This is a genomic window from Pseudomonas sp. ICMP 8385 (genome assembly GCF_002699915.1).
GTDB classification, from domain to species: domain Bacteria; phylum Pseudomonadota; class Gammaproteobacteria; order Pseudomonadales; family Pseudomonadaceae; genus Aquipseudomonas; species Aquipseudomonas gessardii.
Window position 1 is genome coordinate 1 of record NZ_LKBY01000095.1, and the last position, 57671, is coordinate 57671.

Sequence of the window (57671 nt, forward strand, 5' to 3'; positions counted from 1 at the left end):
TGGCAGTCACGCCTTCAGCTTTATCAATGCCAACAATGAGCGCTACTGGGTCAAGTTCCACCTGCGGACCCAGCAAGGCATCGAAAACCTCACCGATGCCCAGGCCCAGGAACTGGTGGGACGCGACCGCGAATCCCACCAGCGCGACCTGTATGAAGCCATCGAGAACCAGGACTTCCCGCGCTGGAAGCTGTTTGTGCAAATCATGCCGGAACAGACCGCGAATCCCACCAGCGCGACCTGTATGAAGCCATCGAGAACCAGGACTTCCCGCGCTGGAAGCTGTTTGTGCAAATCATGCCGGAACTGGAAGCGGGCACCTACCATATCAACCCTTTCGACCTGACCAAGGTCTGGCCAAAAGCCGACTACCCACTGATCGAAGTGGGCGTCATGGAGTTGAACCGCAACCCCGAGAACCATTTTGCCGACGTCGAACAAGCCGCTTTCTCCCCGGCGAATGACTGATCGAAGTGGGCGTCATGGAGTTGAACCGCAACCCCGAGAACCATTTTGCCGACGTCGAACAAGCCGCTTTCTCCCCGGCGAATGTCGTCCCGGGCATCAGTTTTTCACCGGATAAAATGCTCCAGGGCCGTCTGTTTTCCTATGGCGACACCCAGCGCTACCGCTTGAGCGTCAACTTCCAGCAAATCCCGGTGAATGCCCCCCGAGGCGCCACCCGGGTCAACAGCTATCACCGCGATGGACTGATGCGGGTTGATTCCAATGCCGGAGGCACCACCTCCTAAAATGCCCCCCGAGGCGCCACCCGGGTCAACAGCTATCACCGCGATGGACTGATGCGGGTTGATTCCAATGCCGGAGGCACCACCTCCTATGAACCGAACACCCGCGGCGAATGGCAAGAGCAGCCCGATTTTCAAGAGCCGCCCCTGACCCTGGAAGGCGCGGCCGGCCACTGGAATCATCGGGTCGATCCCGATTATTTCTCCCAGCCCGACCCTGGAAGGCGCGGCCGGCCACTGGAATCATCGGGTCGATCCCGATTATTTCTCCCAGCCCGGCGCCCTGTTCCGAAAAATGTCCGCGGAGCAAAAACAAGCGCTGTTCGATAACACCGCACGCGCCCTGGCGGGGGTTTCCACCCCTATCCAACGCCTGCATATAGAGCACTGCACCAAGGCCGATCCCGAGTATGGGAGCGGCATTATCAAGGCCTTGGCAGCCTGCCAATAACCCTGGACGGGGCTCCCGGGTCAACCAGGAGCCCCCTTGGCCTTGGCCGCCTAAAAACGAAAGGTGCCACGAACAGACAAGAATTGACTGTCATCCCCTCCAGCCTCCCGCACCATTTTTGCCACCGCGTAGTATTTGTAATCCAGGTCGATCGTCAGATTGCTTGAAGCCAGCCATCTCAGATTGGCCCTGGCAATCGTCCCGATCTCGCGCCCCGCCCCCTGACCGGAAGGCACGATGGGCACCATGCCCGGGACATACACGGCATCCCCGGCACGCTGCTTCCAGGCCTTGAACACCCCAGGCTCGATGCGCACCGTAGGCCATGGCGAAAACGCCAGGACCGGGCCGACAATAATGGCGTTGGAAAGGGTGATCAACGCCGCTTCGCCATACACCCCATTGCGCGGGAACAACGGGTCGAAGGTCTCGACCTGTTTGTCGCCGGCCTGCCGATCGCCACTGGCCGCGTCAACCCGCAACCCCAGGCGCGGGCGCCAGGGCGCTGAAAAGGTGTAGCCACTGTCCGTCGAGAAGGCCCAGGCACGTATATCCCCGCCGGCCAGCGTGCCGGACTGCCCGGCCAGGTCCCAACTCCAATCCAGCGCGCCGCTGTTTCCAAATAGCCTTGTGCCGAAGGTGTAACGCTGCTCCGCGCCGGTCAGCCCGGCCAAGGTTCTGCGCTCGGTTTCCAGCCCAAAGGCGTAGAGGTCGATGTTCCATTGCGACGACAACGGTAACGTGCCGTAGAGACCGTAGAACTTGACTTGATTGTTCGACCCATCGTCGAAAGAGTCGGTGCCAAGCCTGACCGGACGTACGGCAAAAACATCCAGCCGCGTGCGCGGAGCCCATTCCAGGGTCAACCGTAAACCATCGAAGGCCTGCCGCACATTCGGCGTTTCCCGGTAAGTGACAAATGCCTGGGCACCGTAGGCCATTTCCTGGCGCCCGAGCCGCGCCGTCAGCATTGCACCGCCCAGCTCGAAGCGACCATCGATGAAGGCCTGTTGTATATCGTTGCGGCTGGCATCGGTCGGTGACGGTGAGTCCTTGCCCCAGGCCCGGGTATTCTGCACCTGCGTGAAAATACGCAGGCCACCGTCGAACAAATGCAGGTCGGCATGGGCTTGCAGCCGCTGCATCAAGGCGGAATCGTCATGCCCGCCCCGCAGGCCAAAAAACGGCCTGTCGACGGTATCGGCCCGGTAACGCACCTCGCCACCGGTTTGCAGCCAGGCCGAGTCGGACAAGCGATGAAAACGCATGGCATCGAACGGGTCGGTCCGCTTGCGCGCATCGTCGAGAAAACGATAGTCCTCCATCCAGCGCGGTAACCCCGGGCGTAGCGGGCGCTCTTGCTCCAAAGGGTTGCCGAGTGCCAGATCGGCACACAGTAAAAGTGACGGTGCCATCAGGCTTGCACCTGCCAACAGCGTCGAAGAACGTCTAGAAATCACGGTTCCCAACATCTTCAGATTCTCTTTTTTGTTTTTATTGGGTAGCCGTCAACACCGGTCAGGCATTCGCCAACCGGAGCCGCAGCCGCTGCAAAGAGAAAGACGCGCCGTGCAAGCGCGCCTATTTAAAGGGTTGTCACTGAATACAACGGTCGAAAAGGCAAAACATCTGACCGTATTTATAACGGACCGGGGCCGGGACCACTCCACTGTCCCGGGCATACTTGTCCCAGTCGGCGGTCAGCTCGGCGAGCTTCTTCGGGTTGTCCGCCGCGACGTCATGGGCCAACGTCATGTCCTGCTGCATGTCATACAACTCCCAGCGCCCGCTGCCATACGGCGGCGCCTGGAGCTGGGCAACCCACTGGCCGCTGTACAACGCGCGTCGACCATTGAACTCCCAGCCCAATATCCGTGGCGCCTGCTGGCGGCCCTCAAGCGCAGCCAGCATCGAGCGCCCCTGCAACGGCAAAAGCGCAGCCCCCTGGTACTGTTTGGGATAACTCACTTGCGCCAATTCAAGAACGGTCGGCAAGAAATCCTTGGCATGCAGGATCTGCCGATTGATCGTGCCTTTGGCGCTGAGCGCTGGATAACGCACAATCGCCGGCACATGGATCCCACCGTTGGCCGTGAAGCCCTTGAAGTAAGGGAATGGCGTCGCACTGACCTGCGCCCAGCGTGGCCCCAGTGTCACGTAGGAACCTTTTCGTCCCATATTTTGCGGGCTGTTATCGAATGTCTTGTCCACCCACTCGCGGATCCCGTCACGGTCGGCCGTTGTGCCCAGGGACTCGGGGGTCGCCGACTCCGGGCCGTTGTCGGACATGAACAGAATAAAGGTGTTATCCAGCTCGCCACTTTTGCGCAGGTGTTCAAGTACCCGGCCAATGTTGTGGTCCATGTTGTCGACCATGGCCGCATAAATCTGCATGGCCCGGGTTTGCTCCTGGCGTTGCGCCTCGCTCAGGTCCTCCCAGGCAGGCAGCTTGTCCTTGAGCGGATCGTTGGCCGTGGTCCCCGCAGGCACCAGCCCCATCTCGATCATCCTGGCCAGGCGCTGCTGGCGTAGCGCTTCATAACCCTGGGCGTAGTCTCCCTTGTACTTGGCCAGGTATTCGTCTGGCGCCTGCAGGGGCCAGTGCGGTGCGGTAAAGGCCAGGTAGGCGAAGAACGGCTTGTCTGCCTGACGGTCGCGCTCAAGATAGCCCAGCAACTTATCCGTGTAGAAATCGCTGGAATAGAACGGCTCGGGGATCGTCGTGTCCTTGCCATTTTCCTGGTATCGGGCCTTGTAGTTCCCCGGGAACATCTGGCTCTTGTCCATGTGGCTGGCGCCGCCGGGCATCAGGGTAAAGGAGCGCTCGAACCCACGGGCGGCGGCATTGCTCTGTTCGGTGGCACCCAAGTGCCACTTGCCGCTCATAAAGGTGTTGTAACCCGCGCCCTTGAGCAGCTCAGCCACCGTCACCACATTGCGGTTCAGCATGCCTTCGTATCCGGGCTTGCCCTTCTGTTCCGGCTGCAGGTATTCGGCCATCGTGCCAAACCCTGACTGATGATTGTCGATGCCGGACAGCAACATCGAGCGGCTCAACGAACACGTCGGCCCGGCATAGAAGTCCCCCAGGCGGACGCCTTCCTGCGCCAATTGCTGCAGGTTCGGCGTGGCGATTTCACCGCCAAAGGGTTGGGTGTCGGAAAAGCCCAGGTCATCGGCAACGATCAGCAAGACATTGGGACGTTTCGCCCCTTCTGCCTGGCAGATCAGTGATGCCATCGATAGGAACAGCAACCACACAAAACGCGAAAGCTTGCACATGGATTCACCTTATTATTGTTGGTTTTATTGATCGAAGCAGGCCCCTCTGGCCATTGGCACAACCCTCTCAGACATCCAGTACGACACGCTCGCCCACCCGACGCACCGCGACGGGAACCAATTGCGCCCCTTTGCAGGGCCCATCGATACAGGCGCCATCCTTGAAACGAAACATCGCGCTGTGGTGAGCACACATCAACAGGTTGCCTTGATAGGTGCAGAACCGTTGCGGGTGATAGTTGAGCGGCACCGAAAAGTGCGGGCAGCGATTGATGTACACCCACACCTCCCGGCCCTGGCGCACCGCCACCAGGCCCGAGGGGTGCAGGTGCTGATGCCCGGGCAACCCCAGGGCACCGCCATCGGCGATGTCTTCCAACTGGCACAACGTGATGCCGCTCATGTCGGGTCCTGAAGGTGTGGGTTGCCCAGGCTCCAATGCCAAGGGCGGATCTGCAGCGAGGCAAACAACCCGCCCTGGACATAGGGGTCGTCCTGAACGAATGCTTTCACGTCGGCCAGGCTGCCGGCTTCGATGACCAAGAGTGTGCCGTTCATGTTGACACCGCCGTCATCGAGGGTCGGCCCACCAAACCGCACCACCACCCGATGTGCCTGGGTTGCCCGCAAGTGCGCTTGATGACTGGGGCGCAATCGCTGGCGCAAGGCCAGGGAGTCGGGGTGGTCAGAGGCGAATATCGCAAACAGCTGCGCCATGGCTTACTCGGCCTCCATGACAAATTCATAACTCGCACGCTTGAACGGCAAGGCGATCCCCAGTCGGGAGGACACATCGTCATGGGTCACGCGATCTTCATAGATCACCTGCAAGGACTGTTTGACGCCAAACACCGCGTCAGACTCCAGGTACGGATCATCCCGATTGAACAAGTGGGTCACCAGTGTGCGATAGCCCGGTTGTTCAATCAGGAAATGCAGGTGCGCGGGGCGCCATGGGTGGCGGTTGGCAGCCTTGAGCATGCGGCCGACGGGGCCGTCGGTGGGGATCGGATAACACACCGGGACTATCGTGCAGATCGCAAAATAGCCATCGGCATCGGTGCGGTAACGCCCTCGCAGGTTGCCCAAGGGCTGCTCTGGATCCTGGCCCGAATACATGCCATTTTCAGCCGTCTGCCAAACGTCCAGCACGGCACCGGCCAGGGGGTTGCCATGGGCGTCCACCACACGCCCGCGCACCAGTGCCCTCTGGCCCGGGGTGAACGCCATGTTTTCGCCGTAGGCCCGCTCAGGCATGCCTTCGATATAGAACGGCCCGAACACCGTGGTTTGCGTGGCATCGATGCTGTGTCGGTGGTTGATCGCATCGACCAGCATCGACACACCGAGGGTATCGGACAACAGAATAAATTCCTGGCGCACCTGGCCATCGCACATGTGCCCGGTGTCCGTCAGGAAGCGGATCCCGTCCAGCCATTCGCGCTCGGTCAGTTCAACCTCGCGGACAAACCCATGCAGATGGCGAACAAGGCTGTGCATGATCTGCTTGAAGCGCGCATCGGGGGTATTGTCGAAACTGTTCAGCACCTGCTGGGAAATCTGCGCCTCAAGGTCGGTGTTGTGATCGCTCATTGTGGTTACTCCGAAATGACTGAGAAGACGCCACCTGTGATCAATCGGCTGGCGCCAGTCCGTTCCTGGCCCGCGTCAACAGCGCCTCGATGGGCTGGCGCTCGAACGGTCGCGGGTTGTAGTACGGGCTGGCACAGGCGATTTGCGCCGCTTCGGCCGGTCCGTGCTCAGGCAGGCCGATTTCAGCCAGGGCCAGGGGAACCCCCAGTTGTTGGTTCAAGGCGTACAACAGTTCCCCCACCTCTGCGGCCTCATTGCCCCCCAAGGCACGGGCAGCCCGCTGTAAAGGTCCAGCAGCCGCCTGCCGGTTGTAATGCGCGGCATGGGGCAGGACGATCGCGTGAGCCTGGGCATGGGGCAGGTTGAACGTCCCGCCCAGGGTATGGCAAAGCTTATGGTGCAGGGCCATCCCCACCGACCCCAGGCAAATACCGGCCAACCACGCCCCATACAACGCCTGGCTGCGGGCGTGTGGGTCATTGGGGTCCTTGACCACGCCCGGCAAGGCCTGCGCCAGGGAGCGAATGGACTCCTCGGCCATAAAGCCGATGATCGGGTTAGCGTCTTCGGCATACAACGCTTCCACCGCATGGGCCATGGCGTTCATGCCGGAGCACGCGCTAATCTGCGTTGGCAGGCTCAGTGTCAGTTGCGGGTCGTAGATGACGGTCTTGGGTAAAACCCTGGGATCGCGCCCGGTTTTCTTCAAGCGATTTTCGGTCAGCCCGTAAATCGGGGTCATTTCCGAACCCGCATAGGTCGTCGGCACGGCGACGATCGGCAAGCCCGACTCCATCGCAATCGCCTTGCCCAGGCCAATGGTCGAGCCGCCGCCAATGGCTACGCAGCAATCGGCCCCAAGACGGGCCGCCTCCAGGCGCGCCGCTTGCGCCACCTCCAGTGGCACATGCATCACCGCCTTGGGATAGATACCGGCCGCACGCTCACCCAGCAGCGCCGCTACCCGCTCGCCAAGCCCCTGTTGTTCCGGCGTGGTGAGAATCAGCGCGCGCTTGGCCCCCAGACGCTCGATCTCTTCGGCCAGCGCCGAGAGCTTGCCCCAGCCGAACACCACACGGGTCGGCAGGCTTTGGTACACAAAAGAATGCATGGCAAACCTCAGCGTTTGAAGTGAGGAGGGATTTTGGCATCGACATTGACCCAGACCGATCGCGCCTCGGTGTAATCATGGATCGCCTCAAAGCCCATTTCCCGGCCGTAGCCCGATTGGCCGACGCCACCAAAGGGGCTGCCGGGGCTGACGCGCTTGTAGCAGTTGATCCAGCACATACCGGCGTGGATGGCATTGGCCATTTTGTGGGCCCGGGTCAGGTCCTGCGTCCACAGGCCGCTCCCCAGCCCGTACTCGGTGCTATTGGCGATGGCCAGCGCCTCTTCATCGGTGCTGAAACGCATGACCGTGACGAAGGGGCCGAACACCTCCTCCTGGCACACGCGGTCCTCAGGCGACGCCTCGATAACCGTCGGCTGCACATAGAAGCCGTTGGCCAATGCCGGATCATCGGGCGCCTTGCCACCGGTGAGGATTTTGCCGCCCTGCGCCAGCGCAATATCGACATAAGCCAGCACGCGGTCACGGTGCAGGGCCGAGGTCAATGGCCCCATTTCGGTCGCCGGGTCCATCGGGTCGCCCAGGCGAATGGATTCGGCCAGCGCGATAAAACGCTCAAGAAAGCGCTCGGCAATATTCTTGTGCAGAATCAGGCGCGAACCGGCAATGCAGGCCTGGCCCTGGTTGTGAAAGATCGCCCAGGCGGCGCCGTTGACCGCCGCGTCCAGATTGGCATCTTCAAACACAATGTTGGCGCCCTTGCCGCCCAGTTCCAGCTGAATGCGCTTGAGGTTGCCGGTTGACGCCTCCACGATCCGGCGACCGGTCGATGTCGACCCGGTAAAGGCAATCTTGCCCACACCCGGGTGCTCTGCCAGGGCCTGGCCGGCGGTATGGCCATAACCCGGCACAACGTTGACCACGCCCTTGGGGAACCCCACCTCGGTCATCAGCTCGACAATGCGCAAGGTCGATAGCGGCGTGATTTCAGAGGGTTTGATAACGATGGTGTTGCCGGCCGCCAGGGCCGGCCCCATTTTCCAACTGGTGAACATCAGCGGAAAGTTCCACGGCACGATCTGCCCGACCACACCGATCGGCTTGCGCTGCACATAATTGAGGAACCCGGCCTCCACTGGAATCACGGCGCCTTCGATCTTGTCGGCCATCCCCCCGAAGTAGCGGAAACAGGCCGCCGTACGCGGCACATCGAGGCCCCGGGAATCACGAATCGGGTGGCCGGTGTTCAGCGACTCAAGCTGCGCCAGTTCTTCAGCGCATGCTTCGATCCTGTCCGCCAGCTTGAGCAACAAGCGCCCGCGCTCGGCGGCGCCCAGCGCCGCCCAGGGCGCAAACGCACGCTGGGCGGCGGCGACGGCAAGATCGATGTCAGCTGCTTCGGCGGCGGCGACACGGGTGATCAACGAACCGTCATGGGGCGACACCACGTCAATGGTGCCACCGGCGAGCGCATCCACGAATCGGCCATCGATATAGAGCTTATTTTGCATAATACTTTCCTCACACCGTGCCACCGGCACAGCGTCTGACGACGTGATTCTGGAGAACATGGCCCGGCAGGTGCCGGGCCAGGCGCGAAGCCCTAGAACTCGATCGGGTAGGGTTTGAGCTCGCCGCTTTCATAGCGTTGCGGCAGATCGGGGGTCGCGTTTTCCCACACCAGCAGCATTGAGCGCTTGGTCGAATACCCCTGGTGACGGATGTCTGCCGGCATGGCGCAGATATCGCCGGCGCGCATGGTGATGCGGGCTCGCGGGCTGCCGTCCTCCTTGTCGCCCACGTCCCAGATGATTTCGTCGGACAGTTGCAGGAACCACTCGACCCGGTCATTGCCATGGAACACCGGCAGGATGAACTCCTCCGTCGTTGGGCAAAACAGGCTGGCCTTGCACACCGAGGTCACCGAGGGGTTCCAGGTCACATCGGAACGCGACAGGTACTTGAACAGGCTGAAGGCATGCAGTTGCCCCTCGAAACCCGCGGCGGCATGCACTTGTGGTTCGTCCTGGTCCACATCGCTGAATTGACGGTTGACCGGCAGGTCGTTACGCAGTGGCGAATCATCCGCCAGCCCGGGCATGCGCTTGGTGGCAATGCGAAAACGCTCGATGGCCTCGATGTTGTGACCGTTCTTGCGCCCGAATGCGGTTCCGGTTTCTTCCGGTGCCGCGAACGGATCGAAGGTGGCATTGGTCCAGTCGTACAAAATGGCTTTGAAGGTCGCCATGATCAACGGCGTTTCAAAATTCTCGGTGTAATTGACGCCCGCCGCCTTGAGCGTGCCATTGAATGTACCGGCGTACAGATCGACTTTGCCGTAATAATTGCGGGTCCCGATAACGTGGTCGAAGTTGACCCAGCCGTAGAAAAAGCCCCAGGCCACGTCTCGCATCATGGCGCGCAAAAAGGCGTCGATTGGCATCAGGTGCGAGCGGGTCTGCCCCTTGGCGGGCCAGGTAATCCGGGCAAAGTATTCATCGCGTGACAGCTCGAAGGCGCCAAGCGTAAAGGTGCAATAGCCGGTGACCGCATGGGGCGCGCTGGCCTGGACGTCGTGGTCGGCAAAGGATGGCAGGTCGACAGTTTTTTCAAGCATGGCCATGACGGCATTCCTCTTATTGGGCTGATGGCGCTTGTCACAAGGCAACAAGGCAGGTCACTGCAGGCAGATGTCTGCCCACTTCTCGACCGACAACACGCCCTTGATGGTTTGCTGCAAGATCACCCCCGGGTGGCGGCTGTCGAAGCGGTATGCCGTGCCAGCGGGCAGCACACACTGGTGACCCCGCTTGAGCAGCACATACCCCATCGGTTTGCCCGCCGGCAGCTCGCCGGCCAATTGCGTGCCCTCGCCGGCGGTCAACGGCGCATCGAGCTTGAGAAAATCCACGCGGACCTCGCCATCCATGACAATGGCGAATTCGTCGTGCGCGGCCGTGAACCAAGGCGACTGGCCTTCGGCACGCAGGGTTTCAATGACGTAGCCGAGGTTGAGGCCGACCACGACTTTTTCGTAAGGCGCGGACTTTTGCGCCACTTCAAAAATATTTGAAAAGGCATAGTGACTGGCCTGGCCCTTGATGATTTCAACCGAGCCTTTGTCGTATTTGTCCAGCGAGCCGAAGATCGTTTCGATTGCAGTGCTACCCATGGTGTTCACCGTCTTGTTGTTGTCACAGTGGGTCAACGATACGTCGCACATCCCTTGGCAACAATGACTGCACCGGCGACAACAGTGTTCGCCAAACGCAAACACTGGCAGGCCAGGCACCTCACTAACGCACCCAGCCGCGCGCCAGCAAAGGCTTGTCCCAGCAAGGCTCGTCACCGAAGTTTTCCACCAGGAAATCAATCAGCGTGCGCACCTTCAAAGCCCGGCGCTGGGTCGCCGGATACACGGCGGAAAAGTTGAAGGATGACAACGCGTATTCAGGCAGGACCGGGATCAGCCGGCCACTGAGCAAGTCATCGCTTGCCACCAGTGTCGGCAAGCAAACAATACACACCCCGGTTGCCGCGTAGTCGCGCAGCAAATGCACCGAATTGGAGCGCACCTGGCCCGGCAGGCTCAGTTCCACCTGCTCATTGTCGGCGGTGAAGATCCAGCGGTTACGTGACGGATAGCCCTCGTACAAGGCGATCTTGTGTTGCAGCAGTTCTTGCGGGTGCCTGGGCGCGCCGAACTCGGCGACATAATCGGGCGACATACAAAACAAGCGGCGCACGCTGAACAGCTTGCGCTCGATCAGGGTCTCGGCCATGGGCGGGAACATCTGGAAGGCCACATCGAAGCCCTCTTCGATCGGGTCCACCACCCGGTCGTTGACGATGACGTCGACCTCGATGTCCGGGTACAACCCGGTGAACTCGGCCAACATCCTGCCGAAATGACCGATGGCAAAGCCAGGCAGCATCTGCACGCGCAATTTGCCGGTGGGCTTGGCGCGCAACTCGCGCATGTGCTCGGTCAGCGAGTTGAAGCTGGCGACCATATCCGCGCATTCCTTGTAGTACGTCTCGCCCACCTCGGAGAGCCGCACATGCCGTGTACTGCGATGGAACAGCGGGGCATTGATGAACTGTTCCAGTTGTTGAATACGATGGGTGATCACCGAGCGGGTCACGCCCAGTTGCAGGGCTGCCTTGGCGAAGTTGCCGGTCTCGGCCACACGCACAAAGGCTTCGACACTGAGTAAACGGTCCATGGGGTAGGTTCTCTGGCGGCTTTTGTTCTTATAGGAACGGCGAGGTTAGCCTGCTAACCCCTTTCCACTCCACCACCTTGGCACACGCTACGTTTGCCCCGGGACCGACAAGCGCCGCTGCATGGGGAAAACCTGCCAACCCAGGCGTTCGCTGATCAGGCCCCAGACACCTTGCGGCGCCTTGAGCATCATCACCACCGCCACCACGCCCAGGATAATCATGTACAAGGCCCCGAACTGGGCCAGATAACCACGCAACAGGAAGTAAATCAGCGTACCGATCAAAGGCCCCTCCAAGGTGCCGATGCCGCCAATGATGACGATAAAGATCACCACCGCGGTCCAGTCCTGCAGGCTGAACGCGGCATCCGGTGAAATGCGCAGCTTTTGCAGGAAGATCAGCGCCCCGATCACCCCCGTGCACCCGGCGGCCAGTACATACACCATCAACTTGACCCGGAAGGTGTTGACCCCCAGGCTGCCGGACGCCGGCTCGGAATCGCGAATCGAAGCCAGGGCCAGGCCCTGTCGCGAACGCAGCAACAAAAACACCACCGCCACCGCTGCAATCGCAATGGCCAGTGCCGTGAAGTAGACCAGCATTTCGCGCTCGTCCCGGTCACTGCCGATCTGGCGCACGATGGCGGCGGGCAGGCTTTGCCCGGAACCGCCACCGAAATGGCTGATCTGCGCCAACCCCAAGCGAAAGACTTCCGCCACAACCCAGGTCCCAATTGCGAAATAGGCACCGCGCAAGCGAAACACGATCAGCGCCGTGGGAATCGCCAGCAAGGCCACCAACACACCGGAGAGCAAAACCGCGAACAATGGCGGCACCCCCACGTGCATGGACAACATAAACAACAGATAGCCGCCCAGCCCGACGAACGCCTGCTGCCCCACCGAGACCAGGCCTGCGTAGCCGGCCAGCAGATTCCACATTTGCGCCAGGGCCAGGTAATAGGCGAACTCGATGACCAGCCGCAGGCTGGAACGCTCGGCCCAGAACGGCGCACTGATCAACACCACGACACAGATGCCCAGCAGGGACAAGCCGATCAGGCTGCTGGTGGTGCTTCTGTGTACTCGATAGCCGGGCGCAGGATTATTCAGGGCATTCATCAGTCGACACTCCGAGGGAACAGGCCACGCGGGCGCACGACCAGGATCAGCAGAAACACCAGGTGACCGGCGAGGATTTGCCAGCCGGGATCGATTTTGGCGCCCAGGGTCTGGGCCACACCGAGAATCACCCCGCCGGCCAGGGTGCCCCAGAGGCTGCCCAACCCGCCAATGATCACCGCTTCAAAACCGTACAACAGCCGCGCCGGCCCTACCGTGGGGTCGAAACTGGTGCGAATCGCCAGGAACACCCCGGCAATCGACACCACGGCCATGGCCAGCGCCATGGCCAGGCCGAAGATATGCCTGTTGTCGACCCCCATCAGGCGCGCCGTTTGCGGGTCATCGGAAGTGGCACGAAATGCCCGGCCGAGCGCGGTTCTGTAGAACAGCAATTGCAGGCTGGCGATGATCAACAACGCACTGCCAAACACGATGAGCGGCATCAGCCCCACGTTCAGACTGCCCAGGCTGACACTGGCGACCTCAAGCTCGCCCTGGGACAACTTCTGGCTGTCGGCGCTGAAAAACTCCAGCAGCGCGTTTTGTACGATGATCGACAGACCAAAGGTCACCAGCAGTGGCGGCAGAATGTCCTGGCCGAGTGTGCGGTTGAGCAACAACCGTTGCAGCAGATAGCCGAAACAGAACATCAGCGGCACCACCACCAGCAAGCTGGCCAGGGGGCTGAACCCCAGGTGATTGACCACCACCAGCGCCAGGTAAGAGGCCAGTACGATAAAGTCGCCATGGGCGATATTGACCAGGCGCATGATGCCGAACATCAACGACAGCCCCACCGCGAACATCGCGTAGAGGCCACCCAGCAACACGCCCTGCAGCAATGCATTGAGCCATTCCATAACTAGATCCCGAAGTACGCGGTTTTGATATGTGCCGGATCCACCTCTGCCGGGCGACCGCTCAGGGACACACGCCCTTCCTGGAAGCAATAGAAGCGGTCGCAGACACTCAAGGCCTGATTGATATCCTGCTCGACCAGAATCACCGTGGTGCCGTCGGCCTTGATCGAGGGCAGTGCCGCATAGATATCCTTGATCGTGGTCGGCGCCAGGCCCAGGCTGATCTCGTCGCACAACAGCAGGGACGGGTTAGCCATCAAGCCCCGGCCAATCGCCACCATTTGCTGCTGGCCGCCGGACAGGGCAGTGCCAGGACGCTTGCGCAGTTGCTCCAGCACCGGGAACAACTGATAGATCCGCGCCAGTGTCCACGGCCCGGGCCGCCGGCTGTAGGCGCCGATCAAGAGGTTTTCCTCGACACTCAACGACGGGAACAGCTTTCTGCCTTCCGGCACCAACGCAATGCCTCGCTCAAGCACTTGATTGGCCGCCATATCGCCAATGGCCTGGCCCATGAACTTAATGGCGCCGGGCTGATTTTTGATCAGGCCGGCCAACGAGCGCAGGAACGTCGACTTGCCCGCGCCGTTCGAGCCGATGATCGCCACGGTTTCGCCCTGCGCAAGGGTCAGGTTGATATCGAACAGCGCCTGAAAGTCGCCGTAACCGGCACTCAGTTGTTCAACGCACAACACCGTTGAAGAGATCGGCATGGTTCAGCTCCCGATACCCAGATAGATGCTCTGGACCTGGGGGTCGGCCATCACGCTGCGCGGCTCCCCTTCCGCCAGCTTGGCCCCGAAGTTGATCACCGTCAGACGGCTGACCACCGCCAGCAACGCATGCACGATGTGTTCGATCCAGATGATGGCGACGCCCGCCTTATGGATGCCCTGGATGGTTTCCACCAACGCCAGGCATTCCGGTTCGGTCAGCCCGCCAGCGATTTCATCGAGGAGCAACAGGCGCGGTTGGGTCGACAAGGCACGCGCCATTTCCAGGCGTTTGCGCTCAAGCAGGGTCAATGAGCCCGCCAGTACGTTGGCCTTGGGAATCAGGCCTGTCAGCTCCAGGATCTGGACGCACCATTGGTTGGCGTCCTGATGGCTCAAGCGCCCGCCAAAGGTGGCGCCGACCAGCAGGTTCTCGAACACGGTCATTTTTACGAACGGATGCGGGATCTGATGGGAGCGGCCGATGCCTTGGTGGCAACGTTTGAATACGGGCTCGCGGGTAACGTTGCGGCCCTCGAAATGGATCGTGCCGCTGTCGGCCGCGACGCCTCCGGCAATCAGGTTGAACAGCGTGCTTTTACCGGCACCGTTGGGCCCTATGATGCCCAGGGCCTCACCCGGTTGCAGGGCCAGGCTCATTGCCTGCGTCACCTTCACCGCCCCATAGCTTTTATGCACATCGTTCATGTGTAGAAGTGGCTGTTGCATGGTGCACCCGCTTTTGTTGGAGCGATCAATACGTAATGGCCTGCATCTCGCCACCCAGGGGGATGCCCGGTGCGGTGGCGTTGCTGGTCACGATCAGGTCGTATTGCTGGTCTTTGCCCAAGCGCCACTGGCCGCTGACCAGGGGGGTCTTGGCGACGTTCTTCACCGGCCCGTCGCGCCAGTTGATCGGCCCGACCACCGTATTGAGCCGGGTCTTGAGCAAGGCATCCCGTACGGCGTGAGGGTTACCGAGTTCCTCGGTACGCTTGAGGATGTCCACTGCCAGTTCAAACAGGGCATGCACAAAACCCAGCGGCTGCGTCCACTGCTTGCCCGTTGCCCGGGTAAAGTCCTGAGCCAACTGTGCGGCGTTGGCGCCGGTCAGCGAGGAACTGAACGGATGCGTCGGGCTCCACCAGATTTCGGTCGACAGGTTGTTACCGGCCTTGCCCAGCGCCTCGACCGCCGTGGGAAACAACAAGGCCTTGCCGACCGATACCACTTTGGGCTTGAAACCTTGCTGGCGGGCCTGGGTCCAGAAGGTGTTCAGGTCTGGGGGAATGACCACCCCCGTGACGATTTCCACCTCAGCGCGCTTGAACGCGGCGATCTGTGCCGAAAAGTCATCAGTCAGGCTTTGAAAGCGCCCGGGATCGATCAGCCGCAAGCCCTTCTGTGCCAACACCGGCGGGAAGCCTGACTGGGCGTCGCCCCACGCATTGCCGTCACCGTCGTTGGGGAACAGGCCCCCCACGGACTTGTTGGTCGGCATGCCCTCCCACATTGCGGTGTACGTGCCGATGACATCTTCCAACCCCCAGAAGAAGTGGTAGGTCCACTCGAACCCTTGATCGCGCTGACCACCACGGGTAAAGAACCAGGGCTGCCACGGCGCGACCGTGGAAATACAGGGGATTTCGTTGATTTCACATTGATCGCAAACTGGGTTGGTGGTTTCCGGCGTTGACGACACCAGCATCAGGTCCACCTGGTCAGACAGAATCAGCTCACTCGCCACCTCTGCCGCTCGGTTGGGGTTGGACTGGCTGTCCTTGACCAGCACCTCCAGGCGATAGGCCTTGCCGGAAACGTCGAGCGTATTCTTCAACAAGCGCTTGAGCGATTCGATGATGTACTGATCGGCCGCCGCAAAGGGTGCCAAGGGGCCGGTCTGCGGGCTGACATAGCCGATTTTGATCACCCGTTCGCCGCCCACGGCGAAGCTCAATGGCAGGCTCGACAACGCCGCTCCACCGGTCACAACGCCGGCGGCCCCCAGGAAATCACGGCGCGAGAAGTCTCGGCCAAACAGTTTTTTATCATTGTTATCTGTCATGTCGTACTCCAAAACGGCTGCGTATCAGCAACGTCCGGGCGCTCAAAAGCGCAGCGTGCAGGTATAACCAACATGCCGGGGCAGATGCTTTACGCAAGTGGACGGTTTAGAAAAAGAAACTGACGTTGCATTCACCGCGCTCGGTTGTACGTCAGGCTACAAGCCCGCGATTACCCCAACAATTCTCTTCTCGGCGACTACAGTGTTTGCGAATCCAGAACAATCGATTGACCTGCCCGAGGTCACTGACAACGACAAAGGGGCGAGGCCGAATCTCTCATTCGCCCTCGCCCCTCTATGGATACCAACCGCCACGTTCTTACCGACCCACCGGGCGATATCAGACCAGCGTCAAGGTCACCTTGATATTGCCCTGTGTCGCATTGGAATAAGGGCACACGATATGCGCCTTCTCCACCAGACGTTCGGCCACATCGCGCGGCATCCCGGGCAGCGAGATCTTCAGTTCGACTTCAATGCCAAACCCGGTGGGAATAGGGCCAATGCCAACATAGCCGTCGATAAGGGTATCGGCCGGCAACTTCACCTTGTCGTTGGCAGCCACAAAACCCAGTGCGCCCAGGAAGCAGGCCGAATAACCCGCCGCGAATAACTGCTCCGGGTTACTGCCCGCCGCTCCGTTACCGCCCAGGGTCTTGGGCATTGTCAGCTTTACATCGAGCACCCGATCTTCGGTAAAGGCTCGCCCTTCTCTGCCGCCACTGGCCTGGGCATGCGCGACATATAACGTTTTTTCAACTGGCATATAAACTCCACCATCAGATACAACGGTTTTAAATGGCTTGCCAAGCGTCAAACACACTTACCTGGCACGCCCCATGACCTCTTCCAGCCGGGCAATCAACTGGGCCTCAGACACTTCGCCAACGGCCAGCAATGTCCGCTCGCCTTTGCGTTCAACCAGGATGCTGGGGAACGCATTGATCCCCCAACTGCGGCAACTCTTGAACTCCTGCTCCACCCGTCTTTTCATCATGGGCGACTCGAACAGCAATACGAACTCGGAAAAGTTCAAACCCAGGTCACAGATACTGCGATAAAACTCCACCTGCGTCGGGTCCTGGCCTTCAACATAAAACTTGTATTGAACCGCCTTGAAGAAATCCAACACGGTGAACGTTTCAAGTTCCTGCAGTTCAATCATCATGGCGGCAGTAACCACCGCGCGGCAGGCCGGCTCCGTGTCGTAGTTAAACGTGTCTCTGGACAATAAGTCCCCGCCGAACGGTTGACCGGTCACTTGCTGGATATGCGCCCACTCGTTTCTCAAGAATGCCTTGAAGGGTTCTGTCCATGGGTCGCCACCGCCGGCACGCAGGCCACCGACCGTCAAAACAAAAGCGATGCCTTGTGCTGAACAATACGCAGCCAGACCTTCAATGACCGGGGAAATCCCCCAGCACCAGGAACACATCGGATCACCGATATAGTGCACGACATATTCGGTTTGCTTTTTGCCTAGCGTCAAACCAGGGGCACTTGCCTCGCCATCAACTGAACAGGTGCGCGATTCAGTATCACATTTAATCATTGCAGCCCCTCAGCGCTTATATATCCACAAACCTGAAATCAATTAACGTTGCTTGGGCAAGGTTAATTCACAATCAGCACTTGAAAAATATATAAAAACTTAAAGGACTAATAAGCTTTGTTGAAATATAGGGTGCCATCGCCAGCCGGCGCCGACGATGCCCCGGCCCTCAATTCCGCGGGCTGTGCCGGTCGATCAGTTCACGCAAGACTTCCTTGAGGGCCTCGATCTTCTTCGCCTCGAAGGGGGCCAGAATTTCACGCTCGTGTTTCTCGGCCAAGGCCACCAGGCCGCTGACCAGGCGTCGCCCCGTAGGCGTGACACGCACCAGAGTATAGCGGCGATCGTCAAGGCTGGTGGAACGCTCGACATACCGCTGCGACTCAAGCCGGGTCAGCAGCCGGGTGACGGTCGGCTGCTTGCTTACCGTGGTCTGGGCAAGGGCGCTAATGGTCATGGCCCCATCACTGGCCAACGTCGACAACACGCGCCACTCCAGCACCGAGAGCCCATGCTGCTCGACGATGGCATGAAACTGGGTGGAGACCAGGTACCAGGCCTGGCCGAGCAATGCGGGCAAATAATTATCAACAAACGCCTTTGTTCTAGCCATTCCAATCGCCGCCTCGTCCTCTTCCTGAACCGGCGACGATTCTAGCCTCTTTGACGGCGGCGGGGGGGAATTACCCGTACCCCGCGACATGCCTCAAGGCCTCCCGGACAGCAGCGGGCAGGCAATCACTGGCCGTGGGCGACTCATGGCACAAACTCCTGGCTGGGCTCGACTGACGGCTCCTCGACGGGGCCAATATCCTCGAAACGAGCCGACTGTTGCGGGCGGCGATTGATCCGCAGGTCAAAGATGTCAAAGCGGTTGTAATGACCGGCGATGTCGTGCATTTGCCGAGGCTGGATGCAGCGCGACAGGTCGATATCGGCGTAGACAATGCCCTCCTCGTCAATCAACGGCTGGCCGATCACCCGCCCATCCGGCCCGAGGATCCCGGAAAACGCACTGTTGCGCCGTGAGAGCAAGGCTCGCGCCTGCGGGTAATCGGGCTCGAGCGCCTGGATAATCTCTTCACTGACCGTCGAGCACGAAACGACCGTGAACAGCTTGCCCTCGAAGCAGTGCGCAGCCGCGCGGACCTTGATGGCCTCGGCCATATCGTAGTCGGACGGGGCCACGGGCAAAGAGATGTAGCTGGCCACATGCACCAACTCCCCATCGGCGATCAAGGCAAACCGGGCCAGGGTGTTGGTGTTCTCACCACACGCCAACGCACCGAGGGGCCCCACCGTCGTGGCATGGACGCGCAGTGCCGAAGCATCGCCAGGCGCCCAGGTCAGTTTTTCGGCCCAGGTCGGCACCAGCTTGCGGTGCCGGCCAAGGATCCGCCCCTCATCGGAAATAGTCACCAGCGTGTTGTAGAGCGTACCCACGCCATGGCTACTCCGCTCGTTGACACCCACGACGACATTGATGTGATGGCGTGCCGCAGCCTGGGCAATCTTGGCAATCTCGGGGCCGGGAATCTCGATCGCCGAGCGCACCAGTTTCTCGAACCATGGGCTGCCTTCAATCGGGCTGCCCATCCAGTTCCAGTAGGGGTAGCCCGCCACAAACACCTCGGGAAAAGCCACCAGTCGCGCACCGTTGTCGGCGGCTTCCTCAATCAGACGGATCACTTTGTCGACGGTGGCGTCGGTGTCCAGGAAAACAGGGGCTGTCTGTACCGCCGCAGCCTTGAATCGGGGGAGTTCAAGCATGACAGTTCATCCGGTTGTACACGAAGGAATCAGGCCAGCCGCACAGGGCTGGCCCGTTGTTTACTGAGGCTGGCCTTTGCGCGGCTCGTCGCCGACGGCAACCACAGGGTTGCGCAGCGTGCCGATCTTCTCGACCCATGCCTCAACCACATCGCCTGGCCACAACCACTCTTGTGGCGTACGTCCGGCGCCTACGCCCGAGGGGGTGCCGGTGGCAATAATGTCTCCCGGTTCCAGGGTGATACCGGCACTGATATCGGCAATCAGCGTGGGGATGTTGAACAACAGATGGCGGGTATTGGAGTTTTGTTTCTCCACGCCATTGACCTTGAGGCTCAGGTTCAGGTTATGCGGGTCGGTGATCTCATCGGCGGTGACAATCACCGGGCCCAGTGGCGCATAGGTGTCCTGCCCCTTGGAGTAGATCCATTGACCGGCGCGCCGGTTGTCACGGGCACTGATATCGTTGAGCACGGTGTAGCCAAACACATGGCCCAGCGCCTCGGCCTCGCTCACACCTTTGGCGCGGCGCCCCATGATCACCGCCAGCTCCACCTCCCAATCCATCTGCCGGGTAATGGCTGCGTTGTGTTCGATGGCATCGCCCGGGCCGATCACCGTGGTCGGAGGCTTGGAGAAAATCACCGGCTGCGTGGGCAAGTCCTTTGAGGTGTCCAGCGAGCGGCTCGACTCCGCCACGTGCTCGACATAGTTCAGGCCGATGCCGAAGATGTTCTTGCGCGGCCGCGGGATAGGAGCCAGCAGCTTGACATTGGCCAACGGCAAAGCCACGTCCAGCGGCCACTGGCCGGCGCAAGCCTTGAGCAGCGCCGTCGTCGAGGCCACGGCATGGGGCCCCAGGTCGATAAAGTCGAGGATATTGTCCGGCAATGCCTGGCCCGAGTGCTGGCCCAGGTGGTGCAGATCAATCACCAGATCGTCCACGATGGCCCCCAGTCGGGCGGCGGCACTCACGTGGGCGCGATAGGTTACGAGTCGCATGGTCGAAATTCTCCAGATAAATACAGCAGGGTGGTGTTCCAGGCCCGGGCTAGGCAGATGGCAGGACCGGTTGGTGGCCGCCGTTGTCAGCCAGCGCCTCCTCTCGGTACAGGCCCAGTTTTTCCATCACCGGCAGGTCGCTGAAACAGAACAGGCAGGCGTCGTCACTCTGGGAGGCATTGACATGCTCATGCCAGGCCCAGGACGGCACACAAAAAATGTCACGCTCCTGCCAGTCAAAGCGCAGGCCATTGATGATCGAGTAGCCTTTCCCCTTGGCCACCTGGTAGATAAAACTGCCGGTATGGCGATGGGCCTTGCCCACGAACCCCGGGCGCAGCAACTGCATGCTCGCGCCGATAGTGGCCAGGACATGGCCGCCATTGACGGGGCTGGTGTAGTGCATCAATGCACCATCGAAGGGGTTGTCGTCGCGGGCTGCCGAATAACGCAGCAGGGCCTCGTAGGTCGGTTCCCACTGGTACTTGAACAAGGGCGAATAGGGCTTGTTCCAGCCGATGTTCTCCGGGCGCAGGCCGGGCGCGCCCCACAGGCTCACCAGGTCGTCGACCGGGTGGCCGATCGCCTGTTGCAAGTCCGGGTGCACGGCATAGAACCCGGCCTCCAGGGCATTGACCAGGGGAATATCCAGGCCGTCCTGCCAGATGCACGGCAGGCCGTCCTCCTCGACACCGTGCTCGTGCCAGGTGCCGTTGGGCGTCAAGACAAAATCGTTGGCGCCCAGTGTCAGCTTGTGGCCGTCAACAATGGTGTAGGCCCCACGCCCCTCCATGATGAAACGCAGCGCCGAAGACGAATGCGCATGCGCGGAGGCCCGCTCGCCCGGGTGCATCACTTGCAGCCCGGAGTACAGCCAGCCCACGGCGGCAGACACCTCGGTCCGCCCCGGGTTGTTCAGGTAGATCACCCGGCGTCCGGCCTTTTCTGGCGTTACCAGGGTGACCGAGCGCAGTACATGCTCACGCAGGTCGCGGTAGCGCCAGAGCACCGGCACGGATTCGGACTGGGGCTGCCAGGGTTCGATTTTATTGGCCACGGTCCACAGTGCACCGGTCTTCAACTGATCCAGCTCACGGTAATAGGCCAGCAGTTCCGGGGTGTCTTCCACGTCGGCGCGCCCCACAATGCCTTCGCGGTATTGGTCATACGAGGTAGTCATGGTCTTTCTCCTCTTTACAGGATGCCGTGGGCACTGGGCCCTCAGGACTTGCTTCGGGTGAAGCTACGCTCAAGCGGGTCTTTGCCCCATTGATAGGGCAACGGCCATTCGACGTCTTGCCAGCCTAGCCTGGCGCTCTCTCTCAGGAGCCAGGCCGAATCGGCCAGATGCGAACGCGACAAGGCACACAGGTCCGCACGCCCCGAGGCGATAATGCCGTTAACCTGGTCGGCCTCGGTGATCGCGCCTACGGCGATGGTGGGCACATGGGCTTCGTTGCGGATGCGGTCGGCAAACGGGGTCTGGTACATACGGCCATACACCGGCCGCTGGTCCGCGACCACCTCTCCCGAAGACGCCGCCACCATGTCCGCCCCGCCTTCACTGAAACGCCGGGCAATCTCTACCGCCTCATCCACCTGGGTCCCGCCCGGGGCCCAATCCGTGGCCGAGATGCGGACCGAGATCGGCAAGTGATCGGGCCAGGCTTGACGTATGGCCGCCAAGACCTGGAGAGGGAAACGCAGGCGATTGGCCAATGAACCGCCGTACTCGTCGCTGCGCTGATTGGTCAGGGGCGAGATGAAACTTGAGAGCAGGAAGCCATGCCCGGCCTGCAGTTCAAGCCAGTCAAAGCCGGCCTCAGCAGCACGGCGCGCGGCATCGGCGAACTGCTTGCAAGCCCGGGCCAGGTCATCGCGGCTCGCTTCGTGCGGCACCTGCGAGATGTCCGCCAGGTACGGCAACGGGCTCGCACTGATCAGCGGCCAGTTACCATCGGCCTGTGGGTGGTCGGCCTTTTCCCAGCCCAACTGCGTAGAACCGCGACGCCCGGCGTGATTGAGCTGCACGCCGATATGCGCCCCACTCTCGGCATGCACGAAGTCGGTGATTTTTTTCCAGGCCACCACTTGCTCGGCGTTCCACAAGCCGGGATCGCCTGCGGTGATACGCGCCTGGGGCGAGACCGCCGTGGCCTCGGCCAATACCAGCCCGGCGCCGCCCAGGGCCTGGCCACCAAGATGGACCAGGTGGAAGTTGCCTGGCAGGCCATCCTGGCTGGAGTACAGCAAGGTGGGCGAGACCACGACCCGATTCTTCAAGGTCACACCGCGCACCGTGTAGGGGGTCAGAAACGGCGGGCGTGGCCGCTCCCCCGTGCCCGTCGGCACCCCCGCCTGCTGAGCCTGCCAGCGTTCGTAATCGCCAAGCCACTGGGGGTCGCGCAAGCGCAGGTTCTCGTGGGAAATACGTTGCGAGCGGGTCAACAGAGAGTAGGCAAACTGCTCCGGCTCCAAACGGGCATAACGCGCCACGTTCTCGAACCATTCCGTGGAGTTGCGCGCCGCATTCTGGATCTTCAACACCTCGATGCCACGCACCTGCTCGTAATGCGCCAGGCGTTCGCCCAGCGCCCCACCGGCCTTGAGGGTGTTGCACAACTCGATAGCATCCTCCAGTGCCAGCTTGGTGCCCGAACCGATCGAGAAATGCGCGGTATGCGCCGCATCGCCCATCAGCACCACCGGCACTTCGCCGCCTTGCGGGCCATGGGGCTGGGTCCAATGCACCCATTTGCCACAGATCACCCGCGGGAAGCGGATCCAGATGGCCGCACCGCGCAGGTGCGAGGCATTCGAGAGCAGCGGTTCACCGTCAAGCCAGGGGGCGAACAGCTGTTCGCAGTAGGCGATCCCCTCCTCCTGGGACATCTGGTCGATCCCCGCCGCCTGCCAGGTGGCATCGGTCGTCTCGACGATAAACGTAGAAAGGCCGTCCTCGAACTGGTAAGCGTGGGCCTGGAACCAGCCATGCTCTGTGGGCACAAACAGAAAAGTGAAGGCTTCAAACACTTTGCGTGTCCCGAGCCAAACGAAGCGGCAATGGCGCTGGTCGATATCGGGCTGGTAGGTCTGCGCGTAGCGTGTACGCACCGCGCTGTTGACGCCATCGGATGCGATCACCAAGTCAGCGTTGTACTGGCGCGCAATCGCCTGGTCGTCCGTCACCAGGGTTTCAAAGACCAGTTTGACCCCCACCTCTTCGCAGCGCGCCTGCAAGATATTGAGCAGTTTCTTGCGGCCAATCCCGATAAAGCCATGGCCGGCACTGCGCATCAGGCGGTCTTTGAAATGGATGTCGATATCGTCCCAGCGACTGAACTCATTGGCGATGGTCTGCGCGGACACGGGGTCGGCTTCGCGCAGGTTGTCCAGGGTCGCATCGGAGAAGACCACCCCCCAACCGAAGGTATCGTAAGGTCGATTGCGTTCGACCACGACGACCTCATTGGAGGGGTTGTGCAACTTCATCAGCAAACCAAAGTACAGGCCGGCGGGACCACCGCCGATGCAGGCAATGTTCACATTGCGCTCCTTTCGTTATTGTCTTTATTGGGGTTGGAGGAAGCCGTCAGCGCCAGCCGCAGCAGGCTCGGCAACTCGATGGCCTGATGACGCTCCAGGGACGTCGACACCAGGACCTGCGTGACCTTCATGCGCACCTGCCCCTCAAGGTCGGTACACCCCAGCGCCAGGGTCAGCGACTTGCCGCCAAGCCTGATCACCTCCAGGCTCAGTATGACGTCGTCGCCCATGCGGCTGATGGCCTGGAAGTCGGCTTCAAGGTGGACAGTCGGCAACCCGAAACGCAGCTTGCCGATGTAACCGGCGAAGCCCACATCGGGCAGAAGCTCGTCGATCCAGGACTCCAGCAAGTTGTTGAACATCACAAAATATTGCGGGTAGAACACGATGCCCGCCGGGTCGCACTCAGCGAAGCGGATACGGTGCTCACGTACGAATTTTTTCGGACTCATAGGACACTATCCTTGGAAAGGTAAGGCATGACGTTGCAGGCATTCGCGCAGCTGGTGGCCGTGCTCGTCGGCCAATGCCGCATCGCGCAGTTCACGTAGCGTCGTCGGCGCCAGGAAACGGGAGTGTTCGTCCACCACGGCCATCAACGTTTCGTAGTTCTTCAGGCCACGGGCGTGGGTGTCGCTGTAGCCCTTGACCAGGCGCTGGCACTGGGCGGCTTCCAGGGCCAGCGCCGGGTCGATCGCGGCCAGCGTCTGTACCCGTTGCAGCCATACTTCAATGCGCGCGTTTTCCTGGGTATAGCGCAGCGTTACACGGCGCCAGCGACGCCAGCGCGACAGGCCGTAGAGCAGGAGAAAACCGCTCAGGGAGCTGGTCTTGATCGTTCGCCCCTGCTGGGTGAAACGGGCCACCAGGCGATGGGTCCGATGGGGCTTGGCCAGCCAGCGGCCCAGGCCCGCCGGCAAGGTTTCGCAGATTTCTTCGATCCGCGGGTGCATGTACTCTTCAATCGTCAGGACCTGGTCGGCTTTGGAGCGCACCTCGCTGCGCACCCGCTCGAAGCGGCTGCCACGGGTCTTGAGGTCTGCCACCCGGATGGTGTCCTCGTAGGACATCCAGAGCGCCAGGTAACGGGCCGTCTCCCGCAGCAACTCGATATCCCCGCCGCCGGGGGCCGCTGACACTGTCTGGAGGCGGTCCAGATACAGGCGGGCGTAGTCCGGGTCCTGGTAATCGATGAGTCGGCGTACGCCCTCAATAACGATATCCACCACACTGGCCGGAAAACCTCGCGCCCGTTCGAGCAGCCCGGCCACCAGCGGATGCGGCGGCCGTGCGGCCTCAGGGCCCACGGCGGCACTGTGCGGTTCACGGGCTTCGTCCTGGGTCTCGCGTGCCCGGGTATAGCCCGCCTCGAAAGCCTGCAGGCTGGGTTTGACGCCAACGCCCCCGCGCTCAATCGTGGCCTGGAACTGCGTCCGGTTGAAAGGCAGTACCCCCGTGCCACTGAGGGCGCCAAACAACACGGCACTGATAACGCTGCCCGTGCGCTCGGCGACCTGCTCCATGTTGAAGCTGACAAAACGCTTGGCCGCCCGGCTCGCCTGGAGCAGCAGCGCCGCACTGTCGACCCGGCCGTCGCCCATCGCCGACTTCTCGGCAATCGAATAGACCCGGTGGGTCGAGGTCACAAAGGTGGTCCGCTCAGGGGTGACGAAGCCACGCTGCACAGCACGCCCAGCCTCCATCAGCTCCGAGGCCAGCACGATATCCACATCCCCCGGCAATGGCGCCTGCGAGAGCACCGGCACCCTGGCTTGTGGAGCATCGGCACCGGGGAACAGCTCAACGTAATAAATCGTCGCGCCAGTGCGCTGTGCAACCCCGGGAACAGAGGTGGTCTGGGCGAAATAGCCGTTCTGCTCCCCCAGGTTGACAATCCAGTCGGCGAGCACGCCACCGCCCTCGCCGCCCATGGCGAGAATGGCAATCTTGATAGGTTCACTGGGCATAGACAGACTCCAGAGCCGGCACGAGGTGCATACCGGCTCCCATGACAAGTTGATAATTGCCAGCACGGGGCGAGAGGTGCGCAGGCGCGCGTCGGCCCCCAAGGCTGGCCCCACAGGAAAACATGCGTGCTTGATCCATCATGGCAATCTCGCTGGGCGTGCGGGCAGCAGGAACACCGCCACGGCGGCCACCAGGCCTACCAGCGCAAACGCAATGAAGTTCCAGGCCTGGCCTATCCCGCTGCCGGCCACGTAGCCACCCAGCAAGGGCCCGCTCATCGCCCCGAACCGTGCAAAGCTCAGGCCCCAGCCCGTCGCGGCGGCCCGTACCCGTGGCGGGTAGTAGTCGGCCAGATGGCCCGTCAAAATCAGCGAGGCGCCAATGCTCCCCAGGCCCGCAATGGCAACCAGCACATAATTGAGAGCCATGCTATTGCGCGCAGCCAGGGCAAAGATGGCCAACGCCCCCACCAGGTAGAACACCCCGACCACCGCCCGCACGCCGAAGCGATCTGCCGCGCGCCCCAGAAACAAGCCCCCCAACGCCGAGGCCAGGCTGAACATGATCAACAGGCCCAGGCTGGAGCCCAGGTCGTAACCACTCTGGCGCATGATGGTGGGCAGCCAGGTGTTGAGGCCGTAGATCAGCAGCAGGCCGCAGAACAAGGCCACCCAGAAGCAGGCCGTCGCCCGCAGGTGCCGCCGGGCAAAGACCTCGGCCAGTACCTGCTGCCAGGCCGGCTGTTGGCTGAGCGGCTGCGCCGGCAGCTCGGGCACAGCCATCTGCAACTGTGTGGCGAGCCTTGTCGCCTCCTGTGTGCGCCCTTGACCGACCAGGTACTCAAGCGACTCCGGCAGCATGCGCGCCATCGGCCACAGCAACAGCACCGGCAGCACGCCGACGGCAATCACCCCGCGCCACCCCTGGGTGGGCAGCAACCAGATCGCCGCGGCGGCGGCACACAGGATGCCCAGCGAATAACCGGAATACATCAACCCGTAATTGAAGCTGCGGCGCTCGGCTCGCGAATATTCGACGGTCAAGGCCGCGGCGACCGGAATCACACCACCCAGGCCCAAGCCCCCGACAAACCGGAAGAAGCCGAACCAGGCCGGCGTGGGCGCCCAGGCAGCGCCAGCCATCATCAGCGAGAACACCAGCACGCACAGCAACAGCATGCGTCGGCGCCCAAGCAGTTCACTGAGCATCCCCACCAGCAGCGCACCGAAAAACATGCCGATCATCGCGTAGCTGCTGAGCATCCCCAGTTCCAGCGGCGTCAGGCTCCAGGCCTTGTCCTGCGCCAGTGCCGGCAGGATCGCCCCCATCACGCCCACGTCGTAGCCTTCAAACAAGATGGCCAGCCAGCACACGAACAGGACTCTGGCCGTGACCCTGGAAGGTGGGCCGAGCTCGGGGACGTCACTTATGCCCACGCGGTTCATAGGGCATACCGGGAGCGACGGCGGGCATCGGCATCCTGCAACACGCCAATGACTGCGATCCGCACACGCTGGCTGAAGCGGTCCCACCACGAAGGGTTACTGACAATCTGGGCCCGGTAAAACGATGGGCAGAGCACCGCGGCATGGGCGACCTCGCCACAGTTGCCACACCCCACGCAGCTCTCCATCACCATGGCCACCGGGTCTTGGCGCAACGGGTCCGGGTTATCGCGGATCGACAAGGAAGGGCATCCAGAAAGACGGATGCAGGAGTGATCGCCGGTACAGGTATCCGGGTCGATGCCAAAGCGCTCACGCACAACCCGCTGACCGTCGGCCAAGGCTTTGCGCACGACCTTTTTCTCGCGGCGCTGCAGATTGAGCATGCATTCGCTCTGCGCGATCAGCACCTTCGGCCCGGCCTCCTGGGTAGTCAAGGCTTCGCGCAGGGTCGAGACCATGGCTTTGAGGTCATAGGTGCGCTTGATCGTGCGCACCCACTCGACCCCCACCCCCTTGACCGCTTTCTCGATTTCATGACCGGTGCTGCGCGAGGCATTGGCCGCCCGCGACGACAACACATCCTGGCCGCCGGTGGCCGAGGCGTAGTTGTTGTCGATAATGATCGTCAGGTTGTCACTGCGATTGAACACCGCATTGGCGACACCGCTGGTCAGGCCGTTGTGCCAGAACCCCCCGTCGCCCATCAGCGAGATAGCGCGCTTGCTCGCCGGCGCCGTGCCCGGGGCCACGTTGAAGGCCGCTGAACTGGCGCCTCCCAAACCGTACCCCATGGTCGTACTGCCGAGGTTGAAGGGCGGCAGGATCGAAAACAGATGGCAGCCGATATCGGCACTGATGTGATGCTTGCCAAGCTCACGCTCGACCAGCTTGATCGCCGTGAAAATCGGGCGTTCCGGGCATCCGGTACACAGGCCTGGCGGCCGCGGGTGGACGATCCGGTCCAGGGACTGCTTGGCCATCATGGCATTGGTGGCCAGCCCTTCAGGCGACTCGTCGGTCGGCAGCATCACGATCGGGATGCCAAGCGATTGCTCAGGGGCCTGCAGGACCCCATAGCGCTCCAGAAAAGCGCGTACGCCCGCAAGCACCGTGGCGGTGTTGTAGTCCCCGGCCAGCGGCAGCATGTCCTTGCCATGCAACGCCGTTTCCAGCCCCAACTGGCGCAGGATCGTCGAAACGTTTTGCTCTACAAAATTGGGCTGGCCTTCTTCCAGCAGCAAGATGGCGCGCTTGCCCTGGCAGAAGCGTTCAAACTCCTCGTCAACCAGCGGGTAGGCCACGTTCATGACGTACAAGGGAATTGTCGAGGTGCCGTAGACATCGGACAGCCCCAACTTCTGCAACGCACGGATAAGCGTGTTGTAGTTGCCCCCCTGCAGGGCGATGCCGACATCCGCCGCGCCCTCAGAGAAGAACTCGTTGAGCTGGCGCTCTTGGATAAACCGGATCGCCGCCGGCCAGCGTTGCTGGATTTTCTCCCGTTCGTGCAGGAAGCTCGCGGGCGGCAAGACGATGCGGTCGAGGTCGCGCACCGGGTTTTCCAGGGCATCCTTGACCGTAAAGGGCGGCGGGCGGTTATCGGAGGCGACAAACTGACCATGCAGATGGCAAGAGCGAATGCGCATCTGCAACATCACCGGGGTGTTGCTGGCCTCGGACAGATCGAAGCCATCCTTGACCGCCTGCACAATGCTTGGCAGGTTCGGACGCGGGTCAAGCAACCACATCTGCGACTTCATCGCGAACGCATGGCTGCGCTCCTGCATGATCGAGGAGCCTTCGCCATAATCCTCGCCCACGATGACCAGCGCGCCTCCCGTCACCCCGCCGGATGCCAGGTTGGCCAACGCATCGGAGGCCACATTGGTCCCCACCGTGGCCTTGAAGGTAATCGCACCGCGCAATGGATAGTTGACCGACGCCGCCAGCATCGCCGCCGCCGTGGCCTCACTGGCGCTGTTTTCAAAGCGGATGCCATATTCACCCAGAATGTCCTGGGCATCCGAGAGCACGTCCATCAAATGCGAGATGGGCGAACCCTGGTACCCCCCGACATACGCCACACCCGACTCCAGCAACGCCTTGGTGACGGCCAGGATGCCTTCGCCGTTGAACACCTCGCCGGCGCCAGCACGCAACTTCTTCACTTCCTGGACAAAGGATCGCTCGGCCATGGTGCTTATCTCTCTGATCAAGTGAACAAAACTGTCTATGGCTTCTACCTTCATACGGGGAGGCAGTCGCGTCAATGCATGAATAATCATGTAGTCAATCTTGCTGCAAGATCTGGATATGCATAGCAGTACAAGGATAAGAACAGACCAGGCCCAGCCGGCCCTGGCTGAAGGCCGCGAAGAAAAGCGACGTATTTCCACCAGCGGATATTCGGGGAAAGACCTTTATTTAAAGGACATTCACGCTATTTACCGGAAGACATCTACCTGATGGGCACACCGTTTATCCAGCATGCCCGTCATACATTGCATTTTCCGGCGGACCGTGAGATTAATAATTCACCACAGAAAAAGAATATGAATAATCATATGAAATATCAGCAAGCCTCATAGCGCAGAGCCCCAGGCCTGCACGGTCGAGGCTGTTGTTCATAACAATAATCAGGCTGATAGCCGGCCAAGCTCCGAGAGGGGTAGCACCTGTGCAGAATATTCCGACCTCCACCTATTCGCCCGTGCGCGGGCAGGCCGTGCTCTTTTCATCCGAGCGCGTTCTCAACGAACCGGAACGCCTGCTTTTTGCGTCCGCCGACCTGGAGCAAGTGCGCTCCATGGTCGGCCAGGTCATCGCCAATCATCACTTGAAGCAGACCAACGAAGCCGAACGCCTGGACGCGCGCATGCATTACCTGACCCTGGGCGACATCTCGCTGAGCCGCCTGCGCTACGGCGCCAATGTGCAGATCGAGCGCGGGCCCCTGGAGCATTGTTTCCTGGTGCAGATGCCTGTCCAGGGGTGCGCCGTGATCGAAAGCGGTGGCCAGCGCATCGAGTCGTCACTGGAGCTTGCGTCAGTCCTGAGCCCCGGAGACGAGGCGAATATGCAGTGGAGTGGCGATAGCGACCAGATCATGCTGAGGATCTCGCGCTCGCTGGTCGAACGCACGCTGGTTGGGCACCTGGGCCACCCATTGGAGCACCCCTTGCGCTTCGATCTCGGGTTCCGCTGGCAGGATTCGGCCCCCTGGCGATGCCTGCTCTCTTACCTGCTCGATTGCGCAACCCAGTATCCAGCCCTGGCCCAGCACAAGCTGGTCATGACCCATATCGAGCAACTGACCGCCTCAATCCTGCTGACGGCCCATCGGCACAATCACACTGAAAGCGCACCGGCCCGGCGCAGCACCATCCTGCCCCGGCATGTTCGCCGCGCCCAGGACTACCTGCGTGCGCACGCCCATGAGCCGATCAACGCCGAGCAGTTGGCGCAGGCGGCCGGGGTCAGCCTGCGCAGCCTCTACAGCGGTTTCAAGGATTTCCTGGGCATCAGCCCGATGCAGCATCTGCGCGAATTGCGCATGGAACGCGTGCGTGCCGAACTGATCAGCGGCGAGGTGACCAACATCGCCGGCGTCGCACTGCGCTGGGGCTTTACCCACATGGGCCGGTTCAGTAATGACTACAAGCTGCGCTACAACGAAACACCCAGCCAGACCCTACGTCGGCATTGAGCCCCTGGACTTCGATGCCGCTTTCGCCCTGCTCCCACTGGAGGATTCAATGTGATTACTCAAACGGTTATGGCGCCCCATTTCGGGCTCACGGTTCCCGACCTGGAGGCCGCGATCCACTGGTATGTGAGCATACTGGGCTTTCGCCTGCTCACCGGCCCCCTCGAGGTCAGTGAACAAGACAGCGATCTGGGCAAAGCGGCCCAAGCCATTTACGGCAAGGGGTTCGAGCAGTTCCGCTTTGCCCACCTGGCGACGCCAGACAACATCGGGCTGGAGCTTTTCCAGTTCAAGGCGACACCGTCACAGCCCAACGAGAACAATTTCCAGTTCTGGCTCGGCGGCTACAATCATATGGGCCTGACCGCCGTCAATGTGGCCGAGGCCGTCGCCGGTGTCGTGGCCGCGGGAGGCAAGGATCGCAGCGGCGTCCTGCTGATCAACCCGCAAAAAGGCTATGAGATTGCTTACTGCCAGGACCCTTGGGGAACAATCATCGAGTTCTGCTCACACCCCTATGTCAGCATGTGGGAGCAGGCTGGCGACGGCGCCCCTAAAAGCTAGGGCGCGTATGGAAGCGGGCTTGCTCGCGATGACCGACACTGCGCCATCGCGAGCAAGCCCGCCCCTTACAAACAGAGATGAGCGCCTACCTGACGGGCGCTATCTCGTTGGCCACCAGGGTGCCCGATCCCGCCCCCAAGCCTGGGCCCGGGTGGGTGGAGGCCCCGATATGAAACAGGTTGCCCACGGATGTGCGGTTACCACGGGCTTGCCCGGTACTGGCCAATGGTCGCAGCCAGAAGAATTGATCCGGCGAGCAAATCCCCGAATAAGGATCCCCTCCCACCAGGTTGCAATTGAGCGCTTCCAGGTCCGCCGGTGAATAGGCCCGCCGGCCGACAATCAGCCCGGCCAGCCCCGGCATGACCCGTTCCAGACGTGCTTGCACCCGGTCGGCGAAGGCTTCCCGCACGCCCTCGTTCCATTGGCCGTCTGCCGGCACCGCAATCTCACCCGCCGCATCTCCTTTCAGCCGTGAGGGCAGTTCCTGCAATTGCACCCACAGGATCCAGGCGCCTGCCGGGGCACGCGAGGGGTCGACTGCCACCGGCTGGCCAATGGCGAGCGTCGGCCGTGCGGGCAACAGGCCGTTGTTGGCCTCGGTCACCGAGGCACAGACCTGCTCCATGCTCTCGGTCAGGTGCACCAGCGGCACCTTGAGCAGTTCCGTCTCCAGCCACGCCGGCGGGGCGCTGAGGGCAAAGTGCAGCTGCATGCCACCCCGGCCATAACGATAACCCTCGGCACGCTCGCGCAGTACCGGCGGGACATCCACCAGCAATCCACCATAAAGCTGCTGGGGGGTAACGTTGCACACCACCGCCTCACTCGCCTGAAAACGACGCCCGTCGGACAACTGCACACCCGTGGCGCGGGCCTTGCGCTTCTGCCCCTCGACGACCACACGTTCGACGTGGGCACTGGACAGCAAATGCCCGCCATGGCTCACAATAATCTGCATCAGCGCCTCGACCAAGCGGATGCCCCCTCCCCTGATCACCGGCATCCCCCCGTTGATCACCGACGCAAAGGTCAGCTTGCCGATCAACGCCGAACTCGCATCATCCGGCCCCAGGCCCGAGTGCAATGTCCAGGGGGCAATCAAGGCCCGGGTGGTGTCCGAGCGGACGGTGCGCTCAGACCAGCGACGGAAGCTTTCCAGGGCCTCGGCCGTAAATGCCATCAGGCCATCGAGCCCACGTTTGCGCCACTCACTGAACAGCAACCGGAGCAAGCCCAGCCCATAAGGGTTTTTGCCCAGCAGGCCAAAGGTCAAAGCCGCATCCCGGCCGAACAGATGCCCGGCCATAAGCGCGATGGCCTGGCCATCCCCCGGCGCCAGGGCATCCAGCCGGCGCACCGTATCAGCCAGGTCAGCCTTGAGGGCCAGGCCGGAGCCATCCGGTCGGACCAGGCCGGTGGAATACTCGCTGGGCAGCACCTCCAGCCCCGCCTGTTCCAGCGCGGGCCTGAGCTCGGCGTACGCCGCACTGCCGACAAACAGAGGGTGCCATGAGGACATGACTTCGTGCTGATAGCCGGCAAACAACTGCTCGGTACGGATACAGCCGCCAAACCGATCATTGCGCTCCAGCACCAGCACGCGCTTGCCACGCACAGCCAGCAGTGCGGCGCCCACCAGGGAGTTAATCCCACTGCCGACAAAAATAACCTGAGAATCCACTTGCGCCTTCATCCCTTACTCCACCAGCGCCAAGACGCGCAAAGGGCTACCGGAACCGCCTTCGATCTTCAGGGGGGCGGAGATAATCAACGCCCCCTGAGGAGGCAACTGGTCCAGGTTCTTGAGGCACTGCAAACCATAGCGGTTGGCACCGTGCATCAACGTATGGCAAGGGTAAGCCAGGGGCCAGGCGTAGGACTGGCCGGCATCGGTATTGATGGTCTCGACACCAAAACCGTGCACCTTGCGCTGCTCAATCAGCCACTCGACGGCCTCGCGGGTCGGGCCCGGGGTATGCGCGCCATCCTCACGCAGATTGAGAAAAGCAGCGGCGTCGTGTGCCCGTCGAGACCAGTCGGTGCGCAAAAACACCCAGGCCCCCTCAGGGATTAGGCCGTGACGCTGCTCCCACTCCACCAGGAACGGCACGGTCAACAGCCAGTCTTCATTGACGAGCACCTCGGCACTGGCGTCGATCACCACGGCAGGTGCAATAAAATTCTCTACGGCAATGGTATCGACGCTGCTATCCGGGCAATCGCGCCCGGAAACCCAGTGCACAGGGGCATCAAAATGCGTGCCCGTATGCTCGCCACAGGTAAAGTTGTTCCAGTACCAGCCAGGCCCGGCTTCGTCGTAGTGCGAGATGCGCTCGATCTTGAACGACGCGACCTGGCCAAACTGAGGAGGCAATTGCAGGCTCGGAAAGGAAGGCGACAAGGTTTGTGTCAGGTCGATGACACGTACCCCACCGCACGCAAGCTGTGCTGTCAGCGCTGGCAATAGAGTTGTAGTTGGGGTTGCCATTCAGGGACCTCTGGCCATTGGATTGGAGGTGATGCCGTTGTACCTGGCGCCGCTGGCTTGGTGCATGGCGCCCAGACCTTGACTATGGACGTGAAAGCCGGCGAGCGCCTATCCAGGCCTCGCTCTGGCTATCCGGTGAATGCTGGTTTTACGGTTCGACGCCCATTGCCTTGATTAACCGCGTCGCACTTGAGCGTCAATCACGGGTTTGCCGCTCATCAGCATGCTGAGTAGCGGGTACAGCAAAAAGGACGAGAGCAGCGAGGTCACAAACTCAATCGGCATCCAGGCCTTGAACCCATAGCGCGCCAGGACAAAACCGACCACGACGGTAATAAGCCCCGGCCAATTGAACTCAACGACACCGGCCTGCAAGCGCCGGGGCGCGACCCAGAAATAGTCAGCGATGATGATGCCGGCGAAACCGGTGGTCAGCACCCCGAGCACGGTAATAAAACCATTGACCCAATCGAGGATCGAGCCGACCAGCATCAGGCATGCCAGGACATTGGACAGGATGACAAAGGTCAAGCGCCCAGGCCGCCAACCGATCGTCACGTCAAACAAGTTGGTCAGGGACAGTGAGGAGCTGTAAGTATTGAGCACCTGGGCTTTTCCCTGGGCCAGAAACAGCAGCACGGCCCCCAGCGAGCCACCGAACACAATAAACGCTGCGGCAACGCTGTCGGGGCTTTGCAACACGGTCTGGACCGCATCGGCATGGGACACGCCTCGCGACACGTAGTAGCTGACCAATTGCTCGGTGCCGGCGTACATTAGAATCGCCCCCACCAGGAGCATGACGATATCCATAAACAGATTGCCAAAAAAGGCGGCAATCAATACATCCTTGGAAGAGCGGGCATAACGCCCCAAATCCCCATCAATCAAGGCCAGCGCACCGGCAGAGCCGATCAGGACATTGACGCAAAAGCCAAACTTGCCCCATGGCGTATCCGCCCCCATCTTGACCAGCACTTCCTCGGGGAATTGCGCGCCGAAACTCACGACATCGCTCCAGTTCTGGCCCGATGAATGGATCACGTCAAACAGCATGTAGCCCAGCAGTAATAAAAATGCGATCAGGGTATAGGACGCGACTTTAGAGACCAGTTCAAATCCGAAAGCCGTCAGCAAGACCCACACCGCCGTCATGATTGCGTAGACAAGCACTTGCAACCCCAGCGTGTCATCCAGGTCCAGCCAGAAAATCAGCCCCTTATAAAGCAAGGCATTTTCCAGCGCGATAAACCCGATGATCATGAACCCGAACGTCAAGGCCACGACGGCGGACCCTCGTCGGCCAAAACCATGCTGGCGCGCCAACATAGAGCTGGCCAAGCCCGTTTTATAGGCAACGTGGCCCACCCCCCACCCCAGCAGGGCCCCTACGACCGTCACCAACAGCCCGGCCATAACCCCCATCCAGATGCCCGCAACAAAAGTCACCAGCGCCCCGATGAATATCTGTATCAATGTCGTCACGATACCGGTGGTACTCCAGGACAACTGCAGCCAGCCATGCCGGGCATCTTCGGGCACGGGGCTCAGGGAGTGATCATCGGTCGTGGATTGAGTAGCGGCCATAAAACTTCCTCATGAGATGTCTTTAAAATCAGACTTATTATTCGTAGTAGAACCGGGCACCCACATGCAGCACACTTTGTTCGCGGTCGGTGGAAACACCGTAGGCGCCAGAGATATAGGCACTTTGATCATCGCCTCCGGTGATTTGATACACCGCAGACACATAGGCATCCCAGTTCTTGTTAAATCGATAGTCGTAGGTGACACCCACTTGGTTAGCCATGTTTTTATTGAGCCTGGCATTGCCCTTCAAGTACATGTAGTTGGCATATAACGAAGAGTTGGTGGTAACCGGCACGAGCGCGCCAATTGCGTAAGAGTCGATGACTCCACGGCTATAGGTGTTTTCTGTGCGGGTATACAACACGTCGCCGATGAACGAAGAAAAGTCGTAGGCGGCGCCGACGCCGTAGTTCCGGATACCGTCACGCCCCTTATTGATGGCTCGATGACGCGAGTCGGTATAGGCCGCCATGACCCGAAGCGGGGACTGGATATACTTGACGCTGTAACTGCGGGTTTTCCCGTAGCGGATATCACTGCCCGGGTCTCCATCGCCATGCATCACGCCGAAACTGAAGCCGTTGAAATCCGGGCTGAGGTACTTGACGGCCCGGTCCGTGGGGAACCCCGCAGCCACCCGGTTATAGTCAATCGAGCCGGTGGGCAGCCCGAGATTAAAAAAGGGTCCCGCTTGAAGTTGCAGCAGCGGCACGTTACGCAGCTTCTCGCCCCAGCGGTCAACCGCCAGGGTCTCAAACATGAAATCCCATTGCTTGCCCACGGTGACCTGACCGAAGTCAGAGTCTATGCCCGCAAACATCTGTCGAGAAAAAGTCCCGTCTCCGGTTATTTTCAGATCCTGCAAAGAATAGCCTGACTCAAGCTTCATGACCCCCGCATAGCCATTGCCAAACTCCTTTCTGGCCTTGAGGCCAATAAAGTTAGGGGACAGTCGTCCCTCCTGATAATGATATTGCTGTTCGCCATTGATATTACTGGTCGAACTCCAACCGATGTCGGTCAGTACATAGGGTTTAAAAAAATCATCTGCAACGCTTTGACCACACACTACGAACAGTAACGACACGCATCCGACATATCTCATGTTTCGCCCCTGCTTTTTTATTGTTTTTGAGCATTTTTATTTTAAACAGCCCGTACTACCCGGCTGCTTGGGGGGCATTAAAATCGACTATGCCGAGCCGTCGCTATCCCGGCAATTAAATGTTTTTATCCATCCCGTATGCATAAAAACAACGGAATCCAGAAACAAGAACTGATTATCCTGATAGTGCAGCTTTTTAAGGAGTACTCAACTTTGCCGCGTGGCTGACATGTTAAAAACCCTGTGTTTATACGCGCACGCCAAGGGTCATTTACGATGAGCTCATTAAAGCCACAGGCCGGCACCCCCAACCACCAGGTGACTCACATTGACCTCTGTGATTCAGAGGTAGCCCAGTCGTGGACGACGACCGTGTACGGGCCACATAGCCTGAATGTACATTCGCCAAAAAGAATACACTTCAGGCACACCTCCCGCTTATTACAGGCGGTGAGCGTCGGCTACATCGAATATGGTACAGACGTGACTATCAGCGTCGACGCACACGATCCCCTGGAAAGCTATAGCATTGAACTGCCCATTTACGGCCATCAGCGGTGGGAAAGCGCGCATCAGAGCATTTTGTCCGATCAGCACAACGGGTTGATCCTCTCGCCTAATATTGGCCAGAAACTCTACATCTCCAACGACTGCAAAAAAATCCAGGTCGTGATTCCAGGCGCATTAATGCGAGCGAGCCTGGAAAGCCTTCTCCATAGACCGATCAAGGAAGACCTGCAGTTTATCCCGGACATGAACAATGTCAGCGGTCCATCAGCCGGCTGGTGGAGAATGGCCAGGCACTTTACCGATGAGGCCTGCCGCGCCGATAGTTGCCTGGTACACCAGGGGCTGGCCAGTGAAATAGAGTCCGTCCTGGTCAAAGGGCTGATCCTGGCGCAGCCCAATAATTACTCAAGTGCACTGGACAAGGTCTTTAATGCAAACCTGCCCAACTTTCTCCAACGGGCACTCAACTTTATCCACCGCCACGCCAAGGAAGAGATCAAACTCAATGCCATCGTCGCGAGCAGTGGCGTCTCCCGACTCACGTTGTTCAACGGCTTCAAAAAACATATTGGCGTGCCTCCGATGTTCTATATCCGCCGCTACCGCCTTGAAGAGATCAGAAAGGCCATTATGCGCGATCGCGCCAACTCACAGATATCGGGGATCGCCATGGACTGGGGCTACACTCACCTGGGGCGTTTTGCTTCAGACTACCGCAAGTTTTTTGGTGAATGCCCAAGCCATACGGCCAAGCGTCGAAAGTCAGAAAACCTCAGCACAACCCTCACTCATCGGCCAACCTGAGCACCATGGATAAACTCACCGCAATGGCGACATTCGTCAAAGTCGTTCAAACCGGCAGCTTCACGCGTGCCGCCGTGGCGCTAGGCTTGCCCAACGCGCGGATCTCCCAACGGATCACTGACCTTGAACGCGTGCTGGGCGTACGCTTGCTCAACCGCACGACTCGGGCGCAAAGCCTCACCGAAGACGGGCACATCTACTTTGGAAAATGCCTGGTTATCCTGGAGGCGATCGAAGAACTTGAAGGCTCGCTCAGTACAGACCCCGCGCACTTTTCAGGAAAAGTACGTGTCGAGACCCTGAGGTCCGTTGCCCACTGGATTATCGCGCCACGCCTGGAAGCGTTTTATCAGCGCCACCCGAATATTGCCCTGAGCCTGAGAAGCAGTGACCGTATAAGCAATCTGGCGGAAGAAGGCATCGACTGTGCCATACGGGGCGGGCACCTGGAGGATTCCGAAATGGTGGCAAGGCATGTGTGCGACGTGAAGTTGGGCCTGTATGCAGCGCCACAGTACCTTGAGGAATATGGCCCTATCGCCACCGCTGAAGACTTGGCCAATACCCGCAAGATCAGTTGGTTCAATGCCAAGGGGACATGGCGTTTATTGTCGAAAAAAGATGCCATGGACGTCAAAGCCCGCGAATGCATGCAGTTTGACGATCCAGAGATAGCGATCCAAAGCTGCCTTGCCGGGAGTGGTGTCTGCCCTGGAGCCCCTTTTGCGGTTCAATCTTATGTGCAGGCTGGAACGCTTGTCCCCATTCTTGCACAGTGGCATTTCACACCACGGCCAATTCACATTGTCTATCCGACAAAAAAGCACCTTTCCACCCGGGTGCGCAACTTCGCAGAGTGGGCCTTTGAAGTCATGCAGTCAGACCAGGGTTTGCACCTGGCCCCACAAGACCTGGCCTGAGGCCTGTGCTCGAGTCCTCTTTAAAGCAGGCATAGTGCCTGCTTGGTTATTAAGCAATATTTAAAATAGCCTTCACTAAACCGCTGTTTTTCACGGTTCAAAAAATCTTCACACTCTTCAGTGCCACTTGAAAAATCATCAAACGGTATTGGAGATTAAAATGACAAACCTAAAAAATATAACCCTTGCCTTATTAACACTCTCATTCGCCGGCTTTTCCTATGCACAGGCGCTCCCGCAAACCCCACTCCAAGTTGCACAGGCCTTTGAAAAGGACTTCAACGCGAATAATTTGAACGGTTTGATGCGTTTGTACGGTCCCCATTCGATATTTGTCCCGTCTCCCGGTGTAAGCCTCAATACCCCGGAACAGATCCGTGGAGCGCTCACACAATTCATGGCGCCGAAGGTGCCGATCAAAATGGTCGTTCGGCAGATTTATCAAAATAAGGAAACCGCCCTTATCATTTCCGACTGGTCGATAAAAGGCACGGACCCGCAAGGCAATCCCGTGGATCTTTCCGGGACCGGCGCTGATATCGCCGCCAAACGTCCTGACGGGAGCTGGGGCTACGCCATTGACAACCCCTTCGGCGTTGCCCCCAAGTCGCCCTGAGACGCGACACGGGCGGACTGTTGAGCCACGTCAAACAGTCCGCCCCACTCCCTTACTAAGAAACCACCTGAGGCAGGCCATGGACTTTTGAAGGCGCGGTTTCCCTGAACAACCCCATCACCAGCAAGCCAGCCACTGCCCCACCCAGCGACAGATACAAGGTGTACTCGATGCCGTAATGCAAGGCGATGTAACCCGCAATCGCCGGCGCCACCCCACCTCCAAACACTTCCCCGATCCCCACCACCAGCCCGGTCGCAGTCGAGGTCAGCGCCGCCGGCACCGACTCGCTGGTCATCGGCCCAACGATCATGCACACCACGCCGAAGTTGAAGAACATCGCCAGGAACAACAGGATAAACAGCTGCACAGGCTCGGCGCCGGTACGGGTCAACAAGCCGATACACAGTGCCGTCGCCAGGCAACACCACACGGCAACCGGCTTACGCCCGAACCGATCGGAAAGCGTCGGCATGATCACCATCCCGAAAAACCCACCCAGGCCCAGCGCCGACATAATGAAGCCCATTTGCTGCATGCCCAGGTGCAAAAAATCCGTCAAGTAATTGGGCAGCATCACCGCCACCACGCTCAACGCCATCTGCATCACCAGCATGCCGGCGATGTTGATCACTATGTTGCGGTGCTTGAGCGTATGGCTCCACTTCACACCCTCGGCCTTGACCGGTTGTACCGCGCTCGGCCGGGGCGCGAGCGCCGCCGTTTCCCGCAAGGTTCGGTACAGCAACCAGGCGACGATAAAACCTGGCAGCGCCACCACCGCAAAGACCCACCGCCAGGATGGCAGGACCAGCAATAACTGGGTCGCCAGAATCGGTGCCAGCCCCAACCCCAGGAGCGGGAAAAACGCCTGTTGGATACCCATGTTCATCCCCAGCCTTTTCGGGTGGGAGGCTTCGCCCGTGGCGGCAATGGACGTGGGGGTAAACGCGCCCTCGGCAACCCCCATCGCGACCCGGATGAGCAACAACGCCGCCACGCCACCGGCCAATCCAGAAAAGCCGGCCAGCAGCGAGAACAGCAGCACCGCCGGAATGATCACCTTGCGTCGGCCAATACGGTCCGAGACCCGCCCCATCACTATCGAGGCCGCGCCCCAGGCGATGGCGAGCGCTGCGGAAATATTACCCAGGTCCTGATAATCCAGGCCCAGGTCCCGCATCATGGTCGGGAACAGCGGCAGAATGATAAAACGGTCCAACCCCACCAGACCAAAACCCAACGCCAATAAAAGGACCGCCTTGCACTCATAGCGCGAATCCCAGCGACTGTTCGATACGCTCATGTTCAATACCTGTTGATGTGACTGGAGGGGCCCTGAATCGAGGGACTCGAAGACAGGCCAGAAAGACCGCGGCCGTCCGTTGCGTGGCGTCGCGGCCGTTACCGCCAGAGCACGCGCACGTGTCTGTTTGAGCCGTCGCCCGAACCGCCGCTCAGTGGGCGTTGCTGGCGTTTCTCAAGGCGCGGGGCGCAATGCCGTAGCGCTCGCGAAAACGTTTGGAAAAGTTCGAGAGGTCATTGAAGCCGCAGTCGAAGGCGATCTGGGTAATGGAGCGCCCCAGATACCGCGGGTCGCAGAGCAACAGGTGACAGCGCGCCAGGCGTCGCTCCAGCAGCAGCTTGCCAAAGGTCTGGTGCTGGCGGGACAACACCAGGTCCACATAGCGTCGGGAAACCCCCAGCTCCTGCGCCAGGCGCGAGGATGAAAACTGCGGATCGGAAAAATTGCGGTCCAGCGAGCTGAGCATTTGCGCGGCAAGCATCGGCATTTTTGCCTCCTTGCGCGTGGCGGCGGGCGCCAGGTGTGCCACGCATTCGCACAGCATTTTTGTGGCGGCTTCAGTCATGGTTTCAACGGCACTGGCCCGGACAGGGCCAGCGGACAGCACCAGTTCAAGCATGGCGGTTGCCGCCTGGCTGTCGGCGCTGATCTCGACAAGGGGTTCGTCCAGCATCAGCAGCGCTGCTGGGTGCAAGGCCGCAAAACGCCGCTTGGACATGCGCAAGGCAATATGCTCAAAGCAACCGTCCATGACCAGCTCATGGGGCTTGCTGCTGTCGAGTACCACCAGGCTGCCCTGCGGCAGGCCGCCGTCATGGCGGCGATGACTGAGGCCAATGTCGCCGGCCTTGACGTAGAGCATGAGCACGAAATCACTGTCGACCTGGCGCAGTTTGAACAGCGACCGGGAGGTGCAGTGGGCCGTGCCCCGCAAACGTGCGACGACGACGTCGCGACTGGAAACATGCTGGTAGAACCCACAGAAACTGTCGGTTGCACAGTAGTCCAGATTGACCAGGGTGCTGTTGACCTCATTGCTCCAATCGTGCAATTGGTGATAGTTGCATTGCGCACTGCTTGGCATGTTTTCCATGACTGATTGACCGTTGCCGTTAGGTTTAACGTCAGGTCGAGACGTGGGCCCCGACCCGTGAGTCGCCGGTCAGGCAATGTAGTCCGGTTGCTGCTCCGGGGCTGCCTGGATAAAGGCGGGATGTTCAAGGCAGTGGCGATAGATCGCCATGCTCCGTTCAAAGTGCTCCAACTCACAGCCCATGCGCAGCGCATTCGCCACCTGCGGCACCAGGCAACAGTCCGCCAGGGTAGGCTGTTCACCGAAGCAATACGGCCCCTGCCCGTGGCGTTGCAACAGGCCTTCCAGCGCCTGCATGCCCTGCTCGACCCAGTGCTGGTACCACGCTGACTTTTGCCGGTTGTCCACCCCCAGCTCACGCTGCAAGTAGCCCAGCACCCGCACGTTGTTGAGCGGGTGGATATCGCAGCCGATCAGCATCGCCACTTCCATGACCCGCGCGCGTTGCAGCGGCGCCAGGGGAATCAGGCGCAAGCCTTCGCGGGTCTGGTCAAGGTACTCAATGATGGCCAGCGATTGACTGAGGGCCGTGCCATCGTCGTCAATCAACAGTGGCACCGCCCCCGACGGATTACGACTGAGGTACTGTGCCGAACGCTGTTCACCGCTGCGCAGGTTGATGCCGTGGTAGTCCACGCTCAGCCCCTTGAGGGCCAAGGCAATACGCACACGGTAGGAGGTGGAGCTGTTGAAAAAACTGTAGAGCTGCATGGGAGCCTCCAATCATTGGACTACAAAAAACCTGGGCTCAGACCACACGAACGCTGATCACCCCGAGGTGATCCACACCCCCGGTCATCAACTGGCCGGCGACCACCGGGCCTACGCCTTCAGGCGTGCCGGTCATGATCAGGTCGCCGGGTTTGAGCTCGAAGAAACGCGACAGATAGGCGATGGTTTCCGGCACCGACCAGATCAGCTTGTCGAGGCTGCTGCGTTGCTTGTCTTCACCGTCGACCTGTAACCATAAGCCGGCACTGGCGGCGCCCTGGAAACCGGCAGCCGGCGTCAACGGGCCGATGGGCGCGGACTGGTCAAAGGCTTTGCCCAACTCCCAGGGGCGTCCCATTTCGCGGGCTTTCATTTGCAGGTCGCGACGGGTCATGTCCAAACCGACGGCGAACCCCCAGACGTGCTCATTGGCGTGTTCCAGGGCAATGTCCTTGCCCGCTTTGCCGATCGCCACCACCAGCTCGATCTCGTAGTGATAGTTGCTGGTTTCGGCGGGGTACGCCAATTCCAGGGTCTGCCCCGGTTGCAGCGGTACTACCGCATCCGCGGGCTTGCAGAAAAAGAACGGCGGTTCGCGGTCGGGATCAAACCCCATTTCACGCGCATGGGCCGCGTAATTGCGGCCCACGCAGTACACGCGGCGCACAGGAAACGTGTCGGCACTGCCATCAATGGCAAGGGCAGTGACGGCTTGAGGGGCAACGGCATAAGTCATGGTCGACTCCGGGGTTTCAAAGAGATTCACGGGATTCACGCAAGAGGCCCAGCGCTTGCTGCACCGGCCGATCGGAAAAACTGAACAGCACGCACTCTTGCTCGGTCTGGAAACTGACGGCGGCCCAGCTCGGCACCACAAACGTGTCGCGGGGCTCGAAATCGAAAGGCTGGCCGGCGATCAAGACCCGGCCTTTGCCTTCGACGACGGAGTACACCGTGGCGTCGGTACTGCGGCTGGTCTGCCCACGGAAACCGCGTGGGAGGATCTGCATGAACGTCGCGATGGTCGCCATCGGCGAACCACCGGTGGCCGGGTTGACATAGCGCAGCTTCACGCCCTCCCAGGGGTCGATCTGCTCCTGGCGCAGCAAGGTATCCAGTGCTTCGCGACTGCGCTCGTAGGGGTATTTGAAAATCGGCGACGTGTGGGAACTGACCTGATGGCGCACCGGCAACATATTCATGCCGAAACGCGCCAGGTTGTTGCCCTCGGGGCGGCTGATGGGCTGCACCGGCTGCTCGTAGTTCTCAGCGAAGGCGGCGTCGAAAAAACGCACCAGCGGAATATCCAGGCCATCGAGCCACACCACCGGCTCCCCGCCCTCTTCCAGGCTCGGGTTGCCGTGATCGTGCCAGGCCCAGGACGGCGTAATGATAAAGTCGCCCGGCGCCATGCTGGCACGCTCGCCGTCCACGGCGGTAAACGCCCCGCGCCCTTCCACCACAAACCGCAGGGCCGACTGGGTATGCCGGTGGCTGGGAGCGATTTCACCGGGCAGGATCAACTGCAAGCCGGCGTACAGGCTGGACGTGATCGCGGCCTGGCCGCGCAACGCCGGGTTTTCCAGCACCAGGACACGGCGAACGGCTTCCTCGGCAGAGATCAGCCGGCCGGCCTCCTCAAGGTATGGCCGCAATTGCGAATAGCGCCACAGCGCAGGTTGGCAGGCACCGGCCGGCGAGGCTGGAACCAGGCTATGCAGGCGCTCCCACAGGGGAAACAAGTGGTGAGCATCAATGCGCTGATAAAACGCCTCGCGTTCGGATTTAACGTTGTTGTTCACAGGGCACCCATTCGAGCTGACCAATCGTTGTGCACCGATTATCATGGGGTCATATATATTCTAATAATGGTATTTCTTCATTCATCCATGCTATTTATGGTATGGGTAATTCCGCCACTGTTGAGACCCCGCCATGAGCATCGACTGGACCCGACGACTGCGCGTACAGCACCTGCATCTGCTGGTCAGCCTGTGCGAAACCGGCAGCATCAGTGAGGCCGCGCGCGTGACCTTCAGTACCCAGCCGGCGCTGTCCAAATGGTTGAAGGAGCTTGAGGAGTACGTTGGCGCACCGCTGTTCGAGCGCCATGCCCGTGGCCTCACGCCCACGGCCCAAGGGTGGGTGCTGTTGGGCCATGCGCGGCGCGTGCTCAGCGAAATGGATCGTGCGCAACAAAACCTGCTGGCCATGCAGGACGGAATGTCCTATCGCGTGGTGATCGGCACCTCGCCGGCATCCGCGCCCAACCTGGTTCCGGCTGCGATCATCCAGTTTCTCAAACGCCACCCCAAAGCCCAGGTGCAATTGCAGGAAGGCACCATGAACACCTTGCTCGAACGCCTGGAGCTGGGGCAGTTGGACTTGGTGGTGGGACGCCTGGACAACTACACTCCGCGCACCGCGTTGCGCAGCGAATGCCTGTATGAAGAAAGCATGCGGGTGATCTGCCGGGCAGACCATCCGCTGACCCGACTGCCCGGGCTGGGGTGGGACGATTTGCGTCAGTACGACTGGATCGTCTGGCCGGCGGGTACACCGATCCGCAGCAAACTCGACGAAGCCTTGACCCATGTGGGCCAGGGGCCGCTGCCCTATCGCATCGAGTCGTCGTCACTGGTGGGCAACCTGTGGTTGCTGCAATACAGCGACATGCTGTCGATCGCTTCGGACCGGGTGGCCGAGCACTTCACACAAAGACGCCTGATCGTGCCGCTGGCCTTTGAACTCAATGCCCAGGGCTCGCTCGGCATGTGCTGGCGCGATGAACCGCATCCCGACCCGAGCCTGCCAGACCTGCTCGAAAGCCTGCGCGTGGCGGCCACGCAACAAACCTCGGCCACTGCCTGATTGGACTAGTTTTGCTGCTCGGTGGGCCGGGTAAGCCCGGTGCCCCCTCGGGCACCCTTTGCTGTCTCACCTCCAGAGGAATACTCGATGACCACTCTCCCAGGCAACGCCACCCAACAGGTCGTAGCACGGCATTGGATCAACGGCCAATGGCACGACAGCGAACAACACGGGCAAAGCATCGACCCGGCCACCGGTCATGAAATCGGGCGCTATGCCAAGGGCATGGCAGGCGAAGCTGCGGCTGCGGTCGCCGCCGCGCACCGGGCCTTCTTGACCACGGACTGGAAAAGCAACCGCGAGCTGCGCGCCCGTGTGCTCCACGAAATGGCCGAGCGCTTTGAAGCCCGCGCCGCCGACTTGCAGGCACTGCTGAGCCTGGAAAACGGCAAAGTGGCGGGCGAAGCGATGTTTGAGATTTCCCTCGCCGCGCCCGGCCTGCGCTACTGTGCCGGGCTGATTTTCAGCGATTATGGCCGCGCGGCCCAATGGAGTGCCGGGCGGTTTTCCATGGTCCTGCGCGAGCCCCTGGGTGTGGCCGGGATCAGCGTGCCATGGAACTCACCCGTGGCGCTGATGGTGCGCTCCCTGGCGCCGGCATTGGCGGCAGGCTGCACCACCGTCATCAAGATGCCGAGCCAGACAGCCCAGACCAACGCGCTGCTCGCCCAGATCCTGAGCGAAGTGAAGAGCCTGCCGCCTGGGGTGGTGAATATGGTCACCGGTGAGTTTGAAGTGCTGGATTACCTGGTGCGCTCACCGGATGTACCGACCATCAGCTTCACAGGCAGCACCAGCACCGGTCGCGCCATCAGCGCCAGCGGCGCCCCCCTGCTCAAGCGTTTCGGCCTGGAGCTGGGGGGCAAGACGCCCATTGTCGTGTTCAACGATGCCGACCTGGACGCCGCGCTGCCAAAAATCGAGAAAGCACTGACCGTGTTCGCCGGTCAATTTTGCATGACCGGCAGCCGCCTGCTGGTACAAGCCGGGATCGTCGACCAGGTGCGCGAGCGTTTGGCCCAGCGCCTGCGCCAGGTCAAGGCGGGGCCTGCAGCAGACCCGAGCAGCGACATGGGCCCACTGATCGACAAGAACAGCGTCGCACGCGTTGAGGCCATGGTGATCGAAGCCATCGACAAGGGGGCCAATGTGATTGTGCGCGGAGGCCCGATCACCGAGGGGCCATTGGCCAAGGGCGCGTTTTACCAGCCTGCCTTGCTGGAAATCAGCGACCCCAAGGCCGATATCGTACAGCGCGAGATCTTTGGCCCGGTGTTGACCCTGCAAGTGTTCGACACCGAAGCCCAGGCGGTGGCGCTGGCCAACGACAGTGAATACGGGCTCGCGGCCAGTGTCTGGACCCGTGACGGTGACCGTGCGCTTCGCATGGCCGCCGCTATCGAGGCCGGTACCGTGTGGATCAATGACTGGGCCGCCATGCGCGACGAATTCGAGGAAGGCGGCTACAAGCAAAGCGGTCGTGGCCGGTTGCGTGGTGTCGCGCAGTTGGAAGACTTCCTGGAGTACAAGCATGTGGTGCTACAGCCGGGGGTGATCGACTCGCTGGGCTGAAGACTGCCAGCAACATGGCCGCCTCCCCGGCGGCCATGTCGCATGCGCCTGTACTCAGTCCATCAGCAACACCGGCTTGATCACCGCGCCGGACTTCATATCGGCGATTGCCGTCTCGATCTCTTCAAGCCGGTAGTGGCGGATCAGGCGGTCAATCGGGAATAGCCCGTCGCGATACAACTGCACCAATTGCGGGATGAATTTCTTCGGTTTGCTGTCCCCTTGCAGAATACCGCGCACCGTCCGCCCAAACAGCAGATGGGTCATGTCCAGGCTGGCCTCAGTGCCCAGTTTGGAGCCCCCGATCAGGCCGCAGATACCGCGGGCCTGCAACATCTGGAAGGCCGAGCGCAGCACTTGGGGGTGACCGGTGGTGTCCAGTGCATAGTTGACCCCGTCCGGGCACAGTTCCAGCACCGACGCCAGCGCATCCACCTGGGACGAATCAAAGACATGGGTCGCGCCCAGCGTCTTGGCCAGTGCAAGCCGCTGCGGCACCTGGTCGATCACCACGATCGGATAGCACCGCGCAACCGCCGCCGCCATCACCGCCGCCAGCCCGACATTGCCGGCTCCCGTGATGACCAGGGATGAGCCGACGTCCGGCTTCAAGGTATTGAGAATAGCCCCGGCCCCGGTCTGGAAACCACAGCCCAGCGGCGCGAGGGTTTTCAGGTCAACGTCCTTGTCGACCACCACCACGTTGGCCTCGGTGGCAATCGCATGGGTCGCCAGCGCGGACTGGTTGAAAAACGCACCGTTGATGCGTTCCTCCTTGCCCGACGGCAAGCGTTTCAACAGCGGCGCTGGCACATCCCAGGCGGTCCCGGAGTAACGCATGCCAGAGAAATTCATCTGCATATGGTGATGACAATAGGCGACGGCGCCGTCCAGGCAACTGGGGCATGTGCCACAGGCCGAAAACGACATCAAGACATGATCACCCGGCTTGACCGTCTTGACACCGGGCCCTACGGCTTCAACGACACCGGCGCCCTCATGGCCCAAGACCACCGGCAACGGCGTGGGGTAAAACTGGTCGCGGATGATCACGTCAGTGTGGCAGATCCCGCAGGCCACGATCTTCACCAGTACTTCGCCGGCTCCGGGCGCTTCAAGCTCCAGGTCTTCGATCAAAAAGGGGCCGCCGGCTTCGCGAACAACTGCTGCCTTGATATGCATGGGTTTTCCTCGGGTACGTGCGTTAGAAACGGCGCGCCCCACGGATGCTGACAGGGGCACGTTAAAAGATCCGTCTACTTTTACAACGCCAGCCAGAGGATGGCTTCGCTAGGCCGGCAATATGACTTGTCCAGGCAGGCACGCTGCAGCGAGTGCATGCGCGCCCCATCGACCAGGGTCAAGCAGGCGAGTAAACCGGATAATCGGTGTAGCCCTTGGCATCGCCGCCGTAAAACAGCGCCGGATTTGCTTCAGCAAGAGGCGCGGCCTGGCGGATACGTTCCACCAGGTCTGGATTGGCAATAAACGGACGCCCCATGGCAATGGCATCTACCAGGCCTTCGGCGAGCAGGGCTTCTCCACGCTCTGCATCGTAGTTGCCGCAAACGATCAAGGTCTTTTGAAAGGCCGATCGCAAACGCTGGCGAAAACCCTCGGGGTAAGCCGGGCCGCCAGTCCACTCCCATTCCGCCAGGTGCAGGTAGGCAATGTCGCGCTGATCAAGAGCATGCGCCAAAAATAATGCCATCGCTTCGGGCTCATCGTCTTGAATGTCACTGATCGTTCCCCACGGCGATAAGCGCACCCCTACCCGATCAGCCCCCACGACCTCAATCAACGCATCGACGGTTTCCAACAGGAAGCGGGCGCGGTTTGCCAATGAGCCGCCATATGCGTCTTGCCGCTTATTGGTGCCTGTTGCCAGAAACTGATCAAACAAATAGCCATTTGCACCGTGTACCTCGACGAGATCGAAGCCCGCGGCCACAGCGTTCCGGGCCGCCTCAACAAAGCTTTGCTTGACCGACGCCATGTCATCAAGCGTCATCTCCCGGGGTTTCTCGGCAGGCGCCATCAGGCCCGAGCCCTTGCCGTCCGAGATAAAAACCTGGGCCTGGGCCTGGATGGCGGACGGTGCAACCGGCGCGCTCCCCTGGGCCTGCAACGAGGCATGGGACATGCGGCCCACATGCCATAGTTGTGCCGCAATCAAGCCGCCGGCCTCGTGTACGGCGTGGGTTACCTGTTTCCAGCCAGCCACCTGCTCGCTTGAGTAAATACCGGGTGTATAGGCATAGCCCTGGCCCTGGCGGGAAACCTGTGTGCCTTCGGTAATGATCAATCCGGCACTGCCCCGCTGGGCATAGTAGAGGGCGTTCAACGCGGTGGGTGCATCACTGCCATGCTTGGCCCGCGAGCGTGTCATAGGCGCCATGACAACACGGTTTTTCAGCTCAACACGCCCCATTTTCAACGGGGAAAGCAGACGATTTTTCATGGCCTTGTCCTCGGTCCAGAGTTGTCTTCAGATAAAATCAACTTACTTAGTGATCATTACAAAACAAAATACTCGAAGCAAGCCTCCGTTTTTTGATCACCCACAAATGACTTCACCCAAGCAACGCAGGTAGAAGGCGTAATCGACGCCAACCCCAAACCCGCCGCCAGCCCGCAGACTGAACTTAAAAGAATGACCAACCACGGTGTTGGCTCAAGAGGCACTAATTAGGTTGTTGAAAAAGACCGAACCGAATTGGATTCTGGCAAACGCCCCGTCATGTTCTTCAATGTCAGCGGAAGACCGAGCCAATGCGTGGACCCGATCTCAGGGTGCGGACAAAAGCTACAACCAGAATTTTTTTGTCCAGATGGCGCGTGAGCTGCAGGGCTTTTCGGTGCACAACTTGATCTGTTTGGAGAGCTTGTCAGGCGGGTGGGGTGGGTCGCATGTTTAGGCGAGGTGCGCCTAGAAATCGCCCCTAGGTGAATATTTGCGCTGGAACTGGCAAAACACCCGCTGACTGAGGCGGGATAAAGGGCAGCGCCAAGCCTGAGCGGCTGAAAAATCTCAAGCTTGGCGGGTTGGGGGAGATAGGAATGAATTTTTCAACGGCCTGTTAAGCATAGGCCGTGCGCCCCGTAGTTCACGAATAACCAATTAAAAGGTGACCCGAACGGTTGAGAAAAAGGCATCCAGTAGCTTGATAACTAAATATCTCTGGCCAATCGGAAACCCCACATAAAAGCACGGGCCTGCGAAGAGAAATAGGCATTCCGATAGGCAATCCTGACGTTTACCGTATTATACGCCCATGCCCCTCCTCTCAATACGCCAAATTGACACAACCCGTTATTCTCTTTCCCCCAAACTGAACCATCAGTCGGTGCATTGCTATAACTATAGTGCCAGCAATCGTCAACCCACTCCCTAGCATTCGCCAATATATCGTAGATACCAAAATTATTCGGCTTGAATGATGCGACCGGCGCAGTAGAAATCTGCTTATCGCTACACATAAACTTACTGAATCCATATTTATAATATTCATCCGTGGTCAAATCGTAAACGTTGGCATAACCACATGCCTCGTCTCGATTATTACCCCAAAAGAAGGTTGTCTGAGTCCCTGCTCGTGCGGCATATTCCCACTCAGCTTCCGTTGGAAGACGATATTTATGCCCCGTTTTTTTCGATAGCCATTCAGCATATGCGCGGCCATCTTCACGACGAACACAAACTACGGGCTCACTTTCTCCTTGTTTAAACCCAGTATTTTTATAGTTAGCTTCCTTAGAGAAAAAAAGTTTAGCCAGAGCAACTTGCGGATTTGCAGGCGGGCTTAGTGAAGTACAGCCTTCTGGTAAACTGTAGCCAGTTTCATTAACGAACGTCTGAAAGCTACCCAATGTCACCTCCGTTGAAGACAAAGCAAATGGCTTCTTTATCACCACCTTATGACGAGGAATTTCCCACGCATGTACTTTGGCATTTACCTTTTCGGCAACGGCTTCCTCCTCAGTTGCCCCCATAACGAAATCACCTGCGGGGATGACGACCATTTCCGAACAATAGCTATCCGTGCAATCTACAAACCTATCTAAAGGCTTGAGTTCCTTATTTTCTATCAGTGAAGGAGATTTATTAACATAGGTTAAGTTTGGGTATTTTTCAGACACAATGACATCCTTAGCCCAGATAATAGTCGACTGCCACTCTTGTAACATTTGCTCCAATCGAGCAGGTCTTTCCAGACTTAACGAGGAGCCATCATAATCACCAGCTTGGCAACGTGACTGTAGGTATTTGACCTCTGCAGATAGGGAGTCCAACTTATTTTTTACTTGCCCCTGCAAAAATTGATTGTAAGCAGAGCTGACAATTGATTTTTTTAGATCTTCGGCAACAGCTTTTTGGGCGTCTGACGTTTTTTGCAAAACCACCTCATATGTTGCTGAGCATTTATCAAGTGAGTCCCACCTCATAGAGTCCGCCAACGACTGCAACGAAAGTGAAACTTGGTTTTCGCTTGCATAAGCAGAATTAAAACCAACAAACAAAAAAAATGAAATTGAAAAACATTTAATACTTTTCATAAATCACTCTCCTATTTTCATTTGGGAAACTCTGATCAAATTTCGCATAATTGCAGCGAATTTAAGTTAAAGCAGTATTCAGCCCCAACCGTAAAGCAACGAATTACTGAGCTTTTCGGCACACGACTTTCTGTATTAAAAGCGTAAATATTTTTAAGACATCCCTGGCAGTCTCTTCGCCGTGAAGTCGTCTGATGTCTCAACGAAACGTGCAGCCACTTCACATTTGCTTTATCAATCCCAGCGCTACCCCTCTCGCTTGGTGCGGGCCTACCTAAACTTTTTTCAGAAATATTTGCACAGTTGGTATCCCTCCTTCTATCCAACCATCTATCGTCACACGCCCATAGGCTGAACAGCCCATACGCCTCTGACTTTTAAACCAGTTTCAGTACTTGACTGAATCTCTTGTGCGACTTTTGTGGCCAGCTTTCGACGAATTTATAGCCGACGGCAACGAGTATTACGGGTATTTCGGGCGCAGTCAGTTGAAACTCACGTGCGACTCCGACATCATCAATGTGTTAGTCGAAATTTGGCTTTCTATTAGCTCATTAATACTTTTCATGAGTTTTCCCGTCGAATGTGATATTTCGATAACTCTATACCGCAATCACATAGAAGCGACCTCTCATACATGCTTCTAAAATCCTCTCTTTTCGACTGCAAGAAAATACTCACCCATGAGAAACTGCCTCTCGTGAACGAGAGTTTGTCACTCATAGTGAATCGCCCCGGGTTTCGTAGACACCTCTTTGCCTTAAGGAAACGCTGAAAAAGCACCAGTTTGGCTATACCAAGGTGCGCTTGCGTGGCCTTGCGAAGAACACCGCGCAGCAGGTGACGCTGTTCGCGCTATCGAACCTGTGGATGGCGCACCGACATTTGCTGACGAATGCGGGCGAGGAGCGCCTGTAATGCGGGAAACGACCACTGCGAGAGGCTCGCAGTGGCTAAAAAGCATGAAATACACGGCTAATCTGATCGTTTTTTGACTGATGCGCTGTTTTCTAAATCGCAGATGGCGAAATGACCTGAAAATATCGGGCCACTTCAGACTATCCTTAACCCGAGAGCAATTTTTTTGGTGCTTTTATTTTCCACTTATGGGGAATTGAGAGTACCAAAGAACTGATTATTTATTCTCTATAGTTTCTCGTTGATAAGGAGAGACCTCACTGGCGATATCGATATAAAGAATGCCATTCAAATGGTCGACTTCATGCTGAATAATGCGGGCATGAAAACCTTCTGCTTTGCCTTGAACCTTAAGACCATCAATATCTTGAGCCGTGTATTCGATAGTCGTGTATCGAGGCACAATACCTATTTTCCCTGGAATACTAAAACACCCCTCACGTCCTTCTGCCCACCCTTCTCCCGAGAGAATAACCGGGTTTATTAGTACAGAAGGAGGTATCAGAGGTTCGCCAGGCGCTCGCTCTTCATCCCCAGAAAACTCAAAGACAATAATTCGTGCGCTCACCCCAATTTGGGGGGCAGCCAAGCCCACTCCACGACCATCACGCATGGTTTCAAACATATCAGATACTAAGGTTCGTAGCTCATCAGTCGAAAACCTATCAACCTGAGTAGCCACTTCACGCAATAAGGGGGCATCGGGAGGAAGAAACGTTCTTATCATCAAATATCTCCTAAAAACTGTTGTGAAAAAAGCTTATAAAAACTTTTATTACTCTCTTTCACTCAACGTCGTCAGAAGCGGTATAGCGCAAAAAAATCGCAGCAACCAACGATACACAAACGGTGGCATAGAACGCGGGCGCAAGTTTACTTCCGGCCATCCTCATCAACCCTGTAGAGAGCAACTGCGCCGCTCCTCCGAACAAAGCGACCGGCAGAGCATACGCAATGGATAATCCTGTTGCTCGAAAGTTCCGAGGAATAAGGCTCTCGGCTGTTAAGCTTGGCGGTCTCGCCAGGCTGTAGCACTGGGCATCGAAAACTACGGTATGGGGATTCTGCCGCCACCGGGTACTTACGGGCAGTTGTTTGTCGTCAACTATCTGGCCGATACCGTAGTGCAGGCCGCTACAAGCGCTAGGCGCTAGCTCCCCTTGAGGCGATAGCTGACCTGCGCTCGACTCATGCCGAGCATCTGCGCTGCTGCCGTGATGTTACCGCCCGAGCGTTCCAGCGCCAGTCGCACCAGGCGCAGTTCGATCTCTTCCAGGGATATGTTCAACACCCGTTGGTGACCGGAAACAAAGGCCTGCAGACTCTCCAGCAACGACTCTTGAAGGGGGCCTGCTCCCGAACCTTCGGTGGAGGTTGCGGCTGCCTGCACCTCGGCTGCGGGCTCATCCCGGCGCTGCACAGCAGAAAGGCGCCCTTCGGGGGTCAGGCCAATGGCCGTTGCCAGCAACGGCGCCCCCGCCTCGGCCAGGTGCACCATATCGATCACCTCGCCGTCACCGGCGGCAATCACACCGCGCTCGATCAGATTCTGTAGCTCACGGATATTGCCGGGAAACCGATACGTCAGCAGCGCGTTGACCAGCCGCGTACTGAACCGCGCCGGCCGACGCCCATGGCGCAGGCTGAAATGGCGTAGGAAGTAACTCATCAGCAACGGGATATCTTCGCGACGCTCGCGCAACGGCGGCAGGTGAATGGGGAACACGTTCAATCGGTAGAACAGGTCTTCACGAAAACGCCCGGCCTCGACTTCGCGACGCAAGTCCAGGTTAGTCGCGGCAATGACCCGTACGTCCACGCGGATCGGAGCCGTGCCACCGACCCGCTCGATTTCACCTTCTTGCAAGGCACGCAGAATCTTGCTCTGCGCACCAAAGCTCAAGGTCGCAATCTCATCGAGGAACAGCGTCCCGCCATCGGCTCGCTCGAAACGCCCGGGGCGCGATCGTTCGGCACCGGTAAAGGCACCACGCTCGACACCGAACAGTTCGGCCTCGACCAGGTTCTCAGGCAAGGTCGCGCAGTTGAGGGCCACCAGCGGCATCTGCTGTCGGGAACTGGCCTGATACAGGGTACGGGCGAATAATTCTTTACCGACCCCGATTCCCCGGTCAACAACACCGTCGCCTGGGTTGGCGCGACGCGCTGCAGCAATTGACTGGCCGCGACGAACGCCGCCGAAATACCCACCAAGGGTATACCGTCGACGGGCTCTTCCAGTTCGGCGACGGTGGTTTCTATGCCCGAGGAGTAAGTGCTGCGACTGAGAAAATCCCCCGGGTCCAGATACGCCAGATCCACATCGATATCGTCCCACTGCTCGGCTGGCTTGCCGACGATGCGACAGGCTTTATGCCCCATCGACCGGCATTCCTCCTCACGAAAGACCACCAGGCGACCGAGCAGTGAAGAGGCGTAACCACTTGCATAACCGATCTCCATCCAGCAAGCCGGTTCACCTCCTAGGCCGTAGGCAGCAATATGCTCGTCGTCTTCCAGTGAGTTGTGCCAGAAAAACTCGGAGTAGAAATGACCGAGGCCCGAGTCGATCTCGAAGCGCACGACCTCGACATTGACCATACCTTCAAGCATGTGCAGTCGCGGTCCGGCGCTGTACAAGCTGGCGTGATCGCCTTCCGGCCATTGTTCGCTGACCTGGGTGGCGTCGCGCGCGCCTGCCTGCCAACCAATGCGCGTCAACTGGCCACGTGCCTTATCGAACCCCTGCGCGTCGATCAGCTCACGGCGGATCGCGCCGAAGGCCGAGCCTTGCATCAACATCACGCGCTGACCGCATAACCAGATGCTCCCGTCCTGTGGGGCGAAGGCCACGGTCTCGGCTAGTTGCTCGGCCGAAGGCAGACCACTGGCGCCGAACTGGCTGGCCCGGTCGACAATCAGGCGCTTTTGTCGGCCAAGCAGTTGCTTGAGAAACGCCTCATCTGCAGGGCGGCGATTCTTGTCAGGCGGGGGACGAGTCATAGGATCAATGAGCTGTTGGGAAGTAATTTTTTCAGTATGCCCGGACAACCCCCACGGTCAATCTGCCAATGATTGACCACAGGCCTTCTGACCCTCGTTCGTCCGATAAACGCACAAAAAAACATCAAGCGTCGAGCTTTCAACGGCCTGCGACATCCTCTGCATAAAATTCCGCACGCGCTGTTTCAATATTTGTGTCCAGACGCGCTAAAAAAACATAACTATTTGATTTTATATAAATTAATTAATAAATCGAGTTTGGCACGATAGTTGTTATTACTAAGTCATGAGCACCCAATAAGAGAGACAACGCCATGACCGTTACTCGCCCTACCTATCAAAACCTTGAACTGCAACCTCTCGCCGGGAAATGGCGTGCCGGTAGCACCGATCGTCCGCTGGAGGTGTTCGACCCCTTCACCCAGACACGCTTGCTGCAAATCACCCAGGCCAATCGCGATGATCTCGATGAGGCTTACCGCAAGGCACAGGAAACCCAGGTCAATTGGGCAGCCCAAGGGCCGGCCGCCCGGGCTCAGGTCCTGCTCAACGCGGTAAAGATCTTCGACGAGCGCCGTGAAGAAATCATTGGCTGGATCATTCGTGAGTCCGGCAGCACGCGTATCAAGGCGCAAATCGAATGGGGCTCCGCTCGCGCCATTACACTGGAGTCGGCGAGCCTGCCAAGCCGGGTGCACGGGCGCATTCTTGCCTCCAACATCCCTGGCAAGGAAAGCCGTGTCTACCGCACACCTCTGGGCGTGATCGGCGTGATTAGCCCGTGGAATTTCCCCCTGCACCTGACCGCCCGCTCCCTGGCACCGGCCCTGGCGCTGGGCAACGCGGTAGTGGTCAAGCCCGCCAGCGATACGCCTATCACCGGCGGCCTGTTGCTCGCGCGCATCTTCGAGGAAGCCGGATTGCCGTCGGGCGTGCTTAGTGTGGTGGTCGGTGCCGGCGCGGAAATTGGCGATGCCTTCGTCGAACACTCGGTCCCATCGTTCATTTCCTTTACCGGCTCGACCCAGGTTGGACGCTCCATCGGCCGCATCGCCAGTGGAGGTGAGCACCTCAAGCACATCGCCCTGGAGCTGGGCGGTAATAGTCCGTTCGTGGTCCTGGCCGATGCCGATGTCAAGCAGGCCGTCAGTGCCGCCGTGGTGGGTAAGTTCCTCCACCAGGGCCAGATCTGCATGGCAATCAACCGCATCATCGTCGAGCAACCACTACTGGAAACCTTTACCCGGCGCTTCGTCGAGCGGGTCAAAGCCCTGCCTTACGGGGATCCGGATAAAGCGGAAACCGTGATCGGCCCGGTGATCAACAGCAAGCAATTGGCGGGCCTGCAAGCGAAGATCGCCACCGCCCGGGCCGAGGGCGCCAATCTGCTGGTGGGCGGGCAAGCCAAGGGGAACGTCCTGCCGCCGCATGTGTTTGGCGACGTCACCGCCGACATGGACATTGCGCGTGAAGAGATCTTCGGGCCGCTGGTGGGCATTCAATCCGCCCGCGATGCCGAGCACGCCCTGGAGCTGGCCAATTGTAGCGAATATGGACTATCCAGCGCCGTCTTTACCTCCAGCCTGGAGCGCGGCGTGCAATTTGCGCAACGCATCCGCGCCGGCATGACCCACGTCAACGACATCCCGGTCAACGACGAACCCAACGCGCCGTTCGGCGGTGAGAAGAACTCCGGCCTTGGACGCTTCAATGGCGACTGGGCGATCGAGGAGTTCACCACCGACCATTGGATCACCCTGCAACACGCCCCCAGGCCGTATCCGTTCTGACCTGAACCATGGCGTCCATGAACCCACTTCCCCATAAGAGAACGGAGTACGAAATGTCTTCACTCCTCAACCGCCCAGCGGTGAGATGGCCCCTCACTGTCTGCCTTGCCCTACCGATGACC

49 protein-coding genes and 3 pseudogenes (1 of these 52 running past the window's edge) are annotated in these 57671 nt (G+C 59.6%); 12 read left to right on the forward strand and 40 right to left on the reverse strand.

Translation table 11 applies throughout. The features are described from left to right. Together AO268_RS33740 and AO268_RS33995 are read left to right on the forward strand one after the other, a co-directional pair. Positions 1-962: pseudogene (locus tag AO268_RS33740) on the forward strand (catalase); the annotation flags it as partial. Positions 963-1044: 82 nt separating this feature from the next. Continuing rightward, positions 1045-1200, forward strand: a complete 156-nt coding sequence (locus AO268_RS33995) for a catalase-related domain-containing protein (protein ID WP_179951155.1) — start codon at positions 1045-1047, stop codon at positions 1198-1200. A 50-nt stretch (positions 1201-1250) separates the two neighbouring features. Here AO268_RS33995 and AO268_RS12930 read toward each other — a convergent pair whose 3' ends face one another. The 26 genes from AO268_RS12930 to AO268_RS13055 all read right to left on the reverse strand — a co-directional run bounded on the left by AO268_RS12930 (position 1251) and on the right by AO268_RS13055 (position 29617). Beyond that, positions 1251-2615 (reverse strand): alginate export family protein, encoded by a 1365-nt coding sequence (locus AO268_RS12930; protein WP_099168911.1) that lies wholly within the window; start codon positions 2613-2615, stop codon positions 1251-1253. Positions 2616-2796: 181 nt separating this feature from the next. Next, positions 2797-4440 carry an arylsulfatase gene (locus tag AO268_RS12935; protein WP_218927883.1) on the reverse strand — a complete coding sequence of 548 codons (1644 nt, stop codon included), beginning with the start codon at positions 4438-4440 and terminating at the stop codon, positions 2797-2799. 109 nt (positions 4441-4549) lie between these two features. Beyond that, a complete protein-coding gene (locus tag AO268_RS12940; RefSeq protein ID WP_076965232.1) occupies positions 4550-4885 on the reverse strand; it encodes a Rieske (2Fe-2S) protein in 336 nt (111 codons plus the stop codon). Then, positions 4882-5199: a YciI family protein gene (locus AO268_RS12945; RefSeq protein ID WP_076965231.1), complete on the reverse strand. Its 318-nt coding sequence runs from the start codon at positions 5197-5199 to the stop codon at positions 4882-4884. The genes AO268_RS12940 and AO268_RS12945 overlap by 4 nt, the downstream gene beginning before the upstream one ends. A gap of 3 nt (positions 5200-5202) precedes the next feature. Further along, positions 5203-6075 (reverse strand): intradiol ring-cleavage dioxygenase, encoded by an 873-nt coding sequence (locus tag AO268_RS12950; protein ID WP_076965230.1) that lies wholly within the window; start codon positions 6073-6075, stop codon positions 5203-5205. A 40-nt stretch (positions 6076-6115) separates the two neighbouring features. Further along, positions 6116-7186 (reverse strand): maleylacetate reductase, encoded by a 1071-nt coding sequence (locus AO268_RS12955; RefSeq protein ID WP_076965229.1) that lies wholly within the window; start codon positions 7184-7186, stop codon positions 6116-6118. A gap of 8 nt (positions 7187-7194) precedes the next feature. Continuing rightward, complete coding sequence (locus AO268_RS12960) at positions 7195-8658, reverse strand: aldehyde dehydrogenase family protein (protein WP_076965228.1); 1464 nt, start codon at positions 8656-8658, stop codon at positions 7195-7197. A gap of 92 nt (positions 8659-8750) precedes the next feature. Beyond that, positions 8751-9770, reverse strand: a complete 1020-nt coding sequence (locus AO268_RS12965) for a hydroxyquinol 1,2-dioxygenase (protein WP_076965227.1) — start codon at positions 9768-9770, stop codon at positions 8751-8753. A 54-nt stretch (positions 9771-9824) separates the two neighbouring features. Next, positions 9825-10319: a hydroxyquinol 1,2-dioxygenase gene (locus AO268_RS12970; RefSeq protein WP_076965234.1), complete on the reverse strand. Its 495-nt coding sequence runs from the start codon at positions 10317-10319 to the stop codon at positions 9825-9827. A gap of 124 nt (positions 10320-10443) precedes the next feature. Then, complete coding sequence (locus tag AO268_RS12975) at positions 10444-11373, reverse strand: LysR family transcriptional regulator (protein ID WP_076965226.1); 930 nt, start codon at positions 11371-11373, stop codon at positions 10444-10446. An 87-nt stretch (positions 11374-11460) separates the two neighbouring features. Then, positions 11461-12495, reverse strand: a complete 1035-nt coding sequence (locus tag AO268_RS12980) for a branched-chain amino acid ABC transporter permease (RefSeq protein WP_099168913.1) — start codon at positions 12493-12495, stop codon at positions 11461-11463. Further along, complete coding sequence (locus AO268_RS12985; protein ID WP_076965224.1) at positions 12495-13358, reverse strand: branched-chain amino acid ABC transporter permease; 864 nt, start codon at positions 13356-13358, stop codon at positions 12495-12497. The genes AO268_RS12980 and AO268_RS12985 overlap by 1 nt, the downstream gene beginning before the upstream one ends. 2 nt (positions 13359-13360) lie before the next feature. Continuing rightward, complete coding sequence (locus AO268_RS12990; RefSeq protein WP_083743133.1) at positions 13361-14053, reverse strand: ABC transporter ATP-binding protein; 693 nt, start codon at positions 14051-14053, stop codon at positions 13361-13363. Positions 14054-14074: 21 nt separating this feature from the next. Beyond that, a complete protein-coding gene (locus tag AO268_RS12995; RefSeq protein WP_076965222.1) occupies positions 14075-14800 on the reverse strand; it encodes an ABC transporter ATP-binding protein in 726 nt (241 codons plus the stop codon). A 25-nt stretch (positions 14801-14825) separates the two neighbouring features. Then, a complete protein-coding gene (locus AO268_RS13000) occupies positions 14826-16136 on the reverse strand; it encodes an ABC transporter substrate-binding protein (protein WP_076965221.1) in 1311 nt (436 codons plus the stop codon). A 340-nt stretch (positions 16137-16476) separates the two neighbouring features. Then, positions 16477-16902, reverse strand: a complete 426-nt coding sequence (locus AO268_RS13005) for an organic hydroperoxide resistance protein (protein ID WP_076965220.1) — start codon at positions 16900-16902, stop codon at positions 16477-16479. 57 nt (positions 16903-16959) lie between these two features. Further along, positions 16960-17688 carry a DsbA family protein gene (locus tag AO268_RS13010; RefSeq protein ID WP_141562814.1) on the reverse strand — a complete coding sequence of 243 codons (729 nt, stop codon included), beginning with the start codon at positions 17686-17688 and terminating at the stop codon, positions 16960-16962. 169 nt (positions 17689-17857) lie between these two features. Further along, positions 17858-18301, reverse strand: a complete 444-nt coding sequence (locus AO268_RS13015) for a MarR family winged helix-turn-helix transcriptional regulator (protein WP_076965218.1) — start codon at positions 18299-18301, stop codon at positions 17858-17860. Between the two features lie 143 nt (positions 18302-18444). After that, on the reverse strand, positions 18445-19458 hold the full coding sequence (locus AO268_RS13020) for a carbon-nitrogen hydrolase family protein (protein WP_099168914.1): 1014 nt from the start codon (positions 19456-19458) through the stop codon (positions 18445-18447). Positions 19459-19518: 60 nt separating this feature from the next. Then, positions 19519-20460: a fumarylacetoacetate hydrolase family protein gene (locus AO268_RS13025; RefSeq protein WP_099168915.1), complete on the reverse strand. Its 942-nt coding sequence runs from the start codon at positions 20458-20460 to the stop codon at positions 19519-19521. 49 nt (positions 20461-20509) lie between these two features. Next, positions 20510-21640, reverse strand: coding sequence for a cupin domain-containing protein (locus AO268_RS13030; protein ID WP_076964657.1), 1131 nt, complete (start codon positions 21638-21640; stop codon positions 20510-20512). 41 nt (positions 21641-21681) lie between these two features. Next, complete coding sequence (locus AO268_RS13035) at positions 21682-24006, reverse strand: bifunctional salicylyl-CoA 5-hydroxylase/oxidoreductase (protein ID WP_099168916.1); 2325 nt, start codon at positions 24004-24006, stop codon at positions 21682-21684. Next, the gene (locus AO268_RS13040) at positions 24003-24458 is read right to left on the reverse strand and encodes an acyl-CoA thioesterase (RefSeq protein WP_099168917.1); all 456 of its coding nucleotides are present in this window, start codon (positions 24456-24458) and stop codon (positions 24003-24005) included. The genes AO268_RS13035 and AO268_RS13040 overlap by 4 nt, the downstream gene beginning before the upstream one ends. Before the next feature lie 6 nt (positions 24459-24464). Then, complete coding sequence (locus AO268_RS13045) at positions 24465-25973, reverse strand: indolepyruvate oxidoreductase subunit beta family protein (protein ID WP_099168918.1); 1509 nt, start codon at positions 25971-25973, stop codon at positions 24465-24467. A gap of 138 nt (positions 25974-26111) precedes the next feature. Then, the gene (locus AO268_RS13050; protein ID WP_076964653.1) at positions 26112-27419 is read right to left on the reverse strand and encodes an MFS transporter; all 1308 of its coding nucleotides are present in this window, start codon (positions 27417-27419) and stop codon (positions 26112-26114) included. Next, complete coding sequence (locus AO268_RS13055; RefSeq protein ID WP_099168919.1) at positions 27416-29617, reverse strand: thiamine pyrophosphate-dependent enzyme; 2202 nt, start codon at positions 29615-29617, stop codon at positions 27416-27418. The genes AO268_RS13050 and AO268_RS13055 overlap by 4 nt, the downstream gene beginning before the upstream one ends. 482 nt (positions 29618-30099) lie before the next feature. On the opposite strand from AO268_RS13055, the gene AO268_RS13060 reads away from it, so the two are divergent. Continuing rightward, a complete protein-coding gene (locus tag AO268_RS13060) occupies positions 30100-31128 on the forward strand; it encodes an AraC family transcriptional regulator (protein ID WP_197883425.1) in 1029 nt (342 codons plus the stop codon). 51 nt (positions 31129-31179) lie between these two features. Beyond that, a complete protein-coding gene (locus AO268_RS13065; protein ID WP_130898267.1) occupies positions 31180-31692 on the forward strand; it encodes a VOC family protein in 513 nt (170 codons plus the stop codon). Positions 31693-31777: 85 nt separating this feature from the next. Here the strand turns inward: AO268_RS13065 and AO268_RS13070 are convergent, their stop codons facing one another. The 4 genes from AO268_RS13070 to AO268_RS13085 form a co-directional block, all read right to left on the reverse strand. Further along, positions 31778-33388, reverse strand: a complete 1611-nt coding sequence (locus AO268_RS13070; protein ID WP_099168920.1) for a phytoene desaturase family protein — start codon at positions 33386-33388, stop codon at positions 31778-31780. 3 nt (positions 33389-33391) lie between these two features. Then, positions 33392-34183: a cyclase family protein gene (locus AO268_RS13075; RefSeq protein WP_099168921.1), complete on the reverse strand. Its 792-nt coding sequence runs from the start codon at positions 34181-34183 to the stop codon at positions 33392-33394. 174 nt (positions 34184-34357) lie between these two features. After that, the gene (locus AO268_RS13080; protein WP_076964648.1) at positions 34358-35770 is read right to left on the reverse strand and encodes a purine-cytosine permease family protein; all 1413 of its coding nucleotides are present in this window, start codon (positions 35768-35770) and stop codon (positions 34358-34360) included. 37 nt (positions 35771-35807) lie between these two features. Further along, positions 35808-36878, reverse strand: coding sequence for a porin (locus AO268_RS13085; RefSeq protein WP_083743111.1), 1071 nt, complete (start codon positions 36876-36878; stop codon positions 35808-35810). Between the two features lie 276 nt (positions 36879-37154). On the opposite strand from AO268_RS13085, the gene AO268_RS13090 reads away from it, so the two are divergent. The 3 genes from AO268_RS13090 to AO268_RS13100 all read left to right on the forward strand — a co-directional run bounded on the left by AO268_RS13090 (position 37155) and on the right by AO268_RS13100 (position 39728). Further along, positions 37155-38192, forward strand: coding sequence for an AraC family transcriptional regulator (locus AO268_RS13090; RefSeq protein ID WP_099168922.1), 1038 nt, complete (start codon positions 37155-37157; stop codon positions 38190-38192). Positions 38193-38197: 5 nt separating this feature from the next. Beyond that, positions 38198-39112 carry a LysR family transcriptional regulator gene (locus AO268_RS13095; RefSeq protein WP_099168923.1) on the forward strand — a complete coding sequence of 305 codons (915 nt, stop codon included), beginning with the start codon at positions 38198-38200 and terminating at the stop codon, positions 39110-39112. Positions 39113-39272: 160 nt separating this feature from the next. After that, entirely contained in the window at positions 39273-39728 is a 456-nt protein-coding gene (locus AO268_RS13100; protein WP_099168924.1) for a YybH family protein, read from the forward strand. Positions 39729-39783: 55 nt separating this feature from the next. Here the strand turns inward: AO268_RS13100 and AO268_RS13105 are convergent, their stop codons facing one another. The 5 genes from AO268_RS13105 to gtdA form a co-directional block, all read right to left on the reverse strand. Next, the gene (locus tag AO268_RS13105; RefSeq protein ID WP_099168925.1) at positions 39784-41034 is read right to left on the reverse strand and encodes an MFS transporter; all 1251 of its coding nucleotides are present in this window, start codon (positions 41032-41034) and stop codon (positions 39784-39786) included. Positions 41035-41185: 151 nt separating this feature from the next. Beyond that, on the reverse strand, positions 41186-42127 hold the full coding sequence (locus AO268_RS13110; RefSeq protein ID WP_083743108.1) for a helix-turn-helix transcriptional regulator: 942 nt from the start codon (positions 42125-42127) through the stop codon (positions 41186-41188). Positions 42128-42196: 69 nt separating this feature from the next. Beyond that, entirely contained in the window at positions 42197-42838 is a 642-nt protein-coding gene (gene maiA / locus AO268_RS13115; RefSeq protein ID WP_076964643.1) for a maleylacetoacetate isomerase, read from the reverse strand. Between the two features lie 37 nt (positions 42839-42875). Next, a complete protein-coding gene (locus tag AO268_RS13120) occupies positions 42876-43574 on the reverse strand; it encodes a fumarylacetoacetate hydrolase family protein (RefSeq protein WP_099168926.1) in 699 nt (232 codons plus the stop codon). Positions 43575-43590: 16 nt separating this feature from the next. Continuing rightward, complete coding sequence (gene gtdA / locus AO268_RS13125; protein WP_076964641.1) at positions 43591-44640, reverse strand: gentisate 1,2-dioxygenase; 1050 nt, start codon at positions 44638-44640, stop codon at positions 43591-43593. 139 nt (positions 44641-44779) lie between these two features. On the opposite strand from gtdA, the gene AO268_RS13130 reads away from it, so the two are divergent. Together AO268_RS13130 and AO268_RS13135 are read left to right on the forward strand one after the other, a co-directional pair. After that, complete coding sequence (locus AO268_RS13130) at positions 44780-45709, forward strand: LysR substrate-binding domain-containing protein (protein ID WP_099168940.1); 930 nt, start codon at positions 44780-44782, stop codon at positions 45707-45709. Between the two features lie 87 nt (positions 45710-45796). After that, complete coding sequence (locus AO268_RS13135; protein WP_099168927.1) at positions 45797-47281, forward strand: aldehyde dehydrogenase family protein; 1485 nt, start codon at positions 45797-45799, stop codon at positions 47279-47281. Between the two features lie 54 nt (positions 47282-47335). Here AO268_RS13135 and AO268_RS13140 read toward each other — a convergent pair whose 3' ends face one another. The 3 genes from AO268_RS13140 to AO268_RS13150 form a co-directional block, all read right to left on the reverse strand. Continuing rightward, positions 47336-48463 carry an NAD(P)-dependent alcohol dehydrogenase gene (locus AO268_RS13140; protein WP_076964639.1) on the reverse strand — a complete coding sequence of 376 codons (1128 nt, stop codon included), beginning with the start codon at positions 48461-48463 and terminating at the stop codon, positions 47336-47338. 178 nt (positions 48464-48641) lie between these two features. Then, on the reverse strand, positions 48642-49742 hold the full coding sequence (locus tag AO268_RS13145) for an alkene reductase (protein WP_076964638.1): 1101 nt from the start codon (positions 49740-49742) through the stop codon (positions 48642-48644). A 710-nt stretch (positions 49743-50452) separates the two neighbouring features. Next, entirely contained in the window at positions 50453-51838 is a 1386-nt protein-coding gene (locus AO268_RS13150) for a formylglycine-generating enzyme family protein (protein ID WP_257154377.1), read from the reverse strand. Between the two features lie 777 nt (positions 51839-52615). On the opposite strand from AO268_RS13150, the pseudogene AO268_RS13155 reads away from it, so the two are divergent. Next, positions 52616-52756: pseudogene (locus tag AO268_RS13155) on the forward strand (IS5/IS1182 family transposase); the annotation flags it as partial. A 217-nt stretch (positions 52757-52973) separates the two neighbouring features. On the opposite strand, the gene def reads toward AO268_RS13155, so the two are convergent. Continuing rightward, a complete protein-coding gene (gene def / locus AO268_RS13160; protein WP_076964637.1) occupies positions 52974-53483 on the reverse strand; it encodes a peptide deformylase in 510 nt (169 codons plus the stop codon). Positions 53484-53906: 423 nt separating this feature from the next. After that, a pseudogene (locus tag AO268_RS13165) lies at positions 53907-55759 on the reverse strand (sigma 54-interacting transcriptional regulator). 314 nt (positions 55760-56073) lie between these two features. Here AO268_RS13165 and pchA point away from each other — a divergent pair. Next, on the forward strand, positions 56074-57549 hold the full coding sequence (pchA, locus tag AO268_RS13170) for a 4-hydroxybenzaldehyde dehydrogenase (RefSeq protein ID WP_099168928.1): 1476 nt from the start codon (positions 56074-56076) through the stop codon (positions 57547-57549). Positions 57550-57602: 53 nt separating this feature from the next. After that, a protein-coding gene (locus AO268_RS13175; RefSeq protein WP_099168929.1) for a c-type cytochrome crosses the window boundary here: on the forward strand, positions 57603-57671 show its beginning. The gene runs 267 nt beyond the window's last position; the window shows 69 of its 336 coding nt (coding positions 1-69); its start codon is at positions 57603-57605; its stop codon lies beyond the right edge, outside the window.

Excerpts from the sequence above, each read along its gene's own strand:
- AO268_RS33995 (WP_179951155.1), top strand. The coding sequence starts at position 1,045 with ATGTCCGCGGAGCAAAAACAAGCGCTGTTCGATAACACCGCACGCGCC.
- AO268_RS12930 (WP_099168911.1), bottom strand. The coding sequence starts at position 2,615 with ATGGCACCGTCACTTTTACTGTGTGCCGATCTGGCACTCGGCAACCCT.
- AO268_RS12935 (WP_218927883.1), bottom strand. The coding sequence starts at position 4,440 with ATGGCATCACTGATCTGCCAGGCAGAAGGGGCGAAACGTCCCAATGTC.
- AO268_RS12940 (WP_076965232.1), bottom strand. The coding sequence starts at position 4,885 with ATGAGCGGCATCACGTTGTGCCAGTTGGAAGACATCGCCGATGGCGGT.
- AO268_RS12945 (WP_076965231.1), bottom strand. The coding sequence starts at position 5,199 with ATGGCGCAGCTGTTTGCGATATTCGCCTCTGACCACCCCGACTCCCTG.
- AO268_RS12950 (WP_076965230.1), bottom strand. The coding sequence starts at position 6,075 with ATGAGCGATCACAACACCGACCTTGAGGCGCAGATTTCCCAGCAGGTG.
- AO268_RS12955 (WP_076965229.1), bottom strand. The coding sequence starts at position 7,186 with ATGCATTCTTTTGTGTACCAAAGCCTGCCGACCCGTGTGGTGTTCGGC.
- AO268_RS12960 (WP_076965228.1), bottom strand. The coding sequence starts at position 8,658 with ATGCAAAATAAGCTCTATATCGATGGCCGATTCGTGGATGCGCTCGCC.
- AO268_RS12965 (WP_076965227.1), bottom strand. The coding sequence starts at position 9,770 with ATGGCCATGCTTGAAAAAACTGTCGACCTGCCATCCTTTGCCGACCAC.
- AO268_RS12970 (WP_076965234.1), bottom strand. The coding sequence starts at position 10,319 with ATGGGTAGCACTGCAATCGAAACGATCTTCGGCTCGCTGGACAAATAC.
- AO268_RS12975 (WP_076965226.1), bottom strand. The coding sequence starts at position 11,373 with ATGGACCGTTTACTCAGTGTCGAAGCCTTTGTGCGTGTGGCCGAGACC.
- AO268_RS12980 (WP_099168913.1), bottom strand. The coding sequence starts at position 12,495 with ATGAATGCCCTGAATAATCCTGCGCCCGGCTATCGAGTACACAGAAGC.
- AO268_RS12985 (WP_076965224.1), bottom strand. The coding sequence starts at position 13,358 with ATGGAATGGCTCAATGCATTGCTGCAGGGCGTGTTGCTGGGTGGCCTC.
- AO268_RS12995 (WP_076965222.1), bottom strand. The coding sequence starts at position 14,800 with ATGCAACAGCCACTTCTACACATGAACGATGTGCATAAAAGCTATGGG.
- AO268_RS13000 (WP_076965221.1), bottom strand. The coding sequence starts at position 16,136 with ATGACAGATAACAATGATAAAAAACTGTTTGGCCGAGACTTCTCGCGC.
- AO268_RS13005 (WP_076965220.1), bottom strand. The coding sequence starts at position 16,902 with ATGCCAGTTGAAAAAACGTTATATGTCGCGCATGCCCAGGCCAGTGGC.
- AO268_RS13010 (WP_141562814.1), bottom strand. The coding sequence starts at position 17,688 with ATGATTAAATGTGATACTGAATCGCGCACCTGTTCAGTTGATGGCGAG.
- AO268_RS13015 (WP_076965218.1), bottom strand. The coding sequence starts at position 18,301 with ATGGCTAGAACAAAGGCGTTTGTTGATAATTATTTGCCCGCATTGCTC.
- AO268_RS13020 (WP_099168914.1), bottom strand. The coding sequence starts at position 19,458 with ATGCTTGAACTCCCCCGATTCAAGGCTGCGGCGGTACAGACAGCCCCT.
- AO268_RS13025 (WP_099168915.1), bottom strand. The coding sequence starts at position 20,460 with ATGCGACTCGTAACCTATCGCGCCCACGTGAGTGCCGCCGCCCGACTG.
- AO268_RS13030 (WP_076964657.1), bottom strand. The coding sequence starts at position 21,640 with ATGACTACCTCGTATGACCAATACCGCGAAGGCATTGTGGGGCGCGCC.
- AO268_RS13040 (WP_099168917.1), bottom strand. The coding sequence starts at position 24,458 with ATGAGTCCGAAAAAATTCGTACGTGAGCACCGTATCCGCTTCGCTGAG.
- AO268_RS13045 (WP_099168918.1), bottom strand. The coding sequence starts at position 25,973 with ATGCCCAGTGAACCTATCAAGATTGCCATTCTCGCCATGGGCGGCGAG.
- AO268_RS13050 (WP_076964653.1), bottom strand. The coding sequence starts at position 27,419 with ATGAACCGCGTGGGCATAAGTGACGTCCCCGAGCTCGGCCCACCTTCC.
- AO268_RS13055 (WP_099168919.1), bottom strand. The coding sequence starts at position 29,617 with ATGGCCGAGCGATCCTTTGTCCAGGAAGTGAAGAAGTTGCGTGCTGGC.
- AO268_RS13070 (WP_099168920.1), bottom strand. The coding sequence starts at position 33,388 with ATGAAGGCGCAAGTGGATTCTCAGGTTATTTTTGTCGGCAGTGGGATT.
- AO268_RS13075 (WP_099168921.1), bottom strand. The coding sequence starts at position 34,183 with ATGGCAACCCCAACTACAACTCTATTGCCAGCGCTGACAGCACAGCTT.
- AO268_RS13080 (WP_076964648.1), bottom strand. The coding sequence starts at position 35,770 with ATGGCCGCTACTCAATCCACGACCGATGATCACTCCCTGAGCCCCGTG.
- AO268_RS13085 (WP_083743111.1), bottom strand. The coding sequence starts at position 36,878 with ATGAGATATGTCGGATGCGTGTCGTTACTGTTCGTAGTGTGTGGTCAA.
- AO268_RS13090 (WP_099168922.1), top strand. The coding sequence starts at position 37,155 with ATGAGCTCATTAAAGCCACAGGCCGGCACCCCCAACCACCAGGTGACT.
- AO268_RS13095 (WP_099168923.1), top strand. The coding sequence starts at position 38,198 with ATGGATAAACTCACCGCAATGGCGACATTCGTCAAAGTCGTTCAAACC.
- AO268_RS13100 (WP_099168924.1), top strand. The coding sequence starts at position 39,273 with ATGACAAACCTAAAAAATATAACCCTTGCCTTATTAACACTCTCATTC.
- AO268_RS13105 (WP_099168925.1), bottom strand. The coding sequence starts at position 41,034 with ATGAGCGTATCGAACAGTCGCTGGGATTCGCGCTATGAGTGCAAGGCG.
- AO268_RS13110 (WP_083743108.1), bottom strand. The coding sequence starts at position 42,127 with ATGGAAAACATGCCAAGCAGTGCGCAATGCAACTATCACCAATTGCAC.
- maiA (WP_076964643.1), bottom strand. The coding sequence starts at position 42,838 with ATGCAGCTCTACAGTTTTTTCAACAGCTCCACCTCCTACCGTGTGCGT.
- AO268_RS13120 (WP_099168926.1), bottom strand. The coding sequence starts at position 43,574 with ATGACTTATGCCGTTGCCCCTCAAGCCGTCACTGCCCTTGCCATTGAT.
- AO268_RS13135 (WP_099168927.1), top strand. The coding sequence starts at position 45,797 with ATGACCACTCTCCCAGGCAACGCCACCCAACAGGTCGTAGCACGGCAT.
- AO268_RS13140 (WP_076964639.1), bottom strand. The coding sequence starts at position 48,463 with ATGCATATCAAGGCAGCAGTTGTTCGCGAAGCCGGCGGCCCCTTTTTG.
- AO268_RS13145 (WP_076964638.1), bottom strand. The coding sequence starts at position 49,742 with ATGAAAAATCGTCTGCTTTCCCCGTTGAAAATGGGGCGTGTTGAGCTG.
- AO268_RS13150 (WP_257154377.1), bottom strand. The coding sequence starts at position 51,838 with ATGAAAAGTATTAAATGTTTTTCAATTTCATTTTTTTTGTTTGTTGGT.
- def (WP_076964637.1), bottom strand. The coding sequence starts at position 53,483 with ATGATAAGAACGTTTCTTCCTCCCGATGCCCCCTTATTGCGTGAAGTG.
- pchA (WP_099168928.1), top strand. The coding sequence starts at position 56,074 with ATGACCGTTACTCGCCCTACCTATCAAAACCTTGAACTGCAACCTCTC.